Genomic DNA, 57,671 nt, shown 5'->3' with positions numbered 1-57,671 from the left:
CCCACCGCTCTGCGAACTTCCAACCCGAACTGCTAACCAATCTCTGAAGTTCGAACCTACAGCCCCGGAAATCTTGGTCCCCCCCAGGAAAGGGGGATTTCCTACGACCGCATCGAAGCCACCTCGCGCCATGACGTCGGGGACTTCGATTACCCAGTGTAGCGGTTGCCATCGTTCGTAATCCGTATTGATTGTCGGGGTTAAACCCTTCTCGTGGATAGCGTCGAGTTTCGTGCGGTTGCCTGTTGATCCGTCGACTGGAAAAGCCTCGGCGAGTGCCCATTCCAGCGACTTGTAGGCGTCTTCGAGCTGGGTGCCGGGCTTTCCGCCCAGGGCAAGGCCGGCTGCGATGACGCCGTCTGCCATCAGCCGCAGCTGTGCGGTGACTTCGTCAGCTCGCCGCAAAAGCCTCAGCTTGCCAGCCGTCGAGCGCTGAGGATCGTCCTCGTCGACCGGTGAAGCGAGTTCGCGTCTTAACCGTGTCGCTTCGGCCAGTACAGAGTCGACGTCGACGAAGGGCTGCAGGAACTTTCGCTTTCGGTCCGGATCGATGTGCAGGTGCCGCAACTGATCGAGTGTGGTCACGCCCAGCAGCGAGTTACCGCAAAGGATCTTGTCGTCGACAAACGAGAACGGTTTCGTCTTGTCCAGCGACACTAACCACAACGACAGCTTGCACATTTCGACCGCCATCGCATTGATGTCGGCGCCATAAAGGCAGCGCGCCACCACCTCGCGGATCGCCCGCTCCTCTGCCAGCACCGGGTTGGCCAGCTCAGCGTCGCTGAGCATTCCCTCTTCGGTCCACGCCTCGGTCACTCTTTTGGCCAGGAAACGCGCAGCGGCGACCAGGAAAGCCCCCGAACCCGCCGCAACGTCAGCGACCTTGAGATCGAGAATCGCCGTGCTGGACTTCAGCTTCCACTCATCGACAGCGTTGGTCTGCAGCGGCCCAGGTTCGTACACCACCGGTTCGAGCGCGTATCTGACAACTTCCTCGGCCAACGAACGTGGTGTGTAGTGCGCACCAGCGTTCCGCCGAGACGGAGTCTCCATCACCACCAAGCCGCCCGGCGGAACCACTAGCGGAATACCTCGCAGGTCGCGGCGAATGAGATTTCCCCAGCGGACAAGATCGGCGAGCAGTTCGCGGTCATGTCCGGCCACCGGAGTCAGGAGACGGCGCAATTCCGCCTCGTCGACCGGATCGTCCGTAAGCTTCTTCAGCCTGGTGGCCGTCAGCGTGCTCGCAGCAGGTTGATCCTTCTTCACCCATTCGATCAACTTGTCAACGAATGCCTTGGTGCTGCTACTGTTTTCACTTAGCTGGTTCAGCTGGCCGAGCGTGATCTCGGCCTCTTCGCCTTCTTTGCCAACCAGCCCGACCACCACATCGTCCGCAATGGTCTCGCACGTGTACCCGAGCAGGCCTTCGTAGATGTATCCGATCTGTTCAACGTCGATGTCTCGGAACGAGATCCGTCGCGCTTCACCCCGGACTGTGGCTTCCTGCACCGATTGCAGTACGTGCAGCATCACCCGGTCGGACACTTGGACCTTCAGACCATGCCGATCGGTCGCCGTGAGCCATGGGAATCTGTTCGGGTCCAACAGCGAGCCACCGTAGGCGGGCATTCGCATCTCGTCGTAATTCACACCGGAGTACAACGCATCACTGACCGCGAGCAGCCGGTGCCATACCTCATGGGTTTCGTCCAGCTGTTCCTCGCCGTGCGCCAACGCCCGGCCCTTGAGATCGTCGAGGAGTTCGCGGATGGCATAGGAATCCCAATACAACCGCTCGGTCGGCAGCATTCCTCGCTCCTCAGCGAACAGTAAGAACACCACCCGCATCATCACAGTGACCGCCGCCTGATAGACATCGTCAGGCCGCTCAGCCAGGGGATCAGGCTCATCATTCTCGGCTGCGAGCAGTCGAGTCTCCGAGAACGCTTGCACCAGAAGCTCAACCGACTTGCGAACCTGAGTGCCGAGGGCCTCAGTGATCTCCTCAGCCTCGAGTTCGCTGCGCTGCAGCAATCGCGGTAGCCGGTGATCGGGATTTTTCGCTCGTAGCAGCTGCTGATCGATCAACGTCAAGAAAGCATCACGCAGCAGCGGCTCTTCACCCCAGGTGACCGCGTCAACGATGCCCGAACCGGTTGCCGTACCTTCCTCGGCCCACACGAGGCCCCACCACCGACCATCCGTGACTAGGCCGATCGGGACCCCTGCTTGCCGCAAAAGGGCGGCCATCCGGTCGATTTCCGTCGCCGCCCAACCATCCAAGCCAGGCCCGCGAAGATCCTCAGTCGGCGAGACCATCCGCAACAACGCCGCGATCTCACCGCTCTCCCGTCCCCGCAACCCTCCATCGGCACGAATGCGTACTTGCTCACCCGGTGAATGGATCTCGAACTCAGCAGGCAACTCATCGGTGCCGATACGGAGGCCGTCCCACCCGGCGAGCTCGTCGATCACCGTATCGACCCAGGCCCGCGCGGTTTCCGAGTATTGTGCCCGCTTCTCGAGCGATTGTTGGTCATAGGCACGCAGCCACGCTGTGAAGGCCTGCTTGAACGTCACCAGTCGGTCATCGGCATCTCCCAGCCGATTAACCCCACTGGGCCAAAACCCCTTCGCCACAGGCAACGACAAGAACGGACCATCGACATCGAACTGCTCTAGCCAGCTGAAATCCGGTCCGGAGCCACGACGGGATTTCCTCATCGGATGCTCACCCCCCCGCGCTCGATGTCCTTCGGCGACAGTGCGAACAACACCGCAGCATGGAACGTACGCGCTTGCACCTCGGTGTAGCGCGCGTCCACCGCCGCCAACTCCTCATCGCGTTCATCAGCCAGGGCGTCCATGCGCGCGCGGATCTGGCGTAGGTCGCGTTCGCTTTGGCGGCGCTCGTCGTCGAACAGAGTCAGCTCGGATTCGATCGCCTCCGCTTCTGCCAAGGCAGATTTGAGCGTCGCACCAAATCGATCGAACGTCGCGATGACCCGCTCTCGATCCGCTGCCCGGCGCTCTTCCAGCTGCGTTGTGACCGCGTGCTGTCGACGTTCCACTCGCTCGGCAACAGCCTTGGCCACACGCGCTCGGAGGCCGTCATCCTTGTTGTCATCCCATGCTGTCGCCAGTTGTTCCGCGATGAATGACGGCACGCGCACCAGGTTCTCGGCGTCCAGAGCCTTCTCGAGCAACGCCTCGGCGCGGTGTTCGCCGACTGCTTGCCGACGGCCCAATCGCGTCCCCGCGAGGAACACCTCCTCATGGAGTCGAAGCCCCGCCTTCCCGATGAGGATCAGGCGCGTGACCGCCGCAGCGAAGGACTCTTCCAGGCCAGGAACGACGACTGCGGTCACCCGTTCCAGCGATCGTTCCCCACCCCACAGAGCAGACCGCAGTCTCCGAGTAGCGCGCTGTAGGAGTGGGCTACCCAGGTGCATGTACACCACGTCGAAATCCTCAGCGAGGACGGCCGGATCGAATGCGATCGGTCGAAGATGTTCACGGTCGAGGGCAGTCGTGAGCCCACGCGTCACCTGTTCCCAAGAGCTGCCAAGTGCGGGCAGACGAAAAGCCGGAACGTCGGTACGGTCGGAGCCGATTTCCTCTATGGGCGGTAGACGGTCGAGCTCAAACGCGACGTCGACGACGCGCTGTAGGTTCGCTGGCCGTAAGTGGAGAGTGTCACGGCTTTCGGCGATGTCCTGTGCCAGTTTGGTGAGCTCTGCTCCGACGTCCCGACCGCCAGCGAGCATCTGCCCGATAGGGCTCTTCTCGGCCTTGCCCTTGCGAGGTGCCGCGTCGATCCCTCCGAGCTGGCGTTGCAGGTCTGGCGCAATTATTTCGTTCGCCGATCCGAGGTCCGCCATGATCTGCGCGACCTTCTTGGCGACTCGTGCCAGCAGGTCGACGTCTTCTGCGAGTTGGGACTTCTTGTCGTCAGCCGCGAAGTGGCGAATCTCCGGGTCGTGGGTCTGTCCGTACCGGTCGATACGACCTATGCGCTGCTCGAGCCGGTTGGGATTGAACGGGATGTCGAAGTTGACGAGCCGGTGGCAGTGATCCTGGAGGTCGATGCCTTCGCCAGCGGCGTCGGTCGCCAGCAGGATCCGCAGCTTCTCCCGCGAGGGGTCAGTGTTGAACCGGGCACGAATCACTTCGCGTTCATCACCGTCGGTCCCGCCGTCGATCACGTCGACGCGGTCATTCTCGTATCCGCGCTGACGAAGGATGCCGCGGATCCATTCGAGGGTGTCGACGTACTCGGTGAAAATGACGACGCGTTCGTTGAGCCAGTCGCCCAGGGCTTTGGTGTTCGCTTCGATGTAGTCGATGAGAACTTCGAGCTTGGAGTCTGGGCGGGCTTCATAGCTGTGGCCCCAATCGCTGAGCCAATCGAGGTCAGCTTTGTCCTCGTCGGTCAAGGGCGGAAGCGCCTTCTTGGTTTGTTGCAGAGTTTGGGTCTCTGGCTGTTCGACGCGACCTTCCTCGAGTTCGTCGGCGTCGAGGCCGAGCACTTCGTCGTATTCAGCGTCGAAATCGACGGCGAGTCCGCGCTGGCGCGTGTCTTTGTAGACGTCGATGGTCCGGGCGAAGGCCACGGGTGAGGAGAAGAACCGCTTCTTCAGCAAGAGCGTGGCCATGTCCTTCGCGCCGCCGTTATAGCCTTTGGCCGCCTTGTCGCGCCGCTTGGTGAAAGCGATCAACCGGTCGTAAGCCTCGGCTTCGTCTGCTGACGGAGTGAAATGCAACGCTTTGACTTGGCGGTCCCGGAACTGCCCGGGCAGATCCTTCTTGAGACGTCGTACGGCGACATCCTTCAGGGCTTGCTCGTCGAAGATCTTTCCCCTCACGAAGCGCTGCGGGTCGATCATTTCCAACAGGGCGGTGAAGGATTCGGTGTAGCCGTTGTGCGGCGTCGCCGACAGGAAGAGTCGGTGTTCCGACCGCTCAGCCAGATCGCGCACAGCCCGGGTGCGCTGAGAATCGACCGCGTAGCCCTTGCGCAGGCCGGCCTTGTCCGTCCTGGTCGGAGTGGACGGCGCCACATGGTGAGCTTCGTCGACTACGAGGATGTCGAAGGCGAAGCGTGACGCTGTGCCGCGTGACTTGGTGATCAGCGCGTCGCGGAGCTGACGCTGCGCGCGTGGTCCGGGTAGCCACGCCATCGACACAATGACACGCGGGAAGAGGGTGAACGGGTTGGCGTGTACGCCATGTGTGCGTCGGGCTTCCTTCATCGTTTCGGAGTTCACGATGTGAAAGTCCAGACCGAATTTGTCGTGCATCTCGTCCTGCCACTTCAGGGCGAGGCCGGCCGGGCAGACGATGATGACAGTGCGCGCGCGGTGACGAAGCAGGAGTTCCTGGATGACCATGCCTGCCTCGATGGTCTTACCGAGGCCGACGTCGTCGGCGAGGAGCAAGTTGGCACGGGGCGCGCTCAGCGCGCGGCGTAGCGGCTCCAACTGGTACGGCTCGACCTTGGCGCCGGAGCGAAAGGGTGCTTGAACTGTCTTGACGTCGGCGCTGGTGACCGCGCCCCATCTCAGTGCGTCGATGAAGGCAGCCAGCCGTTCGGGGGGGTCGAACTTGTCCGCGTCGATGTGGGTCGGCAGATCTTGGGGCGGTCTGAGGCTGCGTCCGGGCTCGAGCTCCCACACGACCCTCAGCTCGTCGCCCAACCTGTCGTCCTCGACCGACTGAAGCGTCACCGCGTTCTGCAGCTGCCGGACCGCGTCATCGTGGGCACTACGGGGAAGGCTCTGCTGCTGGACGTCGGTGACCGCCCAGTTCGCGCCGCGCACGGTGACGATCTGGCCGACTTCTGGGACCGCAGCGTGATGGATCGCTGGTGAGCTCACTTCTCCAGTGGGAATGGCAGGCGCGCTGATGGTCAATCGCTTTCCGTCCTTCGAAGATGCGGGGGGATGGCTGGACCGCCGCGTTCGGCCGGCGCTGATATCGGACGAGTGACCGGATTCGCCGTACTCGATGAATGCCTGGAGGACGACTGCTCGCAATCTCTGCGTACTCCGGAGTCGGCGAAGATATTCCATCTGTGCCCGGCGATTGGTGATCCTCCCTTCGTCACCTCGAAGCGCCCGGAGGACGTCAACGACTTGCTTACGTGATTGACCGTCTCGGTGGAGCCAGACGTCGCGAAGCGTCGGCCACGCTTCCCGAATGAACTCGTCTCGAGGACGCGCTCGGTATACCGACCGGAGCGCTTGTGCGTGGTCAATGTCCTTGTAGTTTTCGAGGAGGTTCCGACAAAGCGCATCGATGAGCCAGCCGGGCAAATTCGACCACTGAAACCGGTAACCAGGCATCGAAATCTGTCTTCTGACCTTCGTCCTTCGCACTCAAGACTTGCATACCGCTCACAGCGAATCCGCCGGCGCTCAAAGCGGACCCTCCCCTCCATCACCCGCCAGGATACGAGCAATCGCCGACAGGGTCTCGCGGTTGGCAGCGATCGGGCGTAATCCACCGCTCGGCCGACTGCCATATGGCAATTCGGTGGGTCGCGTATAGAACGAGACGCTGATGAACCACTCTTCGGCCCGAGCGCGATATGAGTTTCTCGGCATATTCGACCTCACGGAAGTCGACGATATTGCTGCTTCAGCGAACCTGGTCCGCGCTCTCGTCAGGCGCCGGGAAGCGTGCAAGCCGATGCGGCGACCGCTGCCGGCGACAGTCAATAGCAGGGGCTTCCCGACTGTCAGCAACTGGCCGTATGGTCGAACTAGCCCCGCGCGGGAGGAATCGGAGCTGGATTGGAGTGGGGAGTGCCTTCGTTGGCAATCGACAAAGGATTTCTGGGGGATCTCGCGAAGCTGGAGAAGCCCGTGTTCAAGCGGGTCACCGAGGTCTTCGACGAGTTCGATGCCGCCACCCACACCGGACTGCACCTCGAGAAGATCGCCAATGCCCGCAATCCGCGGTTTCGGTCCATTCGGATCGATCAGGCGTGGCGCGGCATCGTGCTCGCACCCGCCAGTGGCGACGTCTACACACTGCTGAAGGTGTTGCACCACGACGATGCCTACGCCTGGGCGCAACGCAGCAACGTTTCGGTGAACTCCGCCACCGGCGGCATCGAGATCCGCGACGAGGCCGAACTGGACCGACAGATCCCGGAGATGGCCGAAGCAGCCAAGAAGGCCGGCAGGCCGATCTTCGCGAACGTCAAGGACGGCGAGCTGACCAGGCTCGGAATCGACGAGAAGGTACTCGCGTTTGCGCGTACTGTCACGGATGCCGCCCAGCTGGACGCGGCGAAGTCCTTCCTTCCCGAGACACAGTGGGACGTGCTCTTCGGTCTGGCTGCCGGTTTCACTCCCGAGGAGGTGTGGGCGGACCTCGGAGCGCAGATCATCGGCGAGCCGATCGACATCGCAGACATCGACGCGGCCGTCCTGCGAAGCAGCGACCGCGTCGTGCTCGTCAGCGGACCCGACGAACTGATGGATGTCTTCGCCCACCCTTTCGCAACCTGGCGGGTGTATCTGCACCCGACCCAGCGCGCCGTAGCGGAAGCGACATACAAAGGTCCGTCCCGCGTCACTGGCGGCCCCGGCACCGGCAAAACTGTTGTCGCGCTGCATCGTGCCTACATGCTCGCCAAACGTGGAGAAGGCAGGGTTCTCGTCACTACTTTCACCTCGACACTGTCTGACACTCTGCAGTCCGGCCTCGACATGTTGGCCAGCGACCGAGAAGTACCGAGCCGGATCGAGGTGTCGAACGTCGATCGCATCGCCCACCGAGTGTTTCGTAAGACTCACGGCGCACCGAACGTGCTCAATTCGGAGGACGAGAAAGCCCTGTGGGCCGGCTTGGTCGACGAACTCCAGCTCAGCTTCACCCCGGTGTTCTTGTCCGAGGAGTGGCGGCAAGTGGTGCTAGCGCGGCGCATCAGCACCGCTGACGCCTACCTCGCAGCTAAGCGGACCGGGCGCGGCCGCGGACTCGGTGCCGCGCAACGTGCCCAAGTGTGGCAAGCCATCTGGGAGTTCGAGCAAACACTCACTCAACAAGGTGTCTGGACACACGAAACCGTCCGACGCGAATCAACACGCTTACTCGAGGAATCCACGGACAAGCCGTTCCGGCACATCCTCATCGATGAAGCACAAGACCTCAGCCCCGACCAATGGCGCCTGCTACGTGCCGCCGTAGCCGAGGCGCCCAACGACATCTTCATCGCCGGCGACACCCACCAACGCATCTACGACAACCGGGTCAGCCTTCGTGAAGTCGGCATCAACGTCGCCGGCCGATCCTCCCGCCTGAACATCAACTACCGCACCACGGCCGAAATTCTCGGGTGGAGCCTAGGCCTCATGCGAGGGGAACCGATCGATGACATGGAAGGCGGATTGGACTCCATCGCCGGTTGCAAGTCCTACGTGCACGGGCAACCACCTACACTTGCCGGGTGTCGATCGGCCGATGACGAAGCCCAACACATCGCCGACGCCGTTACACGTTGGATCGACAACGGCGTCGCACCAGCGGAAATCGGCATAGCAGTTCGCGCCAAGTGGCTGGCACCGAGGATCGAGAAGGCGCTCAAGGCCGCAGGAATCGCCACCGTCGATCTAGCGCGTGCATCCGAAGACGACGACGCTGTACACGTCGGGACCATGCACCGCATGAAGGGCCTCGAGTTTCGTTGTGTGTGCGTGGCAGGCGTCAGCGCCAAGTTGCTCCCAGCATCCAACGCCGTGACGCCGGTCGACGACGACAAGCAGACCCATCAACAAGACATCGAGCGTGAACGCTGCCTGCTCTTCGTGGCTTGTACGCGCGCCCGTGAGGAATTGCTGGTGACCTGGCACGGGGATGCGAGCCCGTTCATCATCGCACTCGAGACGAACTGAACTGGAGACGCTTGCATGACCCGCCTGTCGACCTTGTTGGATGAAATCGATTCCGGCGTCGTTCTTCTCCCGGAATTTCAGCGCGGGTATGTCTGGAATCGCGACCAAGTACGCGGACTCATGCGTTCGCTCTACCGTGCGTATCCGGTCGGCGGTTTGCTGGTGTGGGAGACCACCTCTGACGACATCACGGTGCGCGGCGCCGCGGCAGCCAGCGGTAACAGACAACTACTGCTCGACGGGCAGCAACGTGTCACATCACTCTATGGCGTCATTCGCGGCACGCCTCCCCCCTTCTTCGAAGGAGACAAGACCTCTTTCACCGGGCTCCATTTCAATGTGGAGACCGAATCCTTCGAGTTCTACGCACCGACCAAGATGGCCGGTGATCCCACTTGGGTGAATGTCACGGAGCTCTTCAGCAAGGGACCGACGAAGTACCTGCGCGCTTTTCCGGACGTCGACGATGACACCCTCGACGTCTATATCGACAGGTTGAATCGGATCACCCAGATCGCCAACCGGGACTTCAATTCTGAGAAAATCACCGGAGCGAGTAAGACGGTTGACGAGGTCGTCGACATCTTCAACAAAGTCAACTCCGGCGGAACCAAGCTTTCCAAGGGCGACCTCGCACTGGCCAAACTCTGCGCCGAATGGCCCGATGCACGAAAAGAATTGCGGGACAACCTAGACCGATGGAAGAAGGTCGGTTTCCGGTTCTCACTGGACTGGCTACTCCGAAACGCTACTGCCGTCGCGACCGGCAGGGCGCTGTTCTCGTCGCTGAGCGACGTCTCTGCTGTCGACTTCGAGTCGGCTCTCGGGAGATCGGTCAACCACATAGGGACCTTCCTCGACGCTGCTTCCGGGCGCCTGGGCCTCGACCACGATCGGGTACTCATGGGCCGGTACGCGACCCCCGTCATCACCAGGCTCCTCGAGCTCAACGGCGGAGGGTTCACCGACAGTGCCCACCGCGACAAGGTTCTCTACTGGTACGTGCACTCTGCGCTCTGGGGACGCTTCAGCGGATCGACGGAGACCTTTCTGCAGCAGGATTACGAGGCGGTCGAGCGTGGCGGTGTGGACGCCGTTATCGCCACACTGGAGCGCGTGCGAGGTGGGCGTCTGGCAATCAGCTCTGACGACTTCTCAGGCTCCACGCGGGGCTCGCGGTTCTACCCGCTGCTGTACCTGTTGACACGCGTCGATGGCGCCCGAGATTTCGGTAGCGGCTTGGAGTTGCGCGCGGAGCTCCTGGGAAAGCTCACTTCACTACAGGTTCACCACATTTTCCCGAAGGCTCTGCTGCGCAAGCACGGCTTCGATCGCAATGAAATCAACGCACTCGCGAACTTCTGCTTCCTCACGCAGGACACCAATATCAAGATAGGCATGCGCGATCCGGCCGAGTATCTGCCCGAGGTGGAGGCCAGACATCCGGGTGTGCTCGAGTCGCAATGGATACCCAACGATCCTGAACTGTGGAGAGTGGAACGCTACGCGGACTTCCTCGCCGCACGCCGTCAGCTGCTCGCGGCCTCAGCCCACGCATTTTTGGAACGTCTACGCAATCCGGACGCGCCCCACAACGATGTTGTGCTCGAACGCCTTCAGGTTGCGGACGAAGTCATCGACGACCCCCGCGGCGAGCAGGTTCGTGCGCTCATCGCCGATCTCGCCGCTCGTGGGTATGCCGAACCGGAGGTCGACGCAGAAATACCGGATCCGGAGACGGGTGCCGTCCTGGCTATAGCCGAAGCCTTCTGGCCCAAAGGCTTGCAGCAAGAGCTCGGAGACCCCACCGTACTCGAGCTCGACCCAGATGACGCCGACCTCCCCCGACTGGAAGAGCTGAAGTACAGGGTGTTCACCTCAGTTGACGCACTCTTGGGCTTCATCGAGAACGAAAGTGCAACAGCCGCGGGTGAGGAGATCTCCGATGAAATCGACGTCGACAGCAAGCTTCCGGACGGCACCGTGGAAGCCGAGTTTTCGGGACGGATGAAGGCCATTTACGATCGCGGCCGTGCGGAGGCCGGCTACAACGCCAGCTACTTTCTGAATATGTTGTCGCAGTACGGTCCTCACGACACTGCGCGCCGGCTTCTCGCCTCGCCGGCGATGTCCGATGGATTCGCTGAGCTCTGGGAACGAGGTCGACTCGATCTCACCGTCGAGGCACTCGTTATCGAGCCGCAGTTTCAAGCTCTGTTCAGCGAAGATGAGACCGCTATCGCTCGACGCCGCTTGTCGCGGTTCGGCTATGTCGGTTGAGTTCTCGGCGGAACCAGATTTACCGTGTCGGATCGTCACCGTCATCGGAGTGGCAGCCATCCTCAGTACGGTTCGGGACTGCCCCCGGTTCAGTTGACTCGCGGGGTGTGATGTTCAGGCCGCGGTTGCGACTGGGGTGTGGAGCAGTTCAAAACTCTATCGGGGTGAACCTGCCGAGCGCGTTGCCGTCGGCGGCGGTGGTAGGTGCGGTCGATCCAGGTGACGATCGCCAGGCGTAATTCGGCTCGGGTGGACCAGCGCTGTCGGTCAAGGACGTTGCGCTACACCAGCGCGAAGAGAGATTCCATGGCGGCGTTATCACCGCACGCACCGACACGGCCAATGGATCTCCGCAAACTGTTGTGTGACAGTGCATGAACGAACTTTCGTGATCGAATTTGGCTGCCGCGGTCGGGCCCCCTTGGCTGCAGGCAGCACGGTGTGTCTCATGACAGTGCCAGAGGATGCGATTGCATGGCGGATGAGGAAGATCCGATGGAGCGAGAGCTCTTTGCGGCATCCATTGCGCGGCCGCGGGATTCGGCGAGGTACGTCGCCGCACTGGAGATTGCAGTGCGGACACGCCTCGACGATCCTGAGGTCGACAGGCATCCCGACCTGGAACGAGTGTGTCTGGAGTTGGCCAGGGAGTACCAGGTTCTGAAGCGGTGGGAGGATGCCCTGGTCGCGGCGGATGCGGTCGCCGAACTGGAGCCGGATATGCAGCCCGACGCGCGGTGCCTGCGTGCAGAGATTCTGATGCGGATGGGCCGGGTCGCCGAGGCCGAACCGATCTGGGCGGCGGTGCGCACCGAAACGCCCGATGATGTCTGGCTGTACTACCGCGCCGGGATGGAGTACGCCGCCATCGGCGACCATCAGACGGCACTGGACTGGTTGAACGAGGGCGTGCGAGTGGCGCTGCGCACAGACGGTCCCGACGCGGAGGATCCGCTCACCGATGAGCTCGCCGAACTCCGCCAGGCAGCCTTGGACAACCTGGGCAGACCGGCCGACGAGCTGCAGGAGCAAGCGATGACGTTTCTGCGCGAGAAGGACGAACAGGAGCGCGCTGAGGCAAGGAGGGAGGCATCAGAGATGTTCGGCCTGGAGCCCGATCGCAGGCCGATCCGTCCGACGAAGCGCCGCCATTAGCAGTTGATCCAGCTGACCTGTCGTTGAGACTGCACACCGGGGGCGCAAAAGTTCGACTGGCGACCGCCCTGAGCGCAGGCTCAGCGAGCGGCGGTGCCAGTGTGACGCGAGTGCCCTGCGCTCCGGTCACGCCGGGCACGCAACGTCAAAGCCTGCGCACACACAGCCGCTGAGCGGTACCTTTAGCCCACTACTCGCACTTCACCGGAGGATGTGAGGCGATGGCGGGCGAGATCGGGATCGAGCTGGCATCCGCCGGGTTCGTCGATGCCGTCGAAGTGGGCAGGGGCGGTGGCGGCGTCGTCTACCGCTGCCACCAGCAGTCGCTCGGGCGCACCGTCGCCATCAAAGTCCTCGCGTCCAATCTCGACCAGGACGACCAGGAACGTTTCCTTCGCGAGGGCTTCGCGATGGGCGGGCTGTCGGGCCACCCGAACATCGTCAACATCCTGCAGGTCGGCATGACCGAACGGGACCGGCCCTTCATCGTCATGCCTTATCACGCGAAGGGATCGCTGGCCGACCAGGTGCGGCGGGAAGGCCGGATCCCGTGGCCCGACGCATTGCGCATCGGCGTGAAACTGTGCGGGGCGCTCGAAACCGCCCACCGCACAGGCACTTTGCATCGCGACATCAAACCCGCCAACGTGCTCGTCAACGACTACGGCGATCCGCAGCTCAGCGACTTCGGCACCGCGCGCATCGTCGGCGGATACAAAACGGTGACCGGGTTCTTCACCGGCACACTGTCCTACACCGCTCCCGAGGTGCTCACCGGTAAGCCGCCGACGGTCGAGGCCGACGTCTATTCGCTCGGCGCCGCAATCTATGCATTGATCGCCGGGAAGGCCGCGCACGAGCGCAATACCGATGAGGAACTCGTCGCGCACTACCTGCGGATCACCTCGCAGCCGGTGCCGGACCTGCGCCACCTCGGCATCCCGTCCGATGTGTGCTCGGCCATCGAGAAGGCGATGTCGCTGGACCCGGCCGGCCGGTTCGGCTCGGCGGCCGAGTTCGGCCGCGCCATGCAGGAAGCTCAGCGGCACAACGGGTTGACCGCGGACTCGATGGCGATCGGCGACCCCACCCCTGCTGCCGAGCAACCCGAAGGCACCCAAGCACTTCCGCTGTCGGAGCCGTCCTACCCGTCAGCCGTGCCACCGATCCCGGTCAACGTGCCACCAGCTCCGCCGCCGCCCCCGCCGCCACCCGACATGTTCGCCCGCAGCCCGTCGAACACCCCGTGGAACCCCCCTCCCCCGCCGCCCGTCGCGCCCAGGAACCGTAAGAAGACACTGATCGCGCTCGGTGCCGCCGCGGCCGTGGTGCTGCTGGTGATCGGCACCGTCGCGATCGTCGCGGCGTCGCGGGACACCGACGGCGGTGTCGGCGCGACACCCACTGCGCAGCCGGCCGCCGAAGCACAGCCCGGGTGGCGCCCGATCAGCGACACCCGCACGGCTCTCGACGGGGTGGCCGCTACGCAGGCCGACGGCACCATCTGGATCTTCGGCGGTATGGGTGCCGACGACCGCGTTAGCAGCACTCACGAGGGCTACGACCCGGCGATCGACAGCTGGAAAGGCGGCGAGCCCCTGCCCGTTCCGGTGCAGCGGGCGATGTCGGTGACGTGGCAGGAAACCCCGGTCGTACTCGGCGGCTGGCGCACCGAGGGTGCCGACACCCAGGTTGCCACTGACCAGGTGTGGCGGGTGGTCAACAGCCGGTGGATGCAGTTGCCGCCGCTGCTACAGCCGCGCGCCGCGGCGGCGGCTGCGGTGGTCGGCGACCGCATCGTCGTCACCGGCGGAGTGGACGCCGACGGCAGGGTGCTGAACACCACCGAGGTGTACGACGGCAGCGGGTGGACGCAGGGAGCGCCGATGCCGACCCCGCGCCAACTGCTGGCTGCGGCCTCGGACGGCAACCTGGTCTACGCGATCGGCGGCACGAACGGGGCCACGGACCTGGCGACCGTCGAGGCATACGATCCGGGCGCCGACACCTGGACGACCATGCCGGCACTTCCCGAGCCGCGCAGCGACTTCGGAGCCGCCGTCACCGACGCCCGATTGGTGGCGGTCGGCGGTATCGCCGGGGGGCGATCCCTCGACAGTGTGACCGCGCTCGATCTGACGACGGCGACGTGGACGGATCTGCCTGACCTGAGCACCGCCCGCCGCGGTGCCGCGGTGACGGCCGTCGGAAAGACGGTGTACGCGATCGGCGGGTCCACCGGCGCCGGCGACGGCCAGGCCACGTCGTCGGCCGAGGCGCTCAAGCTCGCACCGCGCATACCGCAACCCGCGGCGCAGTGGCGGTCGCTTCCGGATGCGCCGACCGCTCGGCTAATGACGGCGTGGACAGTGCTCGACGACAAGATCTGGCTCGTCGGCGGCATCCGGGAGGGCGAGACGCTTCAGACTGTCGAGACCTACGACCCCGCCACGAATCAGTGGCAGCCGCAGCCGTCGCTGCCGATCCCGCTGAATCATGCGGCGGCGGCCACCTATCGCGGCGAAGTCGTGGTGATCGGCGGCGCCACCGACACCATCACGCAGGCGTCGGACAAGGTGTTCGCGTTGCGCGACGGCACGTGGGTCGAGCTACCGAGCCTGCAGCACGCGCGGGCGGCGGGGGCTGCGGCGGTGGTCGACGACAAGCTCGTGGTGGTCGGCGGGCAGAACGACAAGCAACTCGTGGCCCAGACCGAGGTGTTCGACGGCCAGTCGTGGACGCAGGCAGCCGACATCCCCACTCCCCGTGAGCATCTCGCGGCAGTGTCCGACGGCGTGTACGTCTACACCGTCGGCGGACGGATGCTCAGCGCCGACGAGAACTCAGCAGCCTTCGAGCGGTTCGACCCCGCGTCCGGGAACTGGGAGGGGTTGCCGGACCTGCCGACTCCACGGGGCAGCTTCGGCGCGGCACTCGTCGACGGCCGCATCGTGGTGGTCGGCGGCGAGGAACCGACGCGGGTGCTGGCCACCGTCGAGATCTACGACGTCGCCAACCGCACGTGGAGCACCCAGGCTCCGATCAACACACCGGTGCACGGTCAAGCGGTCGCGGCGGTCGGCTCCACCGTCTACGTCATCGGGGGCGCCGACCGGCCGACCCACGAAGGACCGGTGGCGACGGTCGAGGCACTGGACTTCACGTAGCCTGCTCCCGCAGTTGGGCCAGGGTGACCGCGCCGCGGCGCAGCGCCTCGTTGGCAAGCCGGACGCGCCGGTCACCCTCGGTGGGGATGGCGAACTTGTCGTAGAGGTTCTGCAGGTGCTGTTTGACGGCGGCCTCGGTGACGTAGAGCTCGCGGGCCATCGCCCGGACCGACACAGGCTCCGGGAACGGATCGTCGGAGACCAGCGGCCGGCACAGCACCACGAGAACGTCGAGTTCGCGCGGGGTTAGCCGCGGCGGGGCCTCGACGGGCTGGGCGGCGACGGTCTGCTCGTCGCGGCGGCCCTCGGCGGAGTCGTGGACCATCCAGAAGATCAACCGCGACTTGCCGACGCGCACCTCGTCTCCGGAGTGCAGAACGCGTTCGGCGGTGATCTTCTCGCCGTTGAGGTACGTGCCGTTGCGGCTGCCCATGTCGCGGATCGACCATGCGGCCCCGAGGTTTTCGAAGACGGCGTGCAGCCGCGAGATGGTGTCGTCGTGCTCGAGTGCGATGGCGTTGCTCGAGGCCTTGCCGAGGGTCACGCGTTGGCCGTCCAGGGAAACGAGTTCCCGCCCCGACGGCTTGAAGACTTCCAGGTGGGAAGACATGCGAACCTCCTATCGGGCAATTCTGGCCTAGCGACGGTGTTCTGGCCTGCGAACGCTTCGTTCAGCGGGGCTCGGCCCGTCACCGGTTCGGGTGACGGGCCGAGGTGGGGGCGGCGGTCAGGGTTGGGCGAGAACCGGTGCGCGATCGAGGACGGGGGCGCGGTTGACCACCGGCGGCTGGAAGACGCCGTCGGTCTTGGGTTCCGCCGGCTCGAGGATTCCGCCGCTCGTGGACGCCGGTGGCTGGAAGATGGTGCCGCGCAGGGGCGCCGTCGTGATGGTGATCGTGCCGCCGCGGCAGCTGACGATCTTGCCGTCGACGAAGACGTCCTGGCCGTCGTCGATCGGGATCGGGTAGCCGTCGGGGTCGGTGTAGGTGCAGCTGCCACTGGGTGTCGGTTCGTTGTCGACGGCGAAGGCGGTGGCCGGGGCGGCCATCAGAACGGCGAAGGCGCCGAGGATGGTCGCCGCGTACTTGACGCCGGTCAGCTTGCGGGTGGTCGATGCGGTCATGATGTGTGCCTCTCGGTTGGTGCCGGGTCTATCTGTTGAGAGGAATACTGCTGGTCAGAGCGCTTCGCCGTAATCGCCGGGAAGCCAGAGTCCCGTGCCGGGATGGGCAGAGTTTCCTATCCCGCAGGCAAGTGCCGCATGCCGTTGAGGCTGCGCTCACGGCGGCCATTCGTGCGGAATCCGCGCCGTCAGCGCAGCCTGAACGTCAGGCGAGCTCCGCGTAGACCGCGGCCTCGAAGCCGAGGATCGTCTCGACCATCTTTCCGTCGAAGAACGGCAGTACCTGCGTCGCGATCACGGCGCCGATCCCCGCCGTACGGTCGATCCAGAAGAAGCTGTTGAACAGTCCCGACCAGTCGGCCGAGCCGGCGCTGCGCATGCCGGGCAGGTCGACCAGGTACAGATGGAACCCCAGGCCCCACCCCTGCGGCACGTCGAGCAGCTCGACCGGGTTGGTCAGCTCAGGGACTGCCGGCTCCATCTTCTTCGGCAACGGTGCCCCGTCGAGGTGGTCCCGCAACGCGAGCTCGACGGTCTCTTCTTTCAGGATGCGTGTGCCGTCGAGCTCGCCGCCGTTGAGCCAGGCGCGCACGAAACGCCCGTAGTCGGCGATCGTCCCGTAGGACCCGTGGCCGGCGGCGTCCCACTCCGGCTGGGGCGGCAGGTCGAGGTCGGTGGCCGTCAGGCTGCCGTCAGGTGCCCGGAAGCGGATGGGCAGCAATCGCGCGCGCTGCTCGTCGGTCGGGACGAACGTCGAGTCCGTCATGCCGAGCGGGCCGTAGACATGCGCGGCGAGGTACTCGGCCAGCGTCTGCCCGCTGACGGCCTCGACGACCATGCCGAGCCAGTCGGTGCTGACGCCGTACTCCCAGACCGTGCCGGGATCGTGGACCAGCGGCGCGCTGAGGCTCTGCTTGATGCCCTCGAGCGGGTTGGGAAAGTTCTGCTCGACGCAGTAAGTGAAGAGCTTCTCGTTGAGAAAGTGGTAACCGCAGCCCGCCGTGTGGGTCATCAAGTGCCGGACAGTCGCCTGCGTCGTGGGCGCCCGCAGGACCGGCTCACGGCCATTGAAGTGGTCGAGCACCTGGAGCTCGCCGAACTCGGGCACGATCGACGAGACAGTCGCGTCCAGATCGACGCGCCCCTGCTCGACGAGCTGGAGCGCCGCGGTGGTCGCGACGGCCTTGGTCATCGACGCGTTGCGGAACATCGTGTCGGGCTTCGCATCCCCCGCCGCGCCTTGGTAGAGGACGCCGTCACGGCCGACCACCGTCGCGGCGACACCGTGCAGCGACCCGTCCGCGGTCACGCCATTCAGAAGGTCGTCGATTCGCTCGAACCCCATCTCAAACTCCTCTGCTCTCCGCGATCTGCCAACCATCGTCGCACGAGCAACAGGTGCGCCGACGAACTCAGCCTCGGAGCGGAGGCTAGGCGGCCGGGGTCACGTCCCGGTTCGCGTTCGCCGCGTGCGCGGCCGGTCCATGGCGCTCCGGTGCCCAGCCCACGTAGGTCAGGTACGCACCGATCAGCGCGGCCACTCCGCACGCCACGATCAACCACACCGTCTCACCGATCATGTTGTTCGCCAACGACATGAACGTATCCGGGAAGAAGAGCAGGAATATCGCACGGGCGACGACCAGCCAGCCCAGCACCGAGACGATGATCGCCGGGGGACCGTGCCAGTGCTGATGCAGGGCCACGATGACAAGGCCGCCGATCAGGATGAACGCACCCGACATCCACGGCCACGCCGAGTCCGCCGAGAAGTCCGACAGCAGCGTTCGCATGTCCGACGCCCGCAGCACGGCCGCGACGTCGACGATCACCAGAAAGGGTCCGAGCACGCGGGCGAACATCCGCGTCCTGTCATGGACCTGTTGTGACGTGTTCATTGCAGTGACCTCCATCCGTCGGACGGCACTGCCCGCCGGTACGAACAGCGCCGTCCCGTCAGTTCCATCAGAGCACCGGGTTCGCTTCCGGGATAGGGACGGAAGTCATCTCGTTGCGATGAATGCTGGACGGGGGGTCTCCGCCGTGCCACCGTGGACACAGCCGCATAGTTTCGAGGAGGTGTTGGCCATGGAGCAGACGCAGCAGAGCTCAGCCCACCAGGAATGTCCTGACTGTCATGCGCTCACAGCAGACTTGGCAGCGCACAAGCAGTGGCATTCCAGGCTCGTCCACGACATCGCCACCGCCGTCGACAGAGACGCCAAACGCCGAGTGGGCACTCAATAGCGAGGGGAGACCAGCCCTCGTCCGCCTGTTGCCACGGCCGTTTGCCAGTCACACGCAATCCACTGTCAGCTACCGCGAACCGTCCTAAGCTGACGCCATGCGCGACCAGCGTCGGGCGAAGTGGTGGGCTCTCGCCAGACTGGCGGGCTGTTGCCTGGTGGCTGGGCTGCTCGCGGCAGCGTTGATGTTCCCCTTTGTCGGTGGCGCGGGAACGGCACTGCTGCGCGTATCCGACTCGGCCACAGAGGAATCCACGCAACTGCTCGAGGGTGAGGTGCCGATCGTGTCCACCATGGTGGACGCAGCAGGCACCCCCATCGCGTGGCTGTACGAGCAGCGCCGCTGGGTGGTGCCCAGCAATCGGATCGCCGACACGATGAAGCTGGCGATCCTCTCGATCGAGGACAAGCGCTTCACCGAACACAACGGCGTCGATTGGCAGGGCACCCTGACCGGCCTGGCCGGGTATCTGCAGGGCAACACCGCCACCAGGGGCGGGTCGACGATCGAGCAGCAGTACGTCAAGAACTTCAACCTCCTGGTCCGTGCGCAGACCGATGCGGATCGGCGTGCCGCCGTCGAGATCAGCCCGGCACGCAAACTGCGCGAGATCCGGGCAGCCTTGGCCCTGGACGCAGCCCTGCCCAAGGCCGAGATCCTGACCCGGTATCTCAACCTGGTGTCGTTCGGCACCGGCGCGTTCGGCGTTCAGGACGCCGCGAAGACCTACTTCGGCATCAACGCCGCCGACCTCAACTGGCAGCAGGCGGCACTGCTGGCCGGGATGGTGCGCTCTCCGACGTCCCTGGACCCGTACACCAATCCCGATGCCGCGCTGGAACGCCGCAACGTCGTGCTCGACACGATGATCGAGAACCTGCCCGACAGGGCCGACGAACTCCGTGCCGCCAAGGCCCAGCCGCTGGGCGTGCTGCGGCGGCCGGAACCGCTGCCGCAGGGCTGCATCGCCGCCGGTAACCGCGCGTTCTTCTGCGCGTACGCGATGCAGTACCTGGCCCGCGCCGGCCTGAGCAAAGAGGACCTGGCACGCAACGGCTACCTGATCCGCACCACCCTCGACCCGAAGGTCCAGGACAGCGTCAAGAACGCCATCGACGAATTCGCCGACCCCACCGCCGTCGGCGTCGCCAGCGTGATGAGCGTGATCAGGCCCGGCCGCGACGCCCACCGCATCGTCGCGATGGCGGGCAACCGCACCTACGGGTTGGACCTCAACGCCGGGCAGACGGTGCAGCCGCAGCCGTTCTCCCTCGTCGGCGACGGCGCCGGCTCGATCTTCAAGATCTTCACCACGGCCGCGGCCCTCGAGATGGGGCTGGGCATCAACGCCACACTCGATGTGCCGCAGACGTTCCGGGGCACCGGCTTGGGCGACAGCAGCGAACCGGGGTGCCCGCCGAAGACCTGGTGTGTCAAGAACGCCGGCGGGTCGGCCGGCCAGATGAATGTGACCGATGCGCTGGCGAAATCTCCCAATACCGCGTTCGCGAAGCTGATCGCCCAGATCGGTGTCCCCCGCGCAGTCGACATGGCGGTCCGACTCGGGCTGCGGTCCTACGCCGAGCCTGGGTCCGCCCGCGCGTACGACCCCGGGACCAACGAGAGCATCGCCGACTTCGTCAAGCGGCAGAACCTCGGGTCGTTCACGCTCGGGCCGCTGGAGCTCAACGCGCTCGAGTTGAGCAACGTCGCCGCTACGCTCGCCTCGGGCGGCATGTGGTGTCCGCCCAGCCCGATCGAGAAGGTCATCGACCGCTATGGCGATGAGGTCGCCCTCGACACAGCGCCCTGCGAGCAGGTCGTCCCCGAGGGGCTCGCCAACACGATGGCCAACGCGCTGGGTAAGGACCACACCGGCGGAACCGCGACGAGTGCCGCGGGTTCGGTCGGATGGGATCTACCGATGGCGGGTAAGACCGGCACGACCGAATCGCACCGGTCGTCGGGATTCCTCGGCTTCACCAATCAGTACGCCGCGGCGAGCTACATCTTCAACGACTCCCCGACTCCGTCAGAACTGTGCGCGTACCCGCTGCGCCAGTGCAGCGACGGAACCCTCTACGGCGGAACAGCACCGGCCCTTACCTGGTACGCGGCGATGAAGCCGATCGCCGAGGACTTCGGTCCCGTGGTGATGCCGCCCACCGACCCGCGCTACGTCGACGGCGGCCCGGGCAGCGAGGTCCCCAGCGTGACCGGGCTGAAGCTCGATGCGGCACGAAAGAAGTTGACGGACGCCGGTTTTCAGGTCGCCCCGGAGCCGACGCCGATTGCCAGCTACTCCTCGCGGGGCGCCGTCGTGGGGACGTCTCCGCGGGGCAGGACCATCCCCGGTTCGATCATCACGATCAACACCAGCAGCGGAATCGCTCCGGCGCCGGTGTACCGGCCGCCTCCTCCGAGCGGGCCGCCGCCTCCACCGCCGCCTCCCGAGGCGCCGCCGCCCCCGCCGCCGAACGTCATCGAGATCCCGGGGCTGCCGCCGATAGTGCTGCCGTGGCTGGCTCCTCCACCTCCGCCACCACCGCCACCGCCACCGCCGGCGTGACGTCCTAGCCGTTGAGACGCCCTAGCCGTTGAGACTGCGCTCAGGGCAATGAAGTTCGAGAAGGCCTAGGCGTGAGCGCAGTCTGAACGCGAGCCCGCGTTGCTCATCCGGACCTGTCGGTGGGTGCGTGCAGGCTTGGCCGCAACCACGACAGAAGGGGCGGCCATGTGCTGGCAGTGCGACAATCCCGACAAGACCATCGACGACTACCTGGACGTTCTGCGGGACACCATCAAAGCCCACAGATGGGCAGTGCAGTTTGTCGAGAGCGATAAGCGGCCATTCGCGTACACCGTCGGCCTGCAGGAGAAGGGCCTGCCGGAGTTGTTGGTGACGGGGATACAGCCGCAGTTGTCTGTTCGGCTGTTGAACGCGATCGGCGATCAGATGGTCGACGAGGGCATGGTCTTGCAGCCAGGCGAACACATCGACTGTGGTGGAAGGTTTTGTCTCGAAGTGGTCGAAGTCGAACACCCAGACGTGCACCTGAAGTCCGCCGTCAGGCTCTACCGCAGGGATTTTCGCGCCTTGCAGCTGGTCTGGGCAGACGATGCTGGTCGCTGGCCATGGGACCGGGGATGGGGCCACGGCAGACGCAGGCAACCAGTGCTCGGCGTCCGCTGCCCACCACCGCTGGGCTGAGGCCGGCTCCCGTTGACACTGCGCTCAGGGCGGAGAAATTCGAGTAGACACCGCCGCCAACGCAGTCTCAATGCACAACCCCGTTAATCTCGTAGACCGGCAGAGAGCCGCGCTGCCCTCTCGAGTCTTTCAGCCGCTCGCTTCGCTTTCTTGCGCTCGTCAGCCGTCGCCGATTGATGGGTGTAGGCAACCTTCGACTTGATGTTGAGAAGGGTCAGCAGATCCCGGTCCAACGTTTCGTCAGCCTGTTTCAACAAGCTGACCGCTTGGGTGTGGTTCTCACCGATCGCGTACTCGTTCAGTCGGATGCAACACACCACGTCGGCTGCAGCGATTCCCGACAGCACGTAGAGATTCATTGCTGCGTCAGGGGAGTCGTCCGCAAGCGATCCGGCGGCATCCAGAAACTCTGTCGCCTTCTTCAGACGACCCGCAATGATCGCACTCGATGACGGTCGGGTGCGCCCCGTCATCGGTTACGACTTAGACGTGTCATCCCGACCGTTCCCAGCAGCCACGTCCTCGTGCCCGCCACCGTGAGTCCGTTTTCGATGACTTCACGCACGACAGGTTCATCGCGCGCTTCAATAAGGTCGGCAACCGTATATTCGATTGTGCGGGCGTCGTTCCCGGTCCACTTCGAGACCGTGCGAACGAGGTCTCCGAGCTGACGCGACCACACCTCGTCCGCCGTTCCATCCTCCCTCACCAGGAACAGGTCGATGTCGCTGTTCGGAGTCATCGAGCCGGTCACCGCTGATCCGAATACCGCTCCGTACGCCGGGGGCTGTTCCCATCCGTCGATCTGCTTCTCCAGGCGGGTGAAGAATGTGTCGGAAATGCGAGCAAGCGCAACTATCGCATCGGCAGCGAGGTGTTCGGCGTTGAACCGATAGGCGTTGGTGTTGCCCACACGCTCGACATGCACAACACCTTGGAGCACAAGGCGCGAGAGCACCTTTCGGATGCCCTCTTCGGAGAACCGATTCAAGATTCGGTGGACCTGGCCCGTCGTGAAGGTGGCATCGTTGCGCGCCAGCACCGCGAGCACGTCACCATCGAGTGTCGGCGTCACCGTGGCGAAAGGCCGCCCGAACTGCACCGGACACCTCCTATGGCCAACTATCATTGGTGTGTCCGTACTATAGTTGGGCGTTGAGCCGTTTGCAACCAGGGCCCCTCTCCCTTGAGACTGCAGTGACGGCGGGGAAGTGCGAGTACACACCGCCCTCAGTGCAGTCTCAACGGCCGGACCTGTGTTGAGACTGCGCTCAGGGCGGGAAAGTGCGGAAGATCCCGCCGCCAGCGCAGCCTCAACGGAGGTCAAAGCCGCTACGCGAGCGCACCGCGCCTTCCACCCGCCGCAGGATCTGTTCCTTGTACTGCCCCTTCACCACCCGCACCACGAGCCAGCCGATGCTGGCCAGGTACTCCATCCTGATGATGTCTTTGCGGTAGGCCTCGTCGTCCTCGCGATGATGCTCGCCGTCGTACTCCACCGCGACCATGATGTCCTCCCAGCCCATATCGAGGTAGTACCGCGGATAGCCATCCACGCCCAGGACCGGGATCTGCGTGGCGGGCCGCGGGTATCCATTGCGTATCAACATCATTCGCAGCCACGATTCTTTCGGCGACTCCGCTCCCGCGTCCACAAAGTCCAGCATCTCCTCCACCCGTCGCAGACCCTTCACGTGCGGATGACGTTGCGACAGGTCGAGGACGTCCTCGTTCTTGAAGTGGGTGGCCCGCGCCAGCGCGTCCAGCCTCGCGACCGCATTTGCCTTCGCACCGCGCCGCGCGAGGTCGAACGCCGTCCGCTCGACCGTCGTCACCGGAAGCCCGTCGACGACGGCGATCTCGTCGTCCAGCACCGTGTCATTGCGCGTGAGCACCCCGGGCGGCGCCCGGTGATTTGGCCAGTTCAGCTCGACCACTTCGGCGTCGACCCACTTTGCACCCCACAGCCCCGACGCCGTCACCCCCGAGACCACAGCCCGTCGTCCCGACCACAGCCATGCTGCTGCCGCTCGCTGCTGCAGCGTCAGCTCGGCCGGCTTCAGCGCGTAGACGTCGGGCAGCACTCGGCTGAAGTTCGTCCGGAGGTCGTGGCGCGTCAGCGACCCAAGCGCCAACGCCTCGCTACCCCGGAACGCCCCCTCCATTCCGGAAGCGTGCCATTTCCAGACGATCCGCCGCAGAATCTATCCACAGGCCCGTTGAGACTGCACACAGGGCGCCAAAGTGTGAGTGGCGACCGCCCTGAGCGCAGTCTCAACGAAAACGAGCCAGGTCACATCCGCGAGTAGCGCGTCAACGCGAAGCTGTACAGGCCGTAGGCCGCGAATCCCGCTGCGGCGAAAAGCAGTATCACCTGACCGAACCGGGCCTCACCGAGAGCCTCGACCGCGGCGTCCAACCCGGTGGCCCGAGTCGGATCGTGCAGGAACGGCGCGCCGATGACCAACGCCCCGGCTGCGAACAACACCACCCCCTCGATGACGTGACCGCTCATACCCAACGCGGTGATCAGCCGTCCACCCGGCACCGTGAGGTCGCCGAGAAACTTCCGCGACGCACCCTTGTAGACGAGATAGCCGCCGATCGCGGCGATCACCGCTCCCACGGCCACCAGGACTGCTTTCCCACCGGGAGACTGCATCAGCTGCGCGCTCAGACCTTCGGCCCGATCGCTGCCCTGCCGGCCGATCCCCAGCGCGAACTGTGCCGCAGCGAAGGCAAGCGCCAGATAGAGGAGCGCCATACCAAACGCCTTGAGCCGGTTGATGAGCGGAGTGTCCCGCATATGAGCGTGGGTGTGTTCGCCCGGGTGCAGTCCCACTGCGGTTTCCGCCAACCGCCACATCGCCAGGGCGACGAGCCCGAACGCGACAACCCACAGCGACGTCTCTCCGCCCCGTTGCGCGGCCAACGTCGCCAATGCACCCGTCTGATCGGCGTCGCCGACGAAGCCGAACGCGATCCGCACGATGATGTACGCGATGAGCAGATGCAGCACCCCGTTGACCGGGTAGCCGACCCGCGCGATGGACTCCACGGTGCGGCTGCCGGTGGCCCAGTTGACTGCGCCCTTGAAACTCATCTCCCGATCACCGGTTCCTGTCGCACGGCCGGCGATGGCTTTCAGACCACTTCAGACGGCACCACCCTCATGTTCAGGGCGGCTGCGGTGGCAGGGCCGACGATGCCGTCGACCTTCAAGCGTGGTGTGCGTCGTTGGAACTCCCTGACTGCGGCTTCGGTTTCCGGGCCGTAGACCCCGTCGATCGCGAGATGCCCGGCATACGAACGATAACCGTACTTGAGGCGGCGCTGAAGCTCGGCGACCTGCGGCCCCTCGGACCCGCGGTAGAGAAGAATGTGCGCGTACTCACCGACCGGCACCGGCGGTCTCGGTGTCGGCGCCGGGTCCGCGATGACGCCGATCCGGAGCTGGATGTCGCTGCGCAGGATCTCCATGTCGATCGCGCCCGGATCCCATTTGCCTTGGAAGCGGCCCGCGTACTCCTTGTGCCCGATCGTGCGCACGGAGTTCTGCGCCAGGCGGCGGTTGATCGCGGCGCAGCACAGGACCAACGCGTCGTACTGCGCGTCGGGCCAGTTGGTGCGGTGTCGCGCCGTGGGACTGGTGCCGCTGTTGGCGCACTCGATACCGATCGTGTGCCAATTGCCCATGTTGGCCGGCAGCCACGGGTACATCCCGATGCCGGCGTGCCAGGCGACCCCCGCTGCCACCACCGTCACCGTGCCGTTGCGGGCGATGTGCAGCTGCGACAGCGGCCCCGCCAGGTCCGGCCTGCCGTTGGCGATGGAGGCCGCGCTGGCGCTGTTCGATCCGGTGTGGTGGGCCATGACGCCGCGGATGTCCTTGAAGCCGCCGTGGCCGCGGTCTCGCCAGCCGGGATATTCGACGAGACGGACACCCTCAGCGCGCAGCACGTCCGCGAGCCAGACGGGGTCGCCCCGCCACGGACCTGTCACAGGCACGAGAGTTTCCCTTCGCCGATGCCGGGAGAGCCAGGCGAACCCACGCCGGCCGCATCGGCGGGCGCATCTCACAAGGGTAGACCCATCGCACGCCGGTTCACCGGCCCGGAAGGTGGTAGGTGCACTTCCCTTGATGCCCGCCCGGCAGAGCTTGCGAGAACACCAAACCCCCTGACGCATCGAGGATTCCGGAATAGAATTCTGTTGGCTCGGGCCCGACATATCGGTCAGCACCGCCGAACCTCGAAGCGATTGCCATCGGCACCGCGGACAACCACGATGCGCCGGACGAACCTCGCGGCACCGAACTCGTCGCGTCCGGCAGCGAGGTGTGTCAAAGGAGCGAACGATGGTCAGAACACACACAGTCGTCGCGGGCGAGACCCTGTCGGCACTGGCGTTGCGCTACTACGGTGATGGCGAACTCTATCGGCTGATCGCCACCGCCAGCGGAATCGCCGATCCCGGCGTCATAAACGTCGGGCAACGTCTTCTCATGCCCGACTTCACCAGATACACCGTGGTCGCCGGGGACACATTGTCGGGGCTGGCGTCACGCTTCTACGGCGACGCGGATCTGGATCGGTTGATCGCCGGTGCCAGCGGGATATCCGAATCGAGCGTCATCACTCCCGGGCAACGGCTCATCATCCCGGATCTCATCAGATACCCCGTGGTCGCCGGGGATACGCTGTCGTCCTTGGCTACCCGCTTCTACGGTGACGGCGCGTTCTATCCGCTGATCGCCACGGTCAACGGCATCGCCGATCCGGCCGTGATCACCGTCGGGCGTGACCTGGTGATCTTCGTCGGCCGCAGCGACGGGTTCGGCCTGCGCATCATCGACCGCAACGAGAACGACGCCCGCTTGTGGTACTACCGGTTTCAGACCTCCGCGATCGGCTGGAATCCCGGGGTCAATGTCCTTCTTCCGGACGACTACCGCACCAGCGGACGTACCTACCCCGTCCTCTACATGCTCCACGGTGGCGCCGAGGATTTTCGCCAGTTCGACTTCCTGGGTATCCGCGCCCTGACCGCCGGGAAGCCGATCATCGTCGTCATGCCCGATGGCGGGCACGCAGGCTGGTACTCCAACCCGGTGAGCTCGTTCGTCGGCCCGCGGAACTGGGAGACATTCCACATCGCCCAGCTTCTGCCGTGGATCGAGGCGAACTTCCGGGTGTACGCCGAGTACGACGGCCGCGCCGTCGGCGGATTCTCGATGGGCGGCTTCGGTGCGCTGAAGTACGCAGCGAAGTACTACGGCCACTTCGCCTCGGTGAGTAGCCACTCCGGGCCGGCGAGCCTGCGCCGCGACTTCGGACTGGTCGTGCACTGGGCGAACATCACCTCGGCGGTTGTGGACTTGGCCGGCGGCACGGTCTACGGCGCACCGTTGTGGGACCAGGCCAGGGTCACCGCCGACAATCCGATCGAACGTGTCGAGAGCTACCGCAACAAGCGCGTCTTCCTCGTCGCCGGGACCAGCCCAGACCCACTCAACTGGTTCGACAGCGTCAACGAGAGTCAGGTGCTCGCCGGCCAGCGGGAGTTCCGCCAGCGTCTCAGCGCGGCGGGCATCCCGAGCGATGCGCGCGAAGTGCCGGGCGGCCACGTGTTCCGGACCGACATGTTCCGCATCGACCTCGACGGCATCATCGCCCGTCTGCGACCTGCCGGTGAGGTCTGACAGACGCCGTTGAGACTGCACACAGGGCGCCAAAGTTCGAGTGGCGAGCGCCCTGAGCGCAGTGTCAACGCCCGAGCCCGGCGCCCAGCTACGGCGCGCCCGCGGCCGGCCACGTGTGCATCGCGGTCTGCAGTTCATCGTGGCTCAGCGCGTCGACAGGCAGCCGTTCCTGTCCGGGCTGACACCGCATGCCCTGCAACAGGATCGCGACGTAGCGCCGCCACAGATCGGCGCACACCTCGCCGGAGTACTCACTCACCGCGCCCGCCATCAAGCCGAACAGCGGCATGTCGGTCCCGGATACCTCAGGACGCAGATAACCGTCGCGCTTGGCCCGCTCGGCGAGCGCAGACACCGGCGGGTCGAGCCGGTCGCGGCCGGCATCCACTTCGCCCCCGCAGTACGCCTTGCTGAAGACGATCTCCCGCAGGCCGCGATCCGTCGCCGTCAACTCGGTCAGACGCCACACAAATCCGGCGAAACCCTCCCAGGAATCCTCGGCCTCCAACGCGGTCTCCGCGAGCACCACAAGCTGGTCGATGCCGTCCTGGAAGATCGCCTCGAACAGCGCCTCCTTGGTCGGAAACCGCCGGTACACGGTGCCGACACCCAGGCCCGCGTGGTGGGCCACCTCGTTGAGCGTGGCGTCCAGACCCCGGGCAGCGCACAGCTCACGGGCTGCTTCGAGGATGCGCCGACGGTTGCGCTCGGCGTCCTTACGCAGGCCCGTGGTCCGCGATTCGCCAGCAGTCATGCCGCCGAGTGTACGGACCGTCACACAGAAAGTAGATTGACTTCGTCCACTTGGATTGCTTCTATCCACTTAAGTCATTAGGTTACCTACACGACGATTGGTGCTCACCGGACCCGGCGGGCCGACACATGCGGTGAAAGGCCTCGCACGTGAACAACCTCCCCGGCGGCCGTCCAGAAAGTGGCAGCCCCGAAACCCGTTGGAGCCGAGCATGACCGCGGTCGTCAAGCGCCTGTGGCTGCCGGTTCTCGTGATCATCGCCGTCGTCGTGGGCGTGTCCACGGTCAGTCAACTGCGCGAGGTGTTCGGCGCCGATCCGGTGCTGGTGACCCCCGCCGGTTCCGACAAGGCCGAGTCGTTCAACCCCAAGGTGGTGACCTACGAGGTCGCCGGCACCGGCACCACCGGGCTGATCAACTACGTCGACCTCGACGGCATCCCGCAGCGCGTCGAGGGGGCGGCGCTGCCGTGGTCGCTGACGCTGAGCACGACGGTGCCGGCGGTCAGCGCGAACATCCTCGCCCAGAGTGACGGCGGCACCGTCACCTGCCGGATCCTCGTCGACGGCGAACTCAAGGAAGAGCACACCGCGACCGGCGTCAACGCCCAGACCTTCTGCGTGGTGAAGTCCGCATGAGCGCACACATGGTGACGGGACGGCCCTGGCTGCCGCGAACGCTGCGCACGTTGGCGGTCCCGATCATCCTGGCCTGGGTGCTGCTGATCGTCGCCCTCAATGTTGTTGTGCCGCAACTCGAAGTCGTCGGCAAGATGCGCGCGGTGTCGATGAGCCCCAACAGCGCACCGGCGATGATCGCGACCAAGGAAGTCGGCTCGGTGTTCGAGGAGTTCGACACCAGCAGTTCGGTGATGATCGTCATCGAAGGCCAGCAGGACCTCGGCGCCCCCGCCCACGAGTACTACGACCGGATCGTCGCCGATCTGCGCGCCGACACCACCCACATCCAGCACGTCCAGGACTTCTGGAGCGACTCGCTGACCGCGGCGGGCGCGCAGAGCAACGACAACAGGGCCGCCTACGTCCAGGTGTACATCGCCGGCGACCAGGGTGAGACGCTGGCCAACGAATCCGTCGAGGCCGTAAGGACTTTGATCGCCGACACCCCGGCGCCCGACGGGGTTCAGGCCTACGTCACCGGACCGGCGGCCACCACCACCGACCAGAACGCCGTCGGCGACGCCAGCATGCGCACCATCGAGATGGTCACCTTCGTCGTGATCATCGTGATGCTGCTGATCGTCTACCGGTCCGTCGTCACGACACTGGTGGTGACGGGGATGATGTTCCTCGGCTTGATGGGCGCGCGCGGGATCGTGTCGTTCCTCGGCTACCACGAGGTTTTTGGGCTCACCACCTTCGCCACCAACATGGTGGTGACGCTGGCGATCGCCGCGGCCACCGACTACGGCATCTTCCTCGTCGGGCGCTATCAGGAAGCGCGTCGCAACGGCGAAGATCGAGATTCCGCCTACTACACCATGTTCGGCGGCACCGCCCACGTCATCCTGGCCTCCGGGCTGACGATCGCCGGGGCCACGTTCTGCCTGCATTTCACCCGGCTGCCCTACTTCCAGACGATGGGCATCCCGCTCGCGGTCGGCATGACGATCGTCGTCGCGGCGGCCGTCACGCTGGGACCGGCGCTCATCTCGGTGGTCACCCGGTTCGGCCGGGTCCTCGAACCCAAACGGATGGAACGCTCTCGGGGTTGGCGACGTGTCGGTGCGGCCACCGTGCGCTGGCCGGGCGCGATCCTGGTCGCGTGCGTGGTGGCGTGTCTGGTCGGCCTGCTCGCGCTGCCCGGGTACCACACCATCTACGACGACCGCGTTTATCTGCCCGACGACGTCGCCGCCAATGTGGGTTACGCCGCCGCCGACCGGCACTTCTCGTCGGCGACGATGAACCCGGATCTGCTGATGGTGCAGAGCGATCACGACCTGCGCAACCCCGCCGACTTCCTGGTGATCGACAAGATCGCCAAAGCGCTCGTCGACGTCCGCGGCATCGCCGAGGTGCAGACCATCACCCGCCCGGAGGGCAAGCCGATCGAGCACTCGACGATCCCGTACACGTTGAGCGCCAACAGCACCGGCCAGATCATGAACAACGACTACATCCAGAAGATGCTCGACAACACCCTCGAGCAGGCCGACGACATGCAGGTCACCATCGACTCGATGACCAAGATGAAGTCGCTGACCCAGGAGATGTCGACGATCACCAACCGCATGGTCGAGTCGATGAAGAACACCAGCTCCACGATCGCCGACGTGCGCGACCACCTGGCCGACTTCGACGACTTCTTCCGGCCGATCCGCAACTACTTCTACTGGGAACCGCACTGTTTCGACATCCCGGTGTGCTGGGCGATGCGGTCGATCTTCGACAGCCTCGACGGGATCAGCACCATGTCAGACGACTTCGCTGCCATGGTGCCCGATTTCGAGCAGATGGCCGCGCTGATGCCTCAGATGGTCACCCTCATGGACCCGATGATCGAGACCATGAAGAACCAGAAGGAGATCATGCTGACGCAGTACCAGATCCAGAAGGCGCAGCAGGATCAGACCATGGCGATGCAGGACAACGCCACCGCCATGGGTGAGGCGTTCGACGCCGCGCAGAACGACGACTCGTTCTACCTGCCGCCGGAGGCGTTCGAGACCGCCGAATTCCAGCGTGGCATCAAGCTTTTCCTGTCACCGGACGGGCATGCGGTGCGGTTCACCATCATCCACCAGGGTGATCCGCTGACCGAGGCCGGCACGGCGCGCATCGACGCGTTGAAGGTCGCCGCCGAGGATGCCGTCAAGGGCACGCCACTGGCGGGGTCGACGATCTACCTCGGCGGCAGCGCGGCGCTGTACAAGGACATGCAGCACGGCGCCGACTACGACCTGCTGATCGTCGCGACCGCCGCGCTGATCCTGATCTTCCTGATCATGGTGCTGCTGACGCGGGCGATCGTGGCCTCGGCGGTGATCGTCGGGACCGTGGTGCTCAGCCTCGGCACCTCGTTCGGGCTGTCAGTGCTGTTGTGGCAGCATCTTATTGGCATCCCGCTGCACTGGATGGTGCTGCCGATGTCAGTGATCGTGCTGCTGGCCGTCGGCGCCGACTACAACCTGCTGCTGGTGTCGCGGATGAAGGAGGAACTGCACGCCGGCCTGAACACCGGCATCATCCGGTCGATGGCGGGCACCGGTTCGGTGGTCACCGCGGCCGGCATGGTGTTCGCGTTCACCATGATGTCCATGACGGTCAGCGACATGATCGTCATCGGCCAGGTCGGCACCACCATCGGCCTGGGTCTGCTGTTCGACACGTTTGTGGTGCGCTCGTTCATGACCCCGTCGATCGCGGCGCTGTTGGGGCGGTGGTTCTGGTGGCCGCAGCAGGTGCGGATGCGGCCCCGCCCGCAGCCGTGGCCTGCTCGCGTTCAGCGCCCCGTTGAGACTGCAGCCCTGGCGGGGAAGTCCGAGTAGCGCCCGCCGTCAGCGCAGTGTCAAGGCAAAGGCGCAGTGTCAACGCAAGGGTCTCAACGCAAAGACCGGCCCGGGCGCCACGCCAGCGCGCCGACGATCAACCCGACGAACGGGATCGCCGCCAGCACCGCGCTGAGTCCGACGCTGCCACCGGTCACCAGCGTGAAGTTCGACAGCACCAGCCACAGACTGCCCAGCAGTCCGAGGACGGCCAACGCCGGCGCGATCCGCGTCTGCCACACTCGCCCGCCGGCCGCGTCCGGGTTGCGCACGAAGTACACCAGCACCGCGACCGAGGTGGTCAGCATCAGCAACACCATGCCGACCGTCGCGACCCCGGCCATCGACCCGAAAACCCCGACCAGCGGGTCGATTCCGAGGACCGCGAAGATTCCGACGATCACCGCGGCGGTCACCGTCTGCACCAGCGACGAGAACGCCGGTGACTGGTGGCTGCCGTGCACGCCGGCCAGCCGCTGCGGCAGCAGGCCCTTGCCCGCCAGCACGAACTGGTAGCGGGCGATGACGTTGTGGAACGACAGCACACAGGCGAACAGGCTGGTCAGCAGCAGCACGTTGACGACGTCGCGGCCGATGCGGCCCAGCGCGTCGTCGGTGGTGTCCAGCAACATGTTGCCCTCGCCGTCGAGGGTCTGCTGCGCGACGGCCGCCACCTGGTCGGGACCGATCGCCACCACGAACGCCCACGCCGTCACCGCGTAGAACCCGCCGATGATGAGCACCGCGGCGTAGGTCGCCCGCGGGATCGTCCGCTCCGGGTCCCGCGCTTCGTCGCGGAACACCGCGGTGGCTTCGAACCCGATGAACCCGGTCAGCGCGAACAGCACGGCGATGCCCAGGCCGGGGTGGGCGAAGACCTCCGGGGTGAACGACGTCAGCGTCAGCCCGGCCGGGCCTGGGTTGGCGACGATCACCAGGTCCAGCAGCACCACGATGCCGATCTCGAGCGCCAGCGCCACCCCGAGCACCTTCGCCGACAGGTCGATGTGCCGGTAGCCCAGCAGCGCGACGATCGCCAGGATCGCGAAAGAGTAGACAGGCCAGGGGATCACGGGTCCGTTGTAGAACGCGACGGTGTCCCCGATGGCCCAGCCGATGTAGCCGTAGATGCCGGCCTGGATCGCGGTGTAGGCGATCAGCGCGACCACCGCGATCCCCTTGCCCATCCGCTCGCCGAGCCCGACGGTGACGTAGGAGAAGAACGCGCCCGCTTCGGGCACGTGGGGTGTCATCGTGACGAATCCGACGGAGAACACCAGCAGCACCAGCGCGGCGATCACAAAGCCCACCGGTGCTCCGGCGCCGTTGCCGATGCCCATCGCCAGCGGCATGTTGCCGCCGATCACGGTCAGCGGGGCCGCCGCGGCGACGACCATGAACACGATGCTGACGACACCGAGACGGCCGTGCAGCCGGCCCTCTGTGTCCGGAATTGTGTTGTTGCTCATCGGGACTCCTGATCGGTGTTGAGGGCCTGCTGGAGCAGGTGGTGGTCGAGGGCGTGCGCGGTCAGGCCGTTGCGGCCGGTGACGGTGGTGGCGGCGACCAGCGCGTTGACGATCGCCTCTTCGGTGGCCTCGATCGTCAGATCGAACAGCCGGGTCATCAGTTGTGGTGCGACCATCCGCAGCGCGACCTCGGGTCGCGGGGTACTGGCGTCCTCGTCCCAGGCGTACGGCGGGATGCCGCGGTTGCCGGTCGCGAAGGCGAGCATCAGATCGCCGCTGTACTGTTCGCCGTTGCCGCCGATTCGACTGACCGCCAACGCCGCTCGCTGCGCCAATCGGGTGCACTGGTGCGGCAGCAGCGGCGCGTCGGTCGCGACGATCACGATGATCGACCCCGAGCCGGGCTCGTACTGGCGCGGCATGTCGGGCTGCGGGACGACGTCCGCGCCGATCCGCTCGCCCACGGGCATGCCGTTGATCCGAAGGCGTTCGCGGCGGCCGTGATTGGCCTGCACCAGCACCCCGACGGTGTAGCTGCCGGCGGCGGTCTCGGTGACACGCGACGAGGTGCCGATACCGCCTTTGAAGCCGTGGCAGATCATCCCGGTGCCACCGCCGACGGTCCCCTCGGCGACCGGCCCGCTGTGCGCGTCGGCCAGTGCGGCAGCGACGTGTTCGGCCTTCACGTGGTGGCCGTTGATGTCGTTGAGCAGCCCATCGTAGGTCTCCCCCACCACCGGCAGCGACCAGTACACCCCGTCACCGCGGCCGGCCACCTGTGCGGCGACCAGCGCGTCGCGCACGACGCCCACGCTGTGGGTGTTGGTGATCCCGATCGCCGAGGTGAGCTCACCGGATTCCCGGATCCACTCCAGCCCGGTCATCTCGCCGCTGCCGTTGAGTCGGTGGCTGCCGGCAAAAACAGGTTCGGTCCAGATGTCGTCATGCGGGACGACGACGGTGACGCCGGTGTGCACCGCGGGCGGGCCGTCGTCCTGCAGCGTGCAGTGCCCGACGCGCACCCCGGCCACATCGGTGATCGCATTGTCCGGCCCCGGCGGATGTTCGCCGATGACGATGCCAAGATCTCTCGCCCGCACAGGGGCCTCCAGGTCAGATAGTTCTTTTCCTATTCGGAAAATAATGCGCCCGGTCGGACGCATGCGCAACCCCAACGACGGAATTGGTTCATCAGCGGGTAACCTCGGACCACATCCACCCGACGGGAAACGGAGCAGTCACCGCGTGGCACGGCCGAACCGACAAGTCGAGCGTCGAGGCGAGATCCTCGATGCCACAATCGCTTTGATCGAGCGCCATGACCTTGCGACCCTGCGCCTGGCCGATGTGGCCGAAGAACTCGGGCTGACCACCAACGCCGTCCGCTACTACTTCAAGGACATGGCCAAGCTGCTCTCCGAGCTGGCATTGCGCTCGGATGTGCGGTTCTACGACGCCCGACTCGCCGCCCTCGAGGACACCGATGACGCGGCCGCACAACTGGCGGTGACGATCGCCGCGGGGCTTCCGTCCGGACCCGAGGACGCCGAATGGCGGGCGATCTGGCGCGCCGTGCTGGCCGCCGGATTCGAACTCGACCAGCGCAGCGACGTGCAGGGCATCTATCACCGCCAGGTCGACCTCTACACCCAGATCCTGACCGCGGGCCGGAAGAAGAAGGCGTTTGTGCTTAGCTCCCCCGCCCGCGACATCGCCATGACGTTGATGTCGATGGAGGACTATCTCGGTTATCGCATCGTCGCCCGCGACCCCGCGATGAACCGGCGGACCGCGCTGCGGCTGATGCGCCAGTACGCGGAGCTCGCAACGGGCGCGCGGCTTCCCTAACCCCCGTTGAGACTGCGTCCAGGGCGCAGAAGTGCGAGTGGCGCCCGCCGCCAGCGCAGTGTCAACGCCAAAAGTTAAGCGGCGCGCAAAGCTGAGCGCCGACGCGACCCCGCCTTCAGTTGCCGCCGCCGCGGGCGGATCTGCGAGACGTCCGCGTCCCGGCCGAAGAAGTTGTCCGGCAACGCCAGCCGGTGGATGATGCCGAGCGTCGAACCATATTGGTGCGCAAGCGATCCCGTCAGATACGGCAGACCGTACTTCTCGCACAACGGTCGCACCCGGTCGGCGATCTCGGCGAGCCGGTTGCTCGGCAGGTCGGGGAACAGGTGGTGTTCGATCTGGTAGCACAGGTTGCCGCTGGAGAAGCCCAGCAGCTTGCCGGCCTTGAAGTTGGCCGCACCCAGCATCTGCCGCAGGTACCACTCGGCCCTGGTCTCGGACTGCAGGACGTCGGGGGTGAACTTCTGGGTGCCGTCCGGGAAGTGTCCGCAGAAGATCACCACGTACGCCCACAGGTTGCGGGCCAGGTTGGCCACGGCGTTCGCGCCCAGGGTCCGGCGCCACCGCTTCAGGCTCAGCGCGGGCCACAGCAGGTAGTCCTTGAACCCCTGTCGGCCTATCTTGCCCACCAGCGTCTTCACCTGCGCCCGTCGCGACGGGTTCGTCCGTGCCAGGTCCACGTCGTGCAGGGCGATGCCCCACTCGAACGTCAGCGCCAGGAGCAGGTTCTGCAGCGGCTGCAGCAGATGCTTACGCTGCCACGGCTGATCCGGCGTCACCCGCATCACGCCGAACCCGAGGTCGTCGTCCTCGCCGAGCACATTGCTGAAGACGTGGTGGCGGTAGTTGTGTCCCGACTTCCACTGCGACGACACCGCGACCATGTCCCACTCCCACGTGCTCGAGTGGATCTCCGGGTCGTTCATCCAATCCCACTGGCCGTGGGAGACGTTGTGCCCGATCTCCATGTTCTCGACGCTCTTGGCGTACCCGAGCGCCGCGGTGCCCAACGCCCAGCCGGCCTTCGACCGGGTGCCGGCGATCAGCAGCCGCGCCGCCACATCGAGCGTCCGCTGGAACAGAATGGTGCGCCGGATGTAGGTGGCGTCGGAGGCGCCGAGTGACTGCTCGATGTCGCTGCGGATCTCGTCGAGCTCGCTCCCGAGACGTTCGATGTCCGCGGGGCTGAGATGGGTGTACCTGGCGATGTCGGTGATGGCGATGTCGATGTTCCTTGATAGATCCAGCGCTGAGGGCGTGGATCTCACCCTGGAACCGAAAAGTTGTTGGTGACCGGTCGACCGAGGAGTCGGCGGGTGAGTTCAGAATACCCGCCGCCGGCGCTGGTAAACGGGTGAGCGACGACACCCGCGCTATTCGGCGAAGGCAGCTAACAATTCGGCCAGCGGAACCGTCGCGATGCCGATGGCGCTGTCACCGATGCCGTGCGGAATCACCAGCGTTTCCGCGTGGACGAGCGCACCGCAGGAGTAGACGACGTTGGGCACGTAGCCGTTCCGCTCGTCGCGCGCCGGGGTCAGCAGGGGCCGTCGCAGCCGGCCGATCACCCTGGTCGGGTCGTCGAGGTCGAGCAGGATCGCCCCGATGCTGTAGGTGCGCATCGGCCCGACGCCGTGGGTGAGCACCATCCAGCCCGCATCGGTTTCGATTGGCGGACCGCAGTTTCCGAGTTGCAGCGTCTCCCACACCTCGGTCGGCTGCTGACACGGCGATGCCGACGTCCAGACCGACCGGTGATCGGCGAACGCGACAGTGTTGGTCTCGCGGTCCGATCGCGACATCGCGGCGTACCGGCCGCCGATGCGGCGCGGGAACAACGCCAGGCCCTTGTTGGCCGCGGCCCGTCCGACCAGCGGCACCGAGGTGAACGACTGGAAATCGGTGCTCTCCAGCAACTGTTGGCTGATGTGTGATCCGCTGTAGGCGGTATAGGTGGCGTAGTAGGTGACCGAGCCGTCGTCGTCGACGAACCGGACAAAACGTGCGTCCTCCATGCCCGCCTGCTCGGCTTCCGTCGCCGACCACAGCACCCGCTCGGACAGCGTCACATCGTCACGGAATTCGACGGCGTAGCAGCGTGACGCGATGTCGCGAACGATGTCGATGGTGCCTTCGGCCTGGCCCCGGGTGCGCAGGTGAGCCCGCAGGCTGTCGAGGCGCTCGTCGAGATCGGATCGGGTGAACAGGTCCCCGAGCGCGTCGAAGATGTAGTCCGCAGCCTCACCGGCGCGGTCCTGCCTGCTGAGTTCGGCGCGGAACACCGCGGCGTCGAGCAGGGCGGGTTCAACGCGTCCCGTCGAGGCATACGGCGCAGGTTCGTCGATCGTGGGGACCCCCGCCGCGTCGACGACACCGGTCCGGAACCCGATCGTCGACCGATGTCCCTCCCCGATCCCCCGCACGCTCATCACGAACCGCAGACTTCCCGCGGCCATGCCGGACTGATCGGGGTGCGCGACCATGCTCGGATTGCACAGCGCCGCACCCTCGATGGCGTACTCGTTGGTGAATGTCGCCCCCAGCAACAACATTCGTGCCTCGGTGAACTCGCGATTGGGATCGAGACGGTCGGCCAGCTCGCTGGCGTGCCTGCGGAAAGTGCCCTCCAGGTCGCGGTGCCGGGCGTCGAAGCGGGTCATCACGTCGTGCAGCGTCGCGCGCACGTCATCGTCGGTCAGAGCCAGGATCCGCGAGAGCACCGCCCCTGCGCGGGACTCCTGGGACTCGAAACCCTCCTGGCCGGGCACGAACAGCCGGGTGATCACCCGGCTGGGATCAGCGGTGAGCCGCTGTGCACTGCGGGTGACGAGCTCGGGCCGCGTCGTCGCCGTCACTGGGTGACAGTCGAAAAGCGCTGCGCCTGCTGCATCGTCGAGATCACGGCGAGGGTGGACTCCGCGCCCTGGTTGAGGTTCACCCGGTCGGCGTGCAACCCGTCGTAGCCTCCACCGGTCTCCGGATCCCACATCGGCAGCTTGAGGTCGTTGTCACCGTGGAACCACGCGGCAGCTGAGCGGATGGCGTCGGGCCACAGCGCCCGCGGGTCGGTGGCCGCGGCGCGCGCGCACGCGTCGGCCAGGCTGGCCACCTCGATCGGCTGCTGGTCGAACGCGGGCCGGACGTCATCCGGTCCGCAGCCCCCGTCGGGGGTCGGCGACAGGTGGCCGTCGGCGGTCTCGAAGTTCAGCAGCCATTCCAGCGCGTCCAGGCCCCGCTGTCGCAGCTCAGAGTCCTCCAGCGCCACGCCGGCGGCGATCATCGCCTCGGCGAGCACCGCGTTGGCGTAGGTGAGCCGCGGCTCCGGCCACAACCACTCGGGGTCGACGGCGGCGGGCGGGAGAGATGCGGCGTAGTCGGTCAGCAACGTGCGGGACTCGACGTGGCCGGGTTCGTGGCCGAGGAGTTCGGCGGCGCCGATCGCGGCGAACGCCATCGCCCGCGGGTGCGGTGACCTGGTGTGGGTCGCGCGTTCGAACTGGATGGTCGCCAGTCGGCGAACCATGCTGACGTCGCTGTGGGCGGCCGCGGTGCCGAGGCCCCACACGGCCCGACCCCAGTGGTCGTCGGTGCTCGGAGTGTCGGTCCAGTGGCCGCCGCTGTCCATGCGGTTACGGCAGGTGCCGTCGTAGGACTGGGCTTCGTTCAGGAAAGTCAGCGCCTTACCGGCGAGGCCGTTGATCACACCCTCGGATTCCGGCTGCCGCGTGGTGACAACGAGCACCCTGGCCATGTCGTCGGTGCAGTAGCCGTGCTCGCGGCGCGGTTCGGTCAACAGCGCATGCTCGAACGTCGCGCGGTGATCGGTCATGCGCAGCAGGTGGGTGAACACCGGCGCGGTCATGCCGCTGCCAAACGAGCCGCGATGAGCCGTTGTGCCACAACCACATACGCATTGGCAACCACTGGCCACGCCATCGCCGGCGCAAGCCCGCGTGCCTCGGAAGCCATCGAACCGGCGACCCGCGGATCGGTGAGCATCCGGCGCAGGGCGCTCTCCATCGCGGCGGGGTCGTCGTGGTCGACGACGGTGCCCGCACCGCTGCCGAGCAGTTCGACGGCGTGCGGGAACGCGGTGGCGACAACAGGCCGTCCGCTGGCGACGGAATCGACCAGCACCCCGGAGGTGACCTGGTCCTTCGAGTCATAGGGCAGCACCACGACGGAGGCGGCCTGCATCAGGGTCGTCAATGCTTCGGGGGTGCGGTACGCCGAATCGAAGAACACCGAATCGGCGACCCCGAGGCGCTCCGCCTGCGCGATCAGAGCGTCGCGGTAGACGTCGCCCTGGGAGGCGAGCACCTTCGGGTGGGTGCGACCGGCGATCAGATACCGCGGATTCTGCGGGAGGTGCTTCAGCGTGGCCATCGCGTCGATGACGCGCTCGATGCCCTTGCCCGGGCCCAGCAGGCCCCAGGTCAGGATCGTCGGCCGGCCCGAACGCATCAGCGCGGCTGTGGTGGGCAGCGCCGCACCGTGCGGGATCGTGGTGACCTTGCGGTGATCGACGGTGAAGCCGGCGCACAGACGTTCGCGGGCAGCTTCGGACATCACGACCACCTGGTCGGCCAGCGCCAGCACTTCGTTGAGCACCGAACGTTGGTGTGGTGTCGGATCTTTCAGCACCGTGTGGGTGATGACGATCGACGGCACCCGCAGGCCCTTCATGATCTCGACGACCTCGTCGCCGTCAGGTCCGCCGTAGATGCCGTACTCGTGCTGGATGAGGGCGACATCGCTGCGGTTGAGCAACTCCGAGGCGGCCGCGACGGACGGCGCCGAGCCGTTGACGAGCTCGCCGGTGACGTCGGCGCTCTCCGACGGGGTGCCGTCGGCGATGCGGACGATCTTGACGTCGACGCCCCTCGCGGACAGGCCCCCGGCCAAGGCGGCGCTGAAGGTCGCCAGGCCGCATGCTGTCGGCGCGTACGTGCTCAGAACCCCGAAACTCGGCAGATACGAAAAGCTTTGCATCCCAAAGGGAGCGGCTAAATGGTTGACAAGCGGTGCTGCATTCAAGATTATCCCGACTGGGCTATCGCCACCGGCGTACCGGCGTGTGTGAAGACTCGGGAAGATCAGCGCGTGAGCGCAGAAACTGATCTCTACCGGACTGCTGGAACTACCAGCTTCTCCCAGGCTACACCCCCTTGCCCCACGTTGAGGCTGCGTGCAGGGCGACAACGTGCGAGTAGACCCCGCCGTGGACGCGGTCTGAAAGGTAGCGACGCACTGCTGTCGGACCGCCGAATTACCCTCGGAGGTGCCATGGCACGTTTGGAGACTCGCGTCGCACACATTGCTGAGGCCGCGTTGGCCGAGCAGCGATTCGTCACGCCCATCGACGTCCTGGTCGGCCTCGGGTGGCTCGCGGCGGCGAATGTCGAACGGTGGGAGCGGGGCCGCGTCACTTCTCTGGACCTCGGCGTACAGGTCGACGCTGCTCGGACGCTCGAGGCCCTCGATGCCCTGCGCGCCTGGGCGGAGGGCCACGGCCTGAAGTCGTGGGAGACGGATTACGGCGAGCTGCAGTTCACCGCAGACGGCGACGCCACCCTCGACCGTGCCTTTCGCGTCCGCTGGGCGGCGACCGAGCAACCCGCACCCGAGAGGCTGCGAGCACCGTCGCAGCGGTTCACCGTGATCTCGGCGATCAACGCTTTCACCTGTTCCTCCTGCGGCGACGAGAGCGGCGATCTGCTCCTCAAGACGAACTCCGGTGCGCTGTGTCTGGATTGCGCCGACCTCGGCCATCTGGTGTTCCTGCCCTCGGGGGACGCCGCGCTGACCCGTCGCGCCAAGAAGGCGAGCCAGCTCTCGGCGGTGGTCGTCCGCTGGAATTTACGGCGCAATCGTTATGAGCGCCAAGGCATTCTGGCCGAGAACGACGCGATCGAAGCCGCTGCCCGGCAGTGCCTCGAGGACGCCGACGTCCGCGCCACGCAGCGAGCGCGAGACCAGATCTACCGCGCCGAGGCCGACGAGAAGTTCCGCGTGGAGTTCGCCGTCGCGATCCGCGCACAGTTCCCCGGCTGCCCACCCGCCCGCGCCGAGGCCATCGCCTACCACGCCGCTGTGCGCGGCAGCGGTCGCGTCGGACGCAGCGCCGCGGGCCGCAACCTGGACGCCGATGCGATCCGCCTCGCCGTCACCGCATCGGTCCGACATGTCGACACCGACTACGACGACCTGCTGATGTCCGGGGTTGATCGCGACGACGCCCGCCTCCGAGTGCGCGGCCGTGTCGACGACATCCTCGACACGTGGCGCGACGGCGCTGTCTCCCTCGACACCTGACCTCTCCCGCTGAGACTGCATTCACGGCGGCAACCTCCGTTGAGACTGCAACCACGGCGGAGAAATGTGAGTAAACCCCGCCGTCAGCGCAGCCTCAACGCCGGGGTCCGCCGCCAGCGCAGTCTCAACGCCGCTAGGCCAGGTCGAATCGACCGTCATGAAGGCGCTGGGCCGCCCGCGCGTCCACCAACTCCGTCCGGTCCTCGGGGTGTCGCCAGTAGTGCCGCACCAGCCAATACAGCGCCACGCCCCGGGGCAGGTAGATGTCGGCGACGCTGATGATCTCTTCGTGGCCGTCCCGCAGGCGAAGCACCACCGCTCGGCGGGCCTTCTTCGATTCCGCGTGGTCGGCGACGTCAACCACGTCATCCCACTCAAAGACTCTGGTCTTGAGGATGTCCGCGTTCTCGATCATGGCCGGGGTCAACTTGACGTGTCCCACTCCGCCGCGACGCCAGGCAGTGATCAAGCCAGTGATTCCAACAAACGCGACGAATCCCGTAGCGACGGGCCAAACCGACTGCGAAATACGGGTATTGGCGAATTCAATGACACCAAAGGGTGCGCAGACACTGAATAGCATGCAACTCGGTATCGCCGCCACTACGCCGACGAGCATCACGATGCTGAACCGCTTATCCGGCCAGATCGTGAAACCCGTTGCATCGCTGGTGGTCCGCGCGGCAGTTCGGCCACCAGCGACCAACAGCATCGCCACCACGAAGGTCAGCAAGAAGGCCGCCCACCCGATCGTCACGGCTGTAGTCAGGAAGTTTCCGCGGGTCGCCGCAGCCACGCCGAGGTAGGCGTAACCCGCCGCCACGCCGGCCGTGGCGACAATCGCCACCTTGAGGAACGTGCGTCCGCCACGCCATCCCGCGGGCTCCGGCAGTTCTAGTACGGACATACGACATCACCGATGAACTTGCCGAGTTTCGAGCCGCCGAGTCCCCCAAAGAACGCGAAGAGGATGGCCCCGCCCGGAACCGTCACGGGTGCCAGGGGGCCACCGACAAGCCCAGCGGCCGCACCGAGTTCCGCACCACCCCAGCCGCCGGCACCACTCGCGACACCCGCAACCAGCGCGACGCACCTGTCCTTACCAGAGTCGGCCATCACCATGTCGAACACCGTCGTCGCGGCCGTCAGCGCCGGACCGCCGAACTTCATGGTCTTGCCGATGTTGTCGACCGAATCGGCGGTGATCATCGGCAACGAGCCGCCGCGCGCAATGTGCTTCTCCAACCCCGACATTCCCGAGGTGGTCGCCAACGAGAGGCTGTCGATCAACTCGACAGGGACCGCGCTGTGCCTGCCGTCCGCTGTGGTGAACCCGGCGTTCCGGTGGCCCGTCGGGTCCATCGACATCGTCAGGTTCGAGCCGTCGGCGTAGGTGATCGACGTGTAGTCGACGTCGTTGACCATCTCGTGCCACGAGCTCGTGCGCGCAATGAAGTTTCCGTTCTTGTCGAACTCCTCCATCATGAAGAAGTTCATCTTGCTCGTGTCGTCGTAAGGGTCCATGCGGTAGCTGACAGTCTTGCTGCCGTCCTGCTTGACGGCCGTCGTCACCTCGTTTCCGTACTCGTCGGTCGAGTAGGTGACTTCGCGGATGTTCTGCTGCTCATCTGCCGACCGGATCGCTTCCTGGGCGATCATGCCGACCGGCGATCGCGGATCAGGCACCTGATCGGCGGGGCGCCGATCCATGGGCAACAGCAGGCCGGCCAGATCGGCGTCGGGTCCGCTTTCCTTGACGAATCCGAACTTCTCGCCTGCCGCCACGACCGCGTCCGCCGTCGCATTATCGGCGTCGCCGACGGCGACCACCATCGTGTTGACCACGGCCTGCTCCTTCATCGCGACCGCCTGCAACTGGGCCATCTCCTCTTCGGACACGTACACGGGGTCGACGAGCACGACCCACTGGTCGGTCACATTCAACGCCCCGGCGTCGAGTGCGTCGGCATGGGAGAGCAACGGTCTGCTCGCAGCCCCGATCGATTCAGCGCCTTCGCTGAGCGCGGTCGCGACGGCGCTGACATAGTCGTGAAAGCGGTGGGCCTGCAGGTCTGCGCGCCCGAACATTGCGTCTGCCGCGTCGTGCGCAGGGCCTGACCACGCCTGCACCTCGGGAAACCGCTCGCACGCCTCATCGATCGCCGAAACCGCATCACGCACCCCGTCACCACCGGATTGAACGGCTGCTGATGACGTCGAGAGAGTATCCGGGCGCCAGCTTTCCAGCGTCGAACGAGAGGGCAGCACGTTCTGATTCTTTCGCACCCACGACAGGCCCAGGCGCACCAATTCTCCCGTCGAGACTGCATCCACGGCGGGAAAAACTGAGTGGCCCGCGCCGCCAGAACAGTCTCAACGGGGCATGTTGGCGATGTATGCTGACGACCAACATCGCCAACATCGAGGGAGCGCGCTGTGACCGTGACCCAGATCGACCTCGACGACGAAGCGCTGGCCGAGGTCATGAAGCTCGCCGGGGTGCACACCAAGAAAGAGGCCGTCAACCTCGCCATGCGTGACTATGTGGCCCGGTTCCGCCGGGCAGAGGCGCTGGCGCGGTCCCGCGCCGAGGCACAGAATTGGGACTACGAAGGCTGGCTCGCCGCGCGCGCCGACGAGAAGGCCACCGGGATTTGATCCAGTTCCTGGTGGACTCGTCAGCAGTCTGGCGTCTGCAACGGCACGCCGAACTCACCGAGGCTTGGAGCGTCCCTCTGCTCAGCGGGGCGGTGGGTTCGTGTGAACCGCAACGCGCCGAGTTCCGGCGATCAGCGCGCAACTCCGACGAATTCGACCAGATGAACACGATGTTCCGCGACGTCTACCCCGATGTGCCGGTCTCCAAATCGGTGTGGCAGTGGATTGATTCGGCACAACGCCGCCTCGCGCGCGTTGGTGCGGCACGCGCGCTGTCGGTCGTCGATCTACTCGTCTGCGGGACGGCGGCCGCCAGAGGACTGGTGGTGCTCCACGACGACGCCGACTACGAACTCGCTGAGCGCCACCTTCCGGACGTCACTGCGCGGCGGGTTGTCACTGCCTGACTCCCGTTGAGACTGCGACCACGGCGGAGAAATGTGAGTAAACCCCGCCGCCAGCGCAGTCTCAACGCCGCGGCGGCTAGGCAGCGACCTGCGTCACCTGGGCGGCGGCCAGCGTCGGCAGCTTCACCGACATCCCCTCGACCGTGATCGCGCCATAGGAGTAGAAGTTCAGGAAGTTGAACGTCGAGGTCATCACCTGCACGGTCACCGACTGACCTGGCTGCAGCGTGTGCGCCACCTGGTCCAGCGGCACTGTGACGGTGTGCGAATCACCATCCAGCTCAACGGGAATCGAGGTGGCCAGGTTGCCCAGCACCAGACCGGTCTCGTCGTCGACGATCTGCGCGTACACATGCTTCGCGCTGCCGGTGCCCGAATAGGTCAGCGTCAACTCCGGCGCACCCACGATGTGGGTCGTCGCCGTGGCATCGGGAACCTTCAGGTTGACCGCGTTCAGAGCCGGTGCCGCCGAGGGCAATCCGAGCAGCGCCGCGATCAGCCCTCGGGTGATGCCGAACGGGCTCGGGCCCGATCCGCCGATGAACGGGAAGATGAGAATGGACTTGTCGTCGTCGCGACTGGCCGTGACGGCCTCCCCCGTCGCCACCGGGTAGGTGTCCGAGGAGAACAGGTCGCCGTTCTGATCCACCCACTCGAACTGCGCGCCGGTGTCCACGTCCTCGCCCTTGACATGGTGGTCCAGCCAGTCCAGCGTCCGGCCGACGACGACGTCGCCGTTGTTGTAGCTACTCAGGCACGCGCCGTGACCGCCGCAGTACCACAACACTTTTGTCGTCGTTCCGGCCGCGATCAGCGCCTTGGCGTTGAGGTCGGCCTGCTCCAGCGTGAACAGGGTGTCAACCGTGCCCTGGATCAGCAGCGTCGGCGCAGTGATGTCACCGATCTGGTCGGCGTACCCGCGATCGATCAGCAGATCGAGGTCGGCCTGCGCGACCTTGCCGGTGAGGATGCCGATGATCGCTGCGGGCAGGATCCGCTCGTTCGGCCGCGACAGCGTGGCGACCAGCACGGCGCTCAGAAGCGTTCCCCACCCGCTGCGCACCGCTCCGTCGGGGAACAGCACATTGTCGAGGCTGTTCCACGCGATCGTCGGCACGATCGCGTCGATGCGGTGATCGATTGCCGCCGTGGCCAATTGGATACCGCCGCCGTAGGAGGCACCGACCATGCCGAGCTTCGGATCATTGGCTGCGTCGAGTTCGACTTCGGCCAGCGTCGCCAGATGGCTGATGATGTGCGAGACATCGCGGCCCTCGAAATCCGGCGACTGCAACTGCATCCGGCCACCGGAACGCCATTCACCACGCGGATCCCAGGTGACGACGTTGTAGCCCGCCTCCCGCAGCGCACCGATGCCGATGACGTCGTTGGGCAGGAAGCTGTCGGTCTTCAGCTCCAGCGTGGTCGAGCCGGGCAGACCGAGGCCTGAACCGGACAGCACCGTCGGCGCCTTCTCCCCCGCCTCCAATCCCTTGGCGGGCATGAAGTTGACGAAGATGTTGGTGCCGTCGAACGACTTGACGATGAAACTGCGGGGTCTCGGGCTGCCCTCCGGAGCATCGTGGTCGATCGGGAAGCCGATCACCGGATGCAGGATGTCACCGACAAACGGGATCACATGCAGCAGCCCGACTATCGGGGTCACGATCAATTCGCCGAGCACCGGGATCCGCTGCAGCCACTCCAGCGGCGGGGTCCACTCGATGATCTCGACGCCGGTCGGGACCGGGTACTGCTCGGCGGCCGCCACCGCCAGGCTGGTGCCGACCTCCGTCGCCGTCACGGCCGGGGTCTCGCCCGTCACCTCGCGGCCCGCGGCGACCAGCGACATCACCAGCGACGTCAACGCCGGAACAGCGGGGTTGCCGGTCGCGTCTAAAGACTCCTCCGGCGGGCTGACCGTGGAGAGCTCGGTTGTCACGACCTCGATCGGCGCAGCCTCGTCGACGGGCTCGACAGGCTCGACGGGCTCGACGGGCTCGACGGGCTCGTCGGCTTCGACGTCCGACTCCACGACCGGATCGACCTGGACGGGGGCGACCTCCACCGGCTCAGCGACTTCAACCGGCTCTTCGACCGGCTCCTCAGCCGGCTCTTCGACGATGTCCTCGACCTCGTCGACGGGCTCCTCGGCTTCGTCATCCGTCGCATCGTCGTTGCCGCGTTCCGCGACGTCCTCATCCACGTCAGCGACGTCGTCGGCGCCGTCCTCAGCCTCGTCGGCGTCGTCATCAGCGTCGGAGGCATTAGACTCGGAGGAGTCAGAGCCGCCGGCCGCGGCGTCCGCCGCATCCCGGGTCTTGGTGCGCTTGGGGTTGGCAGACGACTCGGACGTCGATGCCGAGGCAGACGGGCCGCTCGAAGCGGACCCTGATCCCTCGTCCGCCGCCGCCGCACCCGCTCCGACAAGAACCGCGGCACCGATTCCCAGTGCCACTGCCAAACCACCGACTCGACCCACGTGAGACCCCGCACCCATGGCTAAATGCTTACCGTGGCTAACCGCCCTCCCGGGCGTCTTTGGGCTTTTGGTTACTGATGAGTCAGTTCCCGACCCGCACGGCCACGGATTACGCACCGGGACGACCCCACCACCGACGATCCGGACCGAATGCCCCTGGCCACCGAGCGATAACGGAGGCGATATGGCGCTTCCGACAACCAGAACGACGACGCGCGTGCCGCACCCGCAAACGGGTACCTCACGTTAAGATCCACCCGGGTTGGTTCCCAGCCTCGCGGAAACGTCTCGGCGGCGATATGTCGTCCCTGCCGATCTCGACGTCAGCCGACCATCCACGTTTGTGTCCCCACGCTGGGGTTTTGATGTCGCAACGTTCCCAACCTCGTAACAATCCGTGTCGCATCGGACATGTAGCAACCGTCCTTGGCACTAAAGCCGGTACAGTCAGCGCGTCTGACATGTCGCGACCCTCGATCCGTTCGGATCGGGGACCGTCTGGAGTAGACGCGAGGAGGTCACGCGGTACCGCAGCCCATCGCCGGGCGGCGGCAGTCGAACTTCAGCGGCTCGCGCAAAACCTGACGGACCACGTTGTCCGCAGGGCACAGATCACAGGCGCCCACGCGCCAATGCATTAGGGGCTTCCATGAGCCGATTTACCGAGACCATGTACGCCAACGCCCAAAACAGCACCAAGGGCCTCATCACCGGTGAGCCGCACGCGCCAGTCCGCCAGTCGTGGGCTGAAGTGCATGAGCGCGCCCGCCGGGTGGCCGGCGGACTGGCCGCCGCGGGCATCGGGCCCGGCGACGCCGTCGCCGTGCTGGCCGGTGCACCGGTGGAGATCGCGCCTACGGCCCAGGGCATCTGGATGCGCGGCGCGTCCGCGACCATGGTGCACCAGCCCACGCCCCGCACCGACCTGGTGCGCTGGGCCGAGGAGACCACGGCCGTCATCTCCATGATCGCGGCCAGAGCCGTGGTCATCTCCGACCCGTTCATGGCCGCCGCGCCGGTGCTGGCGGGGCTGGGCATGACGGTGCTGACCATCGAGGACCTGCTCGCCGCCGATCCGATCGATCCGGTCGACACCGACGACGACGCCATCGCGCTGATGCAGCTGACCTCCGGATCGACCGGGTCTCCCAAAGCCGTCCAGATCAGCCACGCCAACATCGTGGCCAACGCCGACGCCATGACCATCGGCTGCGACTTCGACATCGAGAACGACGTCATCGTCAGCTGGCTGCCCTGCTTCCACGACATGGGCATGACGGGTTACCTGACGGTGCCGATGTACTACGGCGCCGAGCTGGTGAAGGTCACGCCGATGGATTTCCTCAGCGATATCCTGTTGTGGCCCAAGCTGATCAGCAAATACAAGGGCACCATGACGGCCGCGCCGAACTTCGCCTACAACCTGTTGGCCAAGCGGTTGCGCCGCCAGGCCACCCCCGGCGAGTTCGACCTGTCCTCGCTGCGGTGGGCGCTCTCGGGCGCCGAGCAGGTGGACCCGCTCGACGTCGAGGATCTCTGCGAGGCCGGCGCTCCGTTCGGCCTCAAGCCCGAGGCGATCATCCCGGCGTACGGCATGGCCGAGACGACGGTGGCGGTGTCGTTCTCGGAGTGCGGCGGCGGCATGGTCGTCGACGAGGTCGACGCCGACCTGCTCGCGGTCCTGCATCGTGCCGTGCCGGCGACCAAGGGGCACACCCGTAGGCTCGTCGCGCTCGGCAAGCCTTTGGACGGCCTGGAGCTGCGGGTCGTCGACGAGGACGGCGCCGAACTCGACGCCCGCGGCGTCGGTGTGATCGAGGTGCGTGGCGAACCGGTCACCAAGGGTTATACGACGGTGGGCGGATTCATCGCCGCCCAGAACGAGCGCGGCTGGTACGACACCGGCGACCTCGGCTATCTGACCGAGAACGGCGACGTGGTCGTGTGCGGCCGCCTCAAGGACGTCATCATCATGGCCGGCCGCAACATCTACCCCACCGACATCGAGCGCGCCGCCAGTCGCGTCGACGGGGTGCGGCCGGGATGCGCCGTCGCGGTGCGACTGGACGCCGGTCGGTCGCGGGAGACCTTCGCGGTGGCGGTGGAGTGCAAGGACTACGCCGACGAGGCCCAGGTCCGCCGGGTCGAACGGCAGGTCGCCCACGAGGTGTTTGCCGAGGTGGACGTGCGACCGCGCAACGTGGTGGTGCTTGCACCGGGAACCATCCCGAAGACACCATCGGGCAAGCTGCGCCGCGCCCACGCGCTCGCGCTGGTGAGCTGACCGAGACAAGCTTTCAGCCCGGCCAGGGGCGGGTACCGTCTAAGCACCATGGCTGATTACGACCCGCAGCCCGGTCGGGTCCCCCACGAAGATCTGTCGGCTTCGCAACGCAGAGCCGACCAGACCGACCTGCAAACAGGGCTGAGCGGGGTCGCCGGAATGGTGGCCGGCGCCCGCGGTGTCCGCGAACTGTTGCGCGATGTGGCCGCGTTTGCGACACACGCCATTCCCGGTGTCGACGGCGCGAGCGTGGTGTTGCTGCAGAGCCACGACAATCCGCTGCAGGTCCAGATGGTTTCCGCCACTGCGGAGTTCGTCGGTGCCATCGACGCCGTGCAGTACGACGAACTGCATGAGGGTCCGTGCATCACCTGCATGGAGTCGGGGCGCGTGACCGTCAGCGGCTCACTCGGCAGCGACGACCGCTGGCCGCGGTTCGGTGGCAGGGTGGCCCGGATGGCGGTGCACTCGGCGCTGTCAGTGCCGCTGATGGTGGGACATCACGTGATCGGCGCGATCAACGCCTACGCCCACACCCGAGATGCGTTCGGCGACCATGCCGTCGCATTGGGTTCTCAGTTCGCCGGACCGGCCGCGGTGTCGGTGCACAACGCGCAGTTGCTGGCCGGCGCCCGGGAACGGACCGAACATCTGCAGCGAGCCCTGGCCAGCCGCGCGGTGATCGACCAGGCGGTCGGCATCATGCGCAGCCGCACGGGAGCGACCGCCGAAGAGGCGGTCGACCGGCTCAAGCGGATGAGCCAGGCGGAGAACATCAAGCTCGCTGTGCTCGCCGAGCGGCTGGTGGACGAGGCCGTGCGGCGCGCCCGAGCCCGGCACCGCCCCTAACGCATCGTCCGATGGGCGAACTCGGTGAGGTCGGCGATCATCACCGGCCGGGAGTGCCGGTCGGTCATCAGCCTGCGGGCGATCTCGGTGAGGTGTTCACCCTTGGCGTGTGAGTAGGAACGCAGCAGATCGAAGGATTCCTCCACCGACAGGTCGAGGATCTCGCGCAGGAATCCCTTGGCCTGCTCCACGACGACACGGCTCGTCAGCGCGGAGCGCAGCTGCGGCAGCACGGTCGCCGGTGTCGGCGCCTGCCCCTGCAGGATCGTCACGCATGCGATGTGCGCAAGGGTCTGCGCGACAAGAAGGTCCGCGTCGCTGAGCGCACCCGGCCGCGTGCCGAACAGTCCGAGCGTGCCCAACACGAGTCCGGCCGCACGCATCGGCACGGCATGCACGGAAGCAAAGCCGGCGTCCACCGCTGCGGGAACGAACCTGGGCCAGCGTCGCACCGCCGTTCCCAGGTCAGCGACCGAGACCGGTTGACCGGTGGTGTAGCAGTCCAGGCTCGGACCCTCTTCGGTCTGCAGCTCGAACAGCTCCAGGCCGTGGGCCTGCGTGGTGGTGGCAGCCAGCAGTTGGAGCTGGTCGAACGGATCGGCGAGCAGGAACCCGGCGGCGGCGACGTCGAGCAACTCCGCACTGCGTTCGGTGAGGTCGGTCAACAGATCCATCACGTCGAAGTCGACGAGCAGGCTGTCCACGAGGGACACCACTGCATCCAATACCTGTGTCTCACGGGGAGTTTCGTTCATGTTTCCCTCCTTCCTAGTGCTCAGTTCGGCGCATCAGTCGGCATCCAGCCGCAAGCGGCGCTCGAGGATGTCGCGGGCCACCTCGGTGGCGGACCGGCCTGCGGCATAGGCATGCGCGCGCAGTCGAAGTAGCGCCTCGGTGGGCTCGATCCCCATCTGGGCGACGATCATGCCGGTGGCCTGGCTGACCTCCGCTCGCGACAGCGCGTTCAGTTCGGCCCAGGCGCTGCTGCCCGGTTCTGAGGCTGCAGCCTGCAGATCGGCGTCCAGCAGATCGAGAACCGGCACCGCGGCCAGATCGGCGGCGACGATGGCACCAGAGAGCTGGGGACCGGCGAGTTGCCCGGGAGCGTTGGAAAAGAAATCCAGGGCGCCGACATATTCGCCGGCGACCACCACCGGCATCGCGTACACGCCGCGGATCCGCATGTCGACCATGGCGGGTCCGTAGATCGGCCACCGCCCGTCGGATTTGTCCGCGAGGTCGGTGACCAGCACCGGACCCCTGCGGGTGACCGACTCCAGGCACGGCCCCTCGCCGAGGGTGAACTGCAGCTCGTCGTACATCCTGGCGTGCTCGCTACTGGAACCCAGCGTCCCGGTGTTGGCGCCGTCCCATACCAGTGAGATCGCCGCCGCATCGATGTCCAGGAGCGTCACGCACGCCTTACAGAGCCGGTCTGCGGCTTCCGCACCCCGCCGGCCGCTGACCGCAGCCAACAGCTGCTCGCGGATCACGGCATTCGACTGACCGGGCCCATGTCATTCCTCCGATCAGTTCCAGAACCCACGCTTTTTCCATTTCTTCTCGTCGCCTTCCACGTCGACCCACACTCCGGGGGCGTAGCTGAACGGCTGCCGGGCACCGCCTCGCATGACATCGAGGCTGCCATCGCTGAGTGTCACTGTGACAGTCACCAGGAGTCAGCGAACCTTTTCGGGGATCGAGTTCAGAACCTGCAGTACGTGCACGGCGAGTTCACCCGCCGCCTTGTCGCCGAGCTTGGAATGCTCGCTGATGGTGGCCTTGATCAGTTCGACACGTCGCTCGTAGGGGGATCGGATCGGGGTTGACACAGCCATGATGAGTTTCCTTTTCGATCAGGCATTTTCCGCTCACAATCGAGTTGCCCGATATGTCCCACGCTACGCCTATGCAAATCGGCGCGGTGCCACTAGCGACGTTTGCGTCCACGCTCCCGCAAGGCTGTCCTCAGGCCACCCGGCGACTTGCCGGGACCAGCACCGTCGAGGAACTTCCGTTCGGAAGCGGTTTCCGGTGCATCGTCGCTCGTGGCCACCAGGAAACGATCCGGGAGCGCCAGTTTGTGGATCGTTCGCAGCACCAGGAAGTACTGTCGCGCAAGAGAACTGCTGGTGTAGGGCAGATCGTACTTGTCGCACACCTCCCTGACCCGCACCGCGATCTGCGCAAGTCGGTTGCTGGGCAGGTCGGGGAACAGGTGGTGCTCGATCTGGTAGCAAAGGTTTCCGCTCGAAAACGCCATCAGCGGACCGGCATTGAAGTTGGCGGCACCCAGCATCTGCCGCAGGTACCACTCGCCCTTGGTCTCGTTGTCGAGGACGTCGGCGGTGAACTTCTCTGCACCGTCGGGAAAGTGGCCACAGAAGATCACCGCGTACGCCCAGAAGTTGCGCAGCAGGTTCGCGGTCACGTTTGCGCCCAGGGTTCTACGCCAGCGAGACCGGCTCAGCGCCGGCACGAGTACGTAGTCCTTGAGCGACTGCCGGGCGATCTTGGCGGCGAAGGCCTTCCTCGCCTCGACGACCTTCGCATGATCCGGTGTCAACCGGTCGCGCTCCGAGTGGATTCCGTGCAAGCCAATACCCCACTCGAAGATGCTGGCCAGCAACAGGTTCCGCAACGGCTGGAACAGGTGCTCGGGTTTCCATTCCTGGTCCCGGGTCATCCGGATGACACCGAACCCGAGGTCGTCGTCCACCCCGACGACATTGCTGTACATGTGATGTCGGTAGTTGTGCGAGTACCGCCACTGCGACGAGACCCCGACCATGTCCCACTCCCAGGTGCTCGAGTGGATCTCGGGGTCGTTCATCCAGTCCCACTGACCGTGGCCGACGTTGTGGCCGATCTCCATGTTCTCGATGGACTTCGCATAGGCCAGCGCGGCGGTCCCGACGGCCCAGCCGGTCCGCGATCTGCTGCATCCGATGACCAGGCGCGCCGCGACGTCCAACGTCCTCTGGAACTTGATGGTCCGTCGGATGTAGGCGGCATCACGCTCACCGCGTGATTCCTCGACGTCGCGGCGAATGGCGTCGAGTTCGTGGCCCAGGGCCTCGATCTCCGCTTCATTCAGGTGCGCGTACGCAGCGATATCGGCGATTGCCACTGTGGTGTCCTGTCGGTCTGTCCGGCTCGTGGGTATCTGGGCTATCGGTGGTAACCCACTGGTTGCGGACCACCAGCCGAGATCGATAGACGACGGCAGCTCGTCGGCGTTGCCTTAAGGCTAATGAGGCCTGCTGAATGCGTCAACGCGACCTGTAGGGTCAGGTCGGCGGGACCAACCGGGGCCCCATCTGCGGGGGGTCGGCGACATGACAGGAAGCGCTGATTCACAACGGCTTTCGCTGGGCGTTCTGGCCCATTCCCGCAAGCCCGATGAACGTAGACTCCCAATACATCCCGCACATTTCAGCAGGATCGATCCTGCGCTGAGTCCACGGATCTTCCTCGAGCACGGGTACGGCTCCTCGTTCGGCGCCACCGACGATGCTCTGGCCGACCAGGTGGCGGGCATTGCCACCCGGGAGCAACTCATCGCCGACTGCGACGTGATCCTGCTGCCCAAGGTCAAGGCCGAGGACCTTGCCGACATGCGGGACGGGCAGGTGGTCTGGGGCTGGCCGCACTGCGTGCAGGACTACGCGCTGACCCAGGTCGCCATCAACCGGCGGTTGACGCTCATCGCGTTCGAGGCGATGAACCACTGGAAGTCCGACGGCGGCTTCGGCCTGCACGTCTTCCACAAGAACAACGAGCTGGCCGGCTACTGCTCGGTCCTGCACGCCATGGCCCTGGCCGGGATCACCGGCAGCTACGGTCGCCGGCTGCGGGCCGCCGTCATCGGGTTCGGGGCAACCGCGCGGGGTGCCGTCACCGCGCTGAACGCCCACGGCGTCGACGAGGTGTTCGTGCTGACCAACCGCGACGTCGCCGCCGTCGCCTCACCCATCCACTCGACCCAGATGGTGCAGATGGGGTCCGACCCGGAGACCCCCGAGCAGATCTGGGCCGACACCGAGGACGGACGTGTCCCGGTGTCGCGGTTCCTGGCCGACAGCGACATCGTCGTGAACTGCGTCCTGCAGGATCCCAACGCACCCCTGGTCTTCGTCACCGAGGACGAACTGGCCGAATTCAGCCCCGGAAGCCTGGTCGTCGACGTCTCCTGCGACGTCGGCATGGGCTTCAGCTGGGCACGCCCGACGTCGTTCGCCGAGCCGATGATCGCGTTGGCCAACGGAGTGGACTACTACGCCGTCGACCACAGCCCGTCCTACCTGTGGAACTCGGCGACCTGGGAGATCAGCGAGGCGCTCCTGCCCCACCTGGATACGCTGCTGGCCGGGCCCGCGGCGTGGAAGCAGACCCCGACCATCGCGCGGGCCATCGAGATCGAGGACGGCGTCATCCGCAATCCGGCCATCCTGGCGTTTCAGAACCGCGACGAGACCTATCCCCATCACCTCAGGTGATCGACACCAACTCGTCGATGGTGTCGCGCGGGAGATCGCCGTCGACGTAGGCGGTCACCAGCAGTTTGTCCAGCGTGATCGAGCCGTCGTGGTTGTCCAGGAAGGCGATGTCGGCGGCGTCGCGTCCGGTGGCGATGCGCACCAGTGACTGCCGGGGCGCGAGAAGCGTCCCGTCGACCACCCGCCACTGCCCGTCGACGAACGCCTCGGCGACGGCATGGAAGTCCATCGGGTACAGCCCCGGCGCGTAGACCGACACCACGCGGGCGGGCACGTTGACAGCACGCAGCATGGCCACCGCCAGATGGGCGTAGTCCCGGCAGACTCCGGCACCGGCGAGCAACGTGTCCACCGCGCCGTCGATGGGGTCGCTGGATCCGGGCACGTAGCTCAGCCGACTGCCGACCCACCTCGACACCTTCTCCAGCAGGGTTGCCGAATCGCGGTAGCTACCGAATTCGGTTGCGGCGAAACCGAAGAACTTGTCGGCCTCGGCGTAGCGGCTGGGGCGCAAATACATCGACAGGTCGTACTCGGTGACCGGCGCCGGGTCGGTACGACCGATGATCGTCGCGGTGTAGTCGACCCTGAGGAATCCCACCGGGGCTTCCATCTTGTGGATCCGGTTTCCGTGAGTTCCGCTGATCTCCCTGGCCTGCACCGGGTTTCCGTTCAGCGTGAACGACAGCGACTCGTACACCTCGGTGTGCGGATGCGGTGCGACGGCGATCTGGAACTCCAGCGTCGTCGGTGCGGTGATGCCGACTTCGAGCTCTGCGCCCACGACTCGTTTCATCGGCCGGCGTTGAGTGCCCTGTGCTCGGCGATGACCCGCTGCGCCAGATCGATGTAGGACCTGGCCACCACCGGCCACGCCATCTCGGGGGCCAGCGCCCGGGCTTCGGAAGCCATGGAGCCCGCCAGGCGGGGTTGGGTCAGCACCCGCCGCAGCGCCGACTGCAGCGCGTCCGGCTCGTCGTGGTCCACCACGATGCCCGCTCCGCAGCTGAGCAACTCGACGGCGTGCGGGAATGCGGTGGCGACGACCGGCCGACCGCTGGTGACGGCGTCGACGAGCACGCCGGAGGAGACCTTGTCGGTGGAGTCGTAGGGCAGCACGATCACCGCGGCCGACTGGATGAGGGTGGTCAGCATGTTGCCGTCGTAGTGCCGCGGGTCGAAGGTGACCGAATCGGACACCCCGGCGGCCCGCGCCCGCTCGATCAAGGACTCGCGGTACGCCTCGCCGTCACTGGCCAGGACCTTCGGGTGCGTCCGCCCCGCGACCACATAACGCGGCCGGCCGGGCACGTCCTGCAGGGACGCCATCGCGTCGATGACCCGCTCGATGCCCTTACCCGGACCCAGCAGACCCCAGGTCAGGATCGTGGGCCGAGCCGAACGCTTCGCGCGGGGCACTGTCGGAAGGGTCGCGCCGTGCGGGATCGTGGAGACCTTCTGGCTGTCGACGCCGTACACCGCGCTCAGCCGCTTCCGTGCGGCCTCGGACAGCGCCACCACCCGACTCGCCTTGGCTGTGATCGTCTCGATCACCCGACGCTGTTGCGGCGTGGGGTCTTTGAGGACCGTATGGGCAACCAGGATCGACGGAACCTGCAGGCTCTCGAGGAGGGTGATCACTTCCTCGCCGTCGGTGCCGCCGTAGATACCGAACTCGTGCTGGATCACGGCGACATCCAGGCGGTTGAGGGACGCCGCACATTCTGCGACCGACTGCGGCGAGCCGGTGACCAACTCGCCGACCACCAGGTCGTCGGAGGAGGGCTCGCCGTCGGCCACCCGCACGACTCCGACCTCGGAACCATGCACTCGAAGCGCGCCAGACAGGCCGGCGCTGAACCTGGCCACCCCGCACGGGGTGGGAGGGAAGGTGCTGATGATGCCGAAGCGGACAGAACGGGAAAGTGGTTGCCGCACCGCAGGAGCCATCATCGAATTGAAGGTGGGCACAGAATTCAAGACAATCCCGACGTACGGTTGTTACCGGCATATCCGGCGTGAGCGGTTGCTCGGCGAGATCAGCGGATGACAGCTGACACATCCCGGACTGGCTGGGTTCCCAACACCAGCAACGCTACACCCTGGCGTTTGTCCTCGCGACGCCACCCGACGGCTGGAGCAGGGGCGTATGGTCGATCCATCGGGACCGTCCAGGCCCCCATGATGATCAAGGGGCCAGCGATGTCTGACAAATCTCCTCGCCAAGGAATGTCCAAGAAGTCCGGGAAATCTCTGAAGGAGAAACGCGCGGACAAGAACGCCAAGGCCGCCGGGAAGTCCTCGGCGATCGAGGACGTGGTCTCCAACAAGAAGCGCTGACGCGCAACAGCTTCCGGTCAGACGGGTCACCGCCACTGTGCGGTGAGTCGCACGACCGTCAGATGGCGCACCAATTGAATTCGGCGACAGTACTTTTCATGCCGCCAGCGCGAACGCGTTGAGAGACAAGGTTTTACAGTGCTCTAAATGCTGCACACACCTGGTGGAACGAGATGTGGGCTGGTGGGATAAATCCCACCAGCCCACATGTAAGCGTTGGAGTCGTCTATCAGACGACAGTTACGCCCACAGCCTGAGGACCCTTGGCGCCCTGTTCGATTTCGAACTGAACGCGCTGGTTCTCCTCGAGTGAGCGGTATCCGCTCCCACCGATTTCTGAGTAGTGAACGAACACATCTTCTGCGCCGCCATCGGGAGCGATGAATCCGAAGCCTTTATCGCCGTTGAACCACTTCACAGTTCCCTGTGCCATACTAATCAACTTCCGTCATTCTGAATGGAT

44 protein-coding genes and 3 pseudogenes (1 of these 47 cut by a window edge) are annotated in these 57,671 nt (G+C 65.7%); 17 read left to right on the top strand and 30 right to left on the bottom strand.

Going from position 1 to position 57,671, the window contains the following annotated elements:
• Together ABDC78_RS04705 and drmD are read right to left on the bottom strand one after the other, a co-directional pair.
• Positions 1–2,730: the 5' portion of a DNA methyltransferase gene (locus tag ABDC78_RS04705; RefSeq protein WP_178358694.1), read on the bottom strand. Its footprint begins 1,311 nt before the window's first position; the window shows 2,730 of its 4,041 coding nt (coding positions 1–2,730); its start codon is at positions 2,728–2,730; its stop codon lies off the left edge, out of view.
• A complete protein-coding gene (gene drmD / locus ABDC78_RS04700; RefSeq protein WP_178358695.1) occupies positions 2,727–6,350 on the bottom strand; it encodes a DISARM system SNF2-like helicase DrmD in 3,624 nt (1,207 codons plus the stop codon). The genes ABDC78_RS04705 and drmD overlap by 4 nt, the downstream gene beginning before the upstream one ends.
• 462 nt (positions 6,351–6,812) lie before the next feature.
• Here drmD and ABDC78_RS04695 point away from each other — a divergent pair, with 462 nt between their 5' ends.
• Both ABDC78_RS04695 and ABDC78_RS04690 read left to right on the top strand, forming a co-directional pair.
• Positions 6,813–8,909 (top strand): UvrD-helicase domain-containing protein, encoded by a 2,097-nt coding sequence (locus ABDC78_RS04695; RefSeq protein ID WP_178358696.1) that lies wholly within the window; start codon positions 6,813–6,815, stop codon positions 8,907–8,909.
• A gap of 15 nt (positions 8,910–8,924) precedes the next feature.
• On the top strand, positions 8,925–11,189 hold the full coding sequence (locus ABDC78_RS04690; RefSeq protein WP_178358697.1) for a DUF262 domain-containing protein: 2,265 nt from the start codon (positions 8,925–8,927) through the stop codon (positions 11,187–11,189).
• 114 nt (positions 11,190–11,303) lie between these two features.
• On the opposite strand, the pseudogene ABDC78_RS04685 reads toward ABDC78_RS04690, so the two are convergent.
• A pseudogene (locus tag ABDC78_RS04685) lies at positions 11,304–11,602 on the bottom strand (integrase core domain-containing protein); the annotation flags it as partial.
• Positions 11,603–11,663: 61 nt separating this feature from the next.
• Here ABDC78_RS04685 and ABDC78_RS04680 point away from each other — a divergent pair.
• Entirely contained in the window at positions 11,664–12,344 is a 681-nt protein-coding gene (locus tag ABDC78_RS04680) for a hypothetical protein (RefSeq protein ID WP_178358698.1), read from the top strand.
• A 221-nt stretch (positions 12,345–12,565) separates the two neighbouring features.
• Entirely contained in the window at positions 12,566–15,511 is a 2,946-nt protein-coding gene (locus ABDC78_RS04675; RefSeq protein ID WP_347133327.1) for a kelch repeat-containing protein, read from the top strand.
• Here the strand turns inward: ABDC78_RS04675 and ABDC78_RS04670 are convergent.
• The 4 genes from ABDC78_RS04670 to ABDC78_RS04655 all read right to left on the bottom strand — a co-directional run bounded on the left by ABDC78_RS04670 (position 15,504) and on the right by ABDC78_RS04655 (position 18,532).
• Complete coding sequence (locus ABDC78_RS04670) at positions 15,504–16,121, bottom strand: FHA domain-containing protein (RefSeq protein ID WP_178359117.1); 618 nt, start codon at positions 16,119–16,121, stop codon at positions 15,504–15,506. The two genes, ABDC78_RS04675 and ABDC78_RS04670, sit on opposite strands and share 8 nt — an antisense overlap.
• Positions 16,122–16,238: 117 nt before the next feature.
• A complete protein-coding gene (locus ABDC78_RS04665; protein ID WP_178359116.1) occupies positions 16,239–16,634 on the bottom strand; it encodes a hypothetical protein in 396 nt (131 codons plus the stop codon).
• Positions 16,635–16,839: 205 nt separating this feature from the next.
• The gene (locus ABDC78_RS04660) at positions 16,840–17,979 is read right to left on the bottom strand and encodes a serine hydrolase domain-containing protein (RefSeq protein ID WP_178359115.1); all 1,140 of its coding nucleotides are present in this window, start codon (positions 17,977–17,979) and stop codon (positions 16,840–16,842) included.
• Positions 17,980–18,064: 85 nt separating this feature from the next.
• The gene (locus ABDC78_RS04655) at positions 18,065–18,532 is read right to left on the bottom strand and encodes a hypothetical protein (RefSeq protein ID WP_178359114.1); all 468 of its coding nucleotides are present in this window, start codon (positions 18,530–18,532) and stop codon (positions 18,065–18,067) included.
• Positions 18,533–18,978: 446 nt separating this feature from the next.
• Between ABDC78_RS04655 and ponA2 the strand changes: the two genes are divergently transcribed.
• Together ponA2 and ABDC78_RS04645 are read left to right on the top strand one after the other, a co-directional pair.
• A complete protein-coding gene (gene ponA2 / locus ABDC78_RS04650) occupies positions 18,979–21,450 on the top strand; it encodes a transglycosylase/D,D-transpeptidase PonA2 (RefSeq protein WP_178359113.1) in 2,472 nt (823 codons plus the stop codon).
• 135 nt (positions 21,451–21,585) lie between these two features.
• Positions 21,586–22,092, top strand: coding sequence for a DUF4262 domain-containing protein (locus tag ABDC78_RS04645; RefSeq protein ID WP_347133326.1), 507 nt, complete (start codon positions 21,586–21,588; stop codon positions 22,090–22,092).
• A gap of 83 nt (positions 22,093–22,175) precedes the next feature.
• On the opposite strand, the gene ABDC78_RS04640 is transcribed toward ABDC78_RS04645, so the two are convergent.
• The 5 genes from ABDC78_RS04640 to ABDC78_RS04620 form a co-directional block, all read right to left on the bottom strand.
• Positions 22,176–22,565, bottom strand: coding sequence for a hypothetical protein (locus tag ABDC78_RS04640; RefSeq protein WP_178359112.1), 390 nt, complete (start codon positions 22,563–22,565; stop codon positions 22,176–22,178).
• Positions 22,562–23,194: a nucleotidyltransferase domain-containing protein gene (locus ABDC78_RS04635; RefSeq protein ID WP_178359111.1), complete on the bottom strand. Its 633-nt coding sequence runs from the start codon at positions 23,192–23,194 to the stop codon at positions 22,562–22,564. Before ABDC78_RS04635 ends, ABDC78_RS04640 begins: the two co-directional genes overlap by 4 nt.
• Before the next feature lie 211 nt (positions 23,195–23,405).
• Positions 23,406–24,257, bottom strand: a complete 852-nt coding sequence (locus tag ABDC78_RS04630) for a DUF559 domain-containing protein (protein ID WP_178359110.1) — start codon at positions 24,255–24,257, stop codon at positions 23,406–23,408.
• Between the two features lie 128 nt (positions 24,258–24,385).
• Positions 24,386–25,195 carry a DUF1206 domain-containing protein gene (locus tag ABDC78_RS04625; RefSeq protein ID WP_178359109.1) on the bottom strand — a complete coding sequence of 270 codons (810 nt, stop codon included), beginning with the start codon at positions 25,193–25,195 and terminating at the stop codon, positions 24,386–24,388.
• Between the two features lie 41 nt (positions 25,196–25,236).
• Positions 25,237–26,100 carry an N-acetylmuramoyl-L-alanine amidase gene (locus tag ABDC78_RS04620; RefSeq protein ID WP_178359108.1) on the bottom strand — a complete coding sequence of 288 codons (864 nt, stop codon included), beginning with the start codon at positions 26,098–26,100 and terminating at the stop codon, positions 25,237–25,239.
• 349 nt (positions 26,101–26,449) lie between these two features.
• On the opposite strand from ABDC78_RS04620, the gene ABDC78_RS04615 reads away from it, so the two are divergent.
• On the top strand, positions 26,450–27,793 hold the full coding sequence (locus ABDC78_RS04615) for an alpha/beta hydrolase-fold protein (protein WP_178359107.1): 1,344 nt from the start codon (positions 26,450–26,452) through the stop codon (positions 27,791–27,793).
• A gap of 88 nt (positions 27,794–27,881) precedes the next feature.
• Here ABDC78_RS04615 and ABDC78_RS04610 read toward each other — a convergent pair whose 3' ends face one another.
• Positions 27,882–28,547, bottom strand: a complete 666-nt coding sequence (locus ABDC78_RS04610; RefSeq protein ID WP_178359106.1) for a TetR/AcrR family transcriptional regulator — start codon at positions 28,545–28,547, stop codon at positions 27,882–27,884.
• 211 nt (positions 28,548–28,758) lie between these two features.
• On the opposite strand from ABDC78_RS04610, the gene ABDC78_RS04605 reads away from it, so the two are divergent.
• Together ABDC78_RS04605 and ABDC78_RS04600 are read left to right on the top strand one after the other, a co-directional pair.
• A complete protein-coding gene (locus ABDC78_RS04605) occupies positions 28,759–29,184 on the top strand; it encodes an MmpS family transport accessory protein (protein WP_178359105.1) in 426 nt (141 codons plus the stop codon).
• Entirely contained in the window at positions 29,181–32,057 is a 2,877-nt protein-coding gene (locus tag ABDC78_RS04600) for an MMPL family transporter (protein WP_178359104.1), read from the top strand. The genes ABDC78_RS04605 and ABDC78_RS04600 overlap by 4 nt, the downstream gene beginning before the upstream one ends.
• 53 nt (positions 32,058–32,110) lie before the next feature.
• Here ABDC78_RS04600 and ABDC78_RS04595 read toward each other — a convergent pair whose 3' ends face one another.
• The gene (locus tag ABDC78_RS04595) at positions 32,111–33,526 is read right to left on the bottom strand and encodes an APC family permease (RefSeq protein ID WP_178359103.1); all 1,416 of its coding nucleotides are present in this window, start codon (positions 33,524–33,526) and stop codon (positions 32,111–32,113) included.
• Positions 33,523–34,626 carry a P1 family peptidase gene (locus tag ABDC78_RS04590; RefSeq protein ID WP_347133325.1) on the bottom strand — a complete coding sequence of 368 codons (1,104 nt, stop codon included), beginning with the start codon at positions 34,624–34,626 and terminating at the stop codon, positions 33,523–33,525. The genes ABDC78_RS04595 and ABDC78_RS04590 overlap by 4 nt, the downstream gene beginning before the upstream one ends.
• A gap of 145 nt (positions 34,627–34,771) precedes the next feature.
• On the opposite strand from ABDC78_RS04590, the gene ABDC78_RS04585 reads away from it, so the two are divergent.
• Positions 34,772–35,374, top strand: a complete 603-nt coding sequence (locus tag ABDC78_RS04585; protein ID WP_347133324.1) for a TetR family transcriptional regulator — start codon at positions 34,772–34,774, stop codon at positions 35,372–35,374.
• Positions 35,375–35,448: 74 nt separating this feature from the next.
• Here ABDC78_RS04585 and ABDC78_RS04580 read toward each other — a convergent pair whose 3' ends face one another.
• The 4 genes from ABDC78_RS04580 to ABDC78_RS04565 form a co-directional block, all read right to left on the bottom strand.
• Positions 35,449–36,597 (bottom strand): acyl-CoA desaturase, encoded by a 1,149-nt coding sequence (locus ABDC78_RS04580; protein ID WP_178359123.1) that lies wholly within the window; start codon positions 36,595–36,597, stop codon positions 35,449–35,451.
• Between the two features lie 150 nt (positions 36,598–36,747).
• Entirely contained in the window at positions 36,748–38,229 is a 1,482-nt protein-coding gene (locus ABDC78_RS04575) for a glycoside hydrolase family 130 protein (RefSeq protein WP_178359100.1), read from the bottom strand.
• A complete protein-coding gene (locus ABDC78_RS04570; RefSeq protein WP_178359099.1) occupies positions 38,226–39,236 on the bottom strand; it encodes a glycosyltransferase in 1,011 nt (336 codons plus the stop codon). Before ABDC78_RS04570 ends, ABDC78_RS04575 begins: the two co-directional genes overlap by 4 nt.
• Complete coding sequence (locus tag ABDC78_RS04565) at positions 39,233–40,366, bottom strand: glycosyltransferase (RefSeq protein WP_178359098.1); 1,134 nt, start codon at positions 40,364–40,366, stop codon at positions 39,233–39,235. Before ABDC78_RS04565 ends, ABDC78_RS04570 begins: the two co-directional genes overlap by 4 nt.
• A gap of 294 nt (positions 40,367–40,660) precedes the next feature.
• Between ABDC78_RS04565 and ABDC78_RS04560 the strand changes: the two genes are divergently transcribed.
• Positions 40,661–41,689 (top strand): DUF2293 domain-containing protein, encoded by a 1,029-nt coding sequence (locus tag ABDC78_RS04560; RefSeq protein WP_178359097.1) that lies wholly within the window; start codon positions 40,661–40,663, stop codon positions 41,687–41,689.
• A 133-nt stretch (positions 41,690–41,822) separates the two neighbouring features.
• Here ABDC78_RS04560 and ABDC78_RS04555 read toward each other — a convergent pair whose 3' ends face one another.
• Both ABDC78_RS04555 and ABDC78_RS04550 read right to left on the bottom strand, forming a co-directional pair.
• Positions 41,823–42,536 carry a hypothetical protein gene (locus tag ABDC78_RS04555; RefSeq protein WP_347133323.1) on the bottom strand — a complete coding sequence of 238 codons (714 nt, stop codon included), beginning with the start codon at positions 42,534–42,536 and terminating at the stop codon, positions 41,823–41,825.
• Between the two features lie 47 nt (positions 42,537–42,583).
• Positions 42,584–43,870, bottom strand: coding sequence for a hypothetical protein (locus tag ABDC78_RS04550; protein WP_347133322.1), 1,287 nt, complete (start codon positions 43,868–43,870; stop codon positions 42,584–42,586).
• Positions 43,871–44,125: 255 nt separating this feature from the next.
• On the opposite strand from ABDC78_RS04550, the pseudogene ABDC78_RS04545 reads away from it, so the two are divergent.
• Positions 44,126–44,275, top strand: a pseudogene (locus ABDC78_RS04545) (type II toxin-antitoxin system VapB family antitoxin); the annotation flags it as partial.
• A 100-nt stretch (positions 44,276–44,375) separates the two neighbouring features.
• Positions 44,376–44,754, top strand: a pseudogene (locus tag ABDC78_RS04540) (VapC toxin family PIN domain ribonuclease).
• Between the two features lie 76 nt (positions 44,755–44,830).
• Here ABDC78_RS04540 and ABDC78_RS04535 read toward each other — a convergent pair.
• Positions 44,831–47,254 (bottom strand): CocE/NonD family hydrolase, encoded by a 2,424-nt coding sequence (locus tag ABDC78_RS04535; protein WP_178359092.1) that lies wholly within the window; start codon positions 47,252–47,254, stop codon positions 44,831–44,833.
• 631 nt (positions 47,255–47,885) lie between these two features.
• On the opposite strand from ABDC78_RS04535, the gene ABDC78_RS04530 reads away from it, so the two are divergent.
• Both ABDC78_RS04530 and ABDC78_RS04525 read left to right on the top strand, forming a co-directional pair.
• Positions 47,886–49,520: a fatty acyl-AMP ligase gene (locus ABDC78_RS04530; RefSeq protein ID WP_178359091.1), complete on the top strand. Its 1,635-nt coding sequence runs from the start codon at positions 47,886–47,888 to the stop codon at positions 49,518–49,520.
• 48 nt (positions 49,521–49,568) lie between these two features.
• Entirely contained in the window at positions 49,569–50,369 is an 801-nt protein-coding gene (locus ABDC78_RS04525; RefSeq protein WP_178359090.1) for a GAF and ANTAR domain-containing protein, read from the top strand.
• Here the strand turns inward: ABDC78_RS04525 and ABDC78_RS04520 are convergent.
• From ABDC78_RS04520 to ABDC78_RS04500, 5 genes are all read right to left on the bottom strand, one after another.
• The gene (locus ABDC78_RS04520) at positions 50,366–51,124 is read right to left on the bottom strand and encodes a GAF and ANTAR domain-containing protein (protein WP_178359089.1); all 759 of its coding nucleotides are present in this window, start codon (positions 51,122–51,124) and stop codon (positions 50,366–50,368) included. The two genes, ABDC78_RS04525 and ABDC78_RS04520, sit on opposite strands and share 4 nt — an antisense overlap.
• Before the next feature lie 33 nt (positions 51,125–51,157).
• Positions 51,158–51,862 (bottom strand): GAF and ANTAR domain-containing protein, encoded by a 705-nt coding sequence (locus ABDC78_RS04515; RefSeq protein ID WP_178359088.1) that lies wholly within the window; start codon positions 51,860–51,862, stop codon positions 51,158–51,160.
• 36 nt (positions 51,863–51,898) lie between these two features.
• Positions 51,899–52,042, bottom strand: coding sequence for a hypothetical protein (locus ABDC78_RS04510; RefSeq protein ID WP_178359087.1), 144 nt, complete (start codon positions 52,040–52,042; stop codon positions 51,899–51,901).
• Between the two features lie 6 nt (positions 52,043–52,048).
• Positions 52,049–52,207, bottom strand: coding sequence for a DUF6307 family protein (locus ABDC78_RS04505; RefSeq protein WP_178359086.1), 159 nt, complete (start codon positions 52,205–52,207; stop codon positions 52,049–52,051).
• 92 nt (positions 52,208–52,299) lie between these two features.
• Positions 52,300–53,499, bottom strand: a complete 1,200-nt coding sequence (locus ABDC78_RS04500) for a fatty acid desaturase (RefSeq protein WP_178359085.1) — start codon at positions 53,497–53,499, stop codon at positions 52,300–52,302.
• A 208-nt stretch (positions 53,500–53,707) separates the two neighbouring features.
• On the opposite strand from ABDC78_RS04500, the gene ABDC78_RS04495 reads away from it, so the two are divergent.
• On the top strand, positions 53,708–54,868 hold the full coding sequence (locus tag ABDC78_RS04495; RefSeq protein WP_178359084.1) for a N(5)-(carboxyethyl)ornithine synthase: 1,161 nt from the start codon (positions 53,708–53,710) through the stop codon (positions 54,866–54,868).
• Here ABDC78_RS04495 and ABDC78_RS04490 read toward each other — a convergent pair.
• Together ABDC78_RS04490 and ABDC78_RS04485 are read right to left on the bottom strand one after the other, a co-directional pair.
• On the bottom strand, positions 54,861–55,664 hold the full coding sequence (locus tag ABDC78_RS04490; protein WP_178359083.1) for a transglutaminase family protein: 804 nt from the start codon (positions 55,662–55,664) through the stop codon (positions 54,861–54,863). The genes ABDC78_RS04495 and ABDC78_RS04490 overlap by 8 nt on opposite strands.
• Positions 55,661–56,818, bottom strand: a complete 1,158-nt coding sequence (locus ABDC78_RS04485) for a glycosyltransferase (protein ID WP_256736091.1) — start codon at positions 56,816–56,818, stop codon at positions 55,661–55,663. The genes ABDC78_RS04490 and ABDC78_RS04485 overlap by 4 nt, the downstream gene beginning before the upstream one ends.
• A 252-nt stretch (positions 56,819–57,070) precedes the next feature.
• Between ABDC78_RS04485 and ABDC78_RS04480 the strand changes: the two genes are divergently transcribed.
• Positions 57,071–57,208 (top strand): hypothetical protein, encoded by a 138-nt coding sequence (locus ABDC78_RS04480; protein WP_178359082.1) that lies wholly within the window; start codon positions 57,071–57,073, stop codon positions 57,206–57,208.
• 229 nt (positions 57,209–57,437) lie between these two features.
• Here the strand turns inward: ABDC78_RS04480 and ABDC78_RS04475 are convergent, their stop codons facing one another.
• Complete coding sequence (locus ABDC78_RS04475) at positions 57,438–57,641, bottom strand: cold-shock protein (protein ID WP_178359081.1); 204 nt, start codon at positions 57,639–57,641, stop codon at positions 57,438–57,440.
• Between the last annotated feature and the right edge of the window lie 30 nt (positions 57,642–57,671).

It is taken from the genome of Mycobacterium sp. DL, from assembly GCF_039729195.1.
Taxonomy (GTDB): domain Bacteria; phylum Actinomycetota; class Actinomycetes; order Mycobacteriales; family Mycobacteriaceae; genus Mycobacterium; species Mycobacterium hippocampi_A.
This window is presented reverse-complemented; position numbering and strand designations above follow the sequence as displayed.

What these genes read in the sequence shown, in the direction of transcription:
- drmD (WP_178358695.1), bottom strand. Translation starts at nt 6,350, where the DNA reads ATGCCTGGTTACCGGTTTCAGTGGTCGAATTTGCCCGGCTGGCTCATC.
- ABDC78_RS04690 (WP_178358697.1), top strand. Translation starts at nt 8,925, where the DNA reads ATGACCCGCCTGTCGACCTTGTTGGATGAAATCGATTCCGGCGTCGTT.
- ABDC78_RS04680 (WP_178358698.1), top strand. Translation starts at nt 11,664, where the DNA reads ATGGCGGATGAGGAAGATCCGATGGAGCGAGAGCTCTTTGCGGCATCC.
- ABDC78_RS04675 (WP_347133327.1), top strand. Translation starts at nt 12,566, where the DNA reads ATGGCGGGCGAGATCGGGATCGAGCTGGCATCCGCCGGGTTCGTCGAT.
- ABDC78_RS04670 (WP_178359117.1), bottom strand. Translation starts at nt 16,121, where the DNA reads ATGTCTTCCCACCTGGAAGTCTTCAAGCCGTCGGGGCGGGAACTCGTT.
- ABDC78_RS04665 (WP_178359116.1), bottom strand. Translation starts at nt 16,634, where the DNA reads ATGACCGCATCGACCACCCGCAAGCTGACCGGCGTCAAGTACGCGGCG.
- ABDC78_RS04660 (WP_178359115.1), bottom strand. Translation starts at nt 17,979, where the DNA reads ATGGGGTTCGAGCGAATCGACGACCTTCTGAATGGCGTGACCGCGGAC.
- ABDC78_RS04655 (WP_178359114.1), bottom strand. Translation starts at nt 18,532, where the DNA reads ATGAACACGTCACAACAGGTCCATGACAGGACGCGGATGTTCGCCCGC.
- ponA2 (WP_178359113.1), top strand. Translation starts at nt 18,979, where the DNA reads ATGCGCGACCAGCGTCGGGCGAAGTGGTGGGCTCTCGCCAGACTGGCG.
- ABDC78_RS04640 (WP_178359112.1), bottom strand. Translation starts at nt 22,565, where the DNA reads ATGACGGGGCGCACCCGACCGTCATCGAGTGCGATCATTGCGGGTCGT.
- ABDC78_RS04630 (WP_178359110.1), bottom strand. Translation starts at nt 24,257, where the DNA reads ATGGAGGGGGCGTTCCGGGGTAGCGAGGCGTTGGCGCTTGGGTCGCTG.
- ABDC78_RS04625 (WP_178359109.1), bottom strand. Translation starts at nt 25,195, where the DNA reads ATGAGTTTCAAGGGCGCAGTCAACTGGGCCACCGGCAGCCGCACCGTG.
- ABDC78_RS04615 (WP_178359107.1), top strand. Translation starts at nt 26,450, where the DNA reads ATGGTCAGAACACACACAGTCGTCGCGGGCGAGACCCTGTCGGCACTG.
- ABDC78_RS04610 (WP_178359106.1), bottom strand. Translation starts at nt 28,547, where the DNA reads ATGACTGCTGGCGAATCGCGGACCACGGGCCTGCGTAAGGACGCCGAG.
- ABDC78_RS04605 (WP_178359105.1), top strand. Translation starts at nt 28,759, where the DNA reads ATGACCGCGGTCGTCAAGCGCCTGTGGCTGCCGGTTCTCGTGATCATC.
- ABDC78_RS04600 (WP_178359104.1), top strand. Translation starts at nt 29,181, where the DNA reads ATGAGCGCACACATGGTGACGGGACGGCCCTGGCTGCCGCGAACGCTG.
- ABDC78_RS04595 (WP_178359103.1), bottom strand. Translation starts at nt 33,526, where the DNA reads ATGAGCAACAACACAATTCCGGACACAGAGGGCCGGCTGCACGGCCGT.
- ABDC78_RS04570 (WP_178359099.1), bottom strand. Translation starts at nt 39,236, where the DNA reads ATGACCGCGCCGGTGTTCACCCACCTGCTGCGCATGACCGATCACCGC.
- ABDC78_RS04565 (WP_178359098.1), bottom strand. Translation starts at nt 40,366, where the DNA reads ATGCAAAGCTTTTCGTATCTGCCGAGTTTCGGGGTTCTGAGCACGTAC.
- ABDC78_RS04560 (WP_178359097.1), top strand. Translation starts at nt 40,661, where the DNA reads ATGGCACGTTTGGAGACTCGCGTCGCACACATTGCTGAGGCCGCGTTG.
- ABDC78_RS04535 (WP_178359092.1), bottom strand. Translation starts at nt 47,254, where the DNA reads ATGGGTGCGGGGTCTCACGTGGGTCGAGTCGGTGGTTTGGCAGTGGCA.
- ABDC78_RS04530 (WP_178359091.1), top strand. Translation starts at nt 47,886, where the DNA reads ATGAGCCGATTTACCGAGACCATGTACGCCAACGCCCAAAACAGCACC.
- ABDC78_RS04525 (WP_178359090.1), top strand. Translation starts at nt 49,569, where the DNA reads ATGGCTGATTACGACCCGCAGCCCGGTCGGGTCCCCCACGAAGATCTG.
- ABDC78_RS04520 (WP_178359089.1), bottom strand. Translation starts at nt 51,124, where the DNA reads ATGAACGAAACTCCCCGTGAGACACAGGTATTGGATGCAGTGGTGTCC.
- ABDC78_RS04505 (WP_178359086.1), bottom strand. Translation starts at nt 52,207, where the DNA reads ATGGCTGTGTCAACCCCGATCCGATCCCCCTACGAGCGACGTGTCGAA.
- ABDC78_RS04495 (WP_178359084.1), top strand. Translation starts at nt 53,708, where the DNA reads ATGACAGGAAGCGCTGATTCACAACGGCTTTCGCTGGGCGTTCTGGCC.
- ABDC78_RS04490 (WP_178359083.1), bottom strand. Translation starts at nt 55,664, where the DNA reads ATGAAACGAGTCGTGGGCGCAGAGCTCGAAGTCGGCATCACCGCACCG.
- ABDC78_RS04485 (WP_256736091.1), bottom strand. Translation starts at nt 56,818, where the DNA reads ATGGCTCCTGCGGTGCGGCAACCACTTTCCCGTTCTGTCCGCTTCGGC.
- ABDC78_RS04480 (WP_178359082.1), top strand. Translation starts at nt 57,071, where the DNA reads ATGTCTGACAAATCTCCTCGCCAAGGAATGTCCAAGAAGTCCGGGAAA.
- ABDC78_RS04475 (WP_178359081.1), bottom strand. Translation starts at nt 57,641, where the DNA reads ATGGCACAGGGAACTGTGAAGTGGTTCAACGGCGATAAAGGCTTCGGA.